Source organism: Paenibacillus sp. YAE3, assembly GCF_057546105.1.
The window spans coordinates 461374-516777 of sequence record NZ_BAAIYF010000002.1; the positions used below are offsets into that span (position 1 = coordinate 461374).

Genomic DNA, 55404 nt, shown 5'->3' on the forward strand with positions numbered 1-55404 from the left:
AAGCACGATCGACGGACGGTATTTCAGCTCGCCGAATTCCCGGAACATCCGATCCAGCGCTGCCAGGACGGAGTCGAGGCCGAAACGGTCGGCCATCTCCAGCGGTCCGTATTGGAACTGGTATCCGATGCGCATCGCGTCGTCGATGTCCTCCGGAGAAGCCACGCCTTCCTGGAGGATATGCAGCGCTTCGTTGATCATGAGGCAAATCATCCGGCTGGAAACGAAACCAGGGGATTCATAGACCATGATGCCTTTTTTATGGACGACTTCCTCAACGAAACGTTTGGTTTCCGTAAACGTCGTATCCGAAGTTTTCAAACCGCGGATGATTTCGACCAGGTCGACTTTGCTTACCGGATGGATGAAGTGCATGCCGATCACCCGCTCCGGATACATGGTCGAGCTGGCCAGCTCCGTCAAGCTGAGCGAAGACGTGTTGCTGGCAAGAATGATATGGCTAGGGCATACTTGGTCCAGCTGCGAGAACACGACGCGTTTGGCGTCCAGGTCTTCGGAGATCGTCTCGATGACCATGTCGCATGTGCCGAGCTCCGCAAGATGCACCACTTTATGAATTCTGCCCAAAATCAATTTTTTTTCTGCTTGGGTAATGGCCCATTTTTCGAGCTGTTTGTCCAAGCTGAGTTCGATCATGGAATACGAATAATCGAGTTTTTCCGGCGTTTTCTCCACGAGCAGCACGTCCAGGCCGCGCGTCGCCAGCATTTCGGCGATGCCTTGACCCATCGTGCCCCCGCCGATGACGCCAATCTTTTTAAAGTACATGTTTCTCTTCCACCTTCCTATGGCCACTTGTTTGCGAATTTTCTATGTCGTACCCGTATCTTTAATGTAGGAGGGTACATGGTGACCCAAACTATAATAATAACTTAGCACAGAAAAAAAGTAAAAAAAAAGAACCAGCATCACAAATTATGCTGGTAATTGGGAATGTTCACGAAATAGTCGACGAAATTGGTCTCCGGACAGCGTTTCTTCCTTCAGCAGGATATCGAGCGACTGTTCGTAAATCGTCCGGCGTTCCTCCAGCATCGTCCGCGTCCGTTTCATGAGCTCTTCCAAAATGGCATTGTTTTCTTTCATCAGCTCTTCTTTCGTCACCATGTCCAAATCGACGATGCCAAGGGACGTCAACCCGGATTTCATCATGGTCTGCACGATGTTCAGCGCCTGCTCGAAGTCGTTGCTCGAGCCGGTGCTGCGTCCGCCGTAGAAAATCTCCTCCGACGCGGCGCCGCCAAGGGCGATCATAATTTGCTCCTCCAGGAACGTTTTGGTGTACAGGTATTGTTCCTGGGTCGGATTATGCCGCACGTAACCAAGCGCTTTGCCGCGCGGGCTGAGCGCAACCTGGCTGACGCTGCCCGGACGGACAAGCTCTGCCATGATCGCGTGGCCAAGCTCGTGAATCGCAACCCGTTTTTTCTCTTCGAGTGTCGATTCGCGGTCGGTGCGTTCGCCCATCATCACCTTGTCTATGGACATGGACAAATGTTTTTGTTCGATTTCTTTTAAGCCTTCGCGCATCGCGTAAATGGCTGCCTCGTTCATGACGCTCTCGAGCTGCGCCCCGGAAAAACCGAAGGATTCCTCGGCGATTTTCCCGAGGTCGACGCCCTCTTTAAGCGGCTTGTTTTTTGCATGCAGCCGGAGAATATGCTCGCGCCCCTTTTTATCGGGCAGGTCGACCTGGATATGCCGGTCGAAACGTCCCGGACGGAGCAGCGCGCTGTCGAGCATTTCCTTGCGGTTCGTTGCCGCGATAAGCAAAATTCTCGGACTGTCGGACGAATATATCCCGTCCATTTCGGTCAGCAGCTGGTTCAGCGTCTGATCGTATTCGCGCTGCTGTCCGCCTTCGCGTTTGCCGCCGATCACGTCGATTTCATCGATGAAGATGATCGCGCTTTGCTTGTTTTCCTTTACAGCGCGGTTCCGCGCTTCGCGGAACAGCTCGCGCACGCGACCGGCGCCGACGCCGACGTACATTTCGACGAATTCGCTGCCGGACGAAGCCACGAATACGGAATCCGTATAATGCGCGGCCGCCTTCGCCATCAGCGTTTTCCCGGTTCCCGGAGGTCCCGTCAGCAGAATCCCTTTCAAAGGACGGATGCCGAGCTTGCGGATTTCTTCATGCTTGATCAAAAAGTCCAGCGCCTCCATCAGCTCCTGCTTCGCATGATCCTGCCCGCCGATTTCTTCGAACGTCAGCTTCTTGGGCCCTCTTTTTTTGCGTTTGCGCTCCGCCCCGGCTCCTACGGCCAGTCCGCCGCGAACGCTCGCCATGAAAAGCAGCCCGCCGATCAGCAGCGCCGCAATGATCAGTGGAATGATATTGACGCCGATATAAGCCAAAAATATGAGCAATACCGGAACGAAACCGACCAGCACCTCTTTGGTCCATCTTGGCATTATTCCCACACCCCTATCTTCGCGGGGTTCCGGGGCAGCACGATAAACTTGCTGGAATCGCCGTCGCTAAGGCTGATATACACGTTGTCCGTATCCATCTCCGTTTGGGTTTTGATGCCGGAATCTTTGGCCAGCTGCTCCAGCTTGGCCGGAATTTCGGTATATTTCTTGTTGTCCATCGCTTCGGCGACGGAGAACATCGCGGAATTCCAGAAACGGTTCAGCTTCTCGGAGGAATGGTCCACGAAATCGAATTTCAGCTTGCGGTTGCCCACCACTGATTTGCCTTTGGTCGTAATTTGGTTTACAAGTCCCGATAAGTTCGTGTCAGGCTTCAAATCCAGTTTCAGATTGATCTGATTGCGGGTAATATCGAATTGGGCGTTGTTGACGCCTTTATAATTTTGAACGATTTTTTGCAGCGGCCCTTGCATCGTCGTCTGGCGATAAACGAACCATCCGCCGAACAGCACCGCCGCCGATATGACAACAGTAAGCGCAATTGGTATTGGACGCAGTTTCAAGACGTTGTCCTCCTCTCTTATTCTAAAAAACTTATCTTATCTATATCATACGAAAAATAGACAACCGCGGCAAAGGAGCTTTAAGCAAAGCTTCTAAGACACGGTCATTCCAAGCTTCTTCGATCTGCATTAAACACGACGGTCACACCATTTTCAGAGAGTATATCTTTGAATCACAATATAGAGTATATCACATCGTATATACTAAATCGAAGGTAATGTGTGAAAGTATTTAAAATATTATCCTGCGCACGCCAAAGAACCCCATTTTCATGAGGTTCTTTTCCATTTATTAGCTAATGATTCGCATCAATGCGTTTAGACGGATTACCGGTTAGGCAGCGTAAACGGTCCCCCGATGCTTTGGCCGTCGCTGAACCGGTAGAATTGATAATAATAATGATCCTTGGACCAGTAAAAAAGCTGCCATGCGTATTCGCCGTTGTACATCCCGGGCACGGCCTTCAGCTTTTTGACGTCCGGAATTTCCTTCGTCGCTTTTTCCTTGATCTGATTTTCCGACATGCCGTTTGAGAGCAGCTCTTCATGCACCGCGCCCTCGCCCGATTTCACTTTGCCGTTTTCGTCCATCGTCACCCACACCATGATCGGACGGTTGTCTTTGTCCAACCCTTCGATCGCCCAGCAGATCGTATCCCATACCGATTTTTGGGCTTCGGTCACCTTCACGAGGCTTGTCTCCTGTTTGGCCTTCAGAATGGCCGCCGTCTCTTGCGCGCGGATATCCTGCGTTACGTATATGTAATAACGGTAAAGCCCGAACACGATCAGCAGAAACGCGACGATGCCGAGAAAAATCCATTTCTTTTTGTTCTTTAGCATAAGTTCCCCTATCTTTGGCCGTTCTTACCGGGACAAGAGACCTTCGAACGCGGCTTGGGCTTCCCGGCGGATGCGCTCTTCGTCCATCGTCAGGCACGCGCCATGCTTCACGATCTGCTTGCCGTCCACCCACACATGTTCGACGTCTTTGCCGCTAGCCGAGTAGATCGCGTGGGAAATCAGATCGGTATGCGGAAGAAAATGGGCTTGATCGGTATTTAGTGCGATAAAATCGGCTTTCATGCCCGGCGCAAGGGTACCGACGTCCTGCAGGAAAAGGGATTGCGCTCCGTATACCGTTCCCATTTTCAAGGCTTCGTAAGCCGGAACCGCCGTCGGGTCGCCGGACACCCCTTTGTGGATGAGCGCCGCAAGACGCATTTCCTCGAACATGTCCAAATTGTTGTTGCTGGCCGCGCCGTCGGTGCCGAGCGAGACCGTTACGCCCGCTTTGAGCAGATCCGTCACGCGGGCCACGCCGCTCGCCAGCTTCAGGTTGCTGCCCGGATTGTGGGACACGGCCACGTTGTTGCGCGCCAAAATGCCGATTTCTTCATCGGTCAAGTGAACGGCATGGGCGACCAGGGACGGTCTTGAAAATACGCCGAGCTTCTCCAAATGGGCGACCGGACGCAAGCCGTAATCCCGAACGTTTTGCTCGACCTCGGCAATCGTTTCGGACATATGGGTATGCATCGGCAAATCCAGGTCAAAGGCGGCCTGCACGAATTTCTCGATGAAATCCGGAGGACATGTATACGGCGCGTGCGGCGAAATCATCGTCGTGATCCGGCCGTCCGCTTTGCCGTTCCAATCGCGTGCGAACTGGATCGCCTCGTTCAGCTTGTGACGCTGAATGTCCTCGGAGCATAACCCGATGACGCCCCGCATCAGGGACGCGCGGATTCCCGACTCTTCTGTCACCTTGGCGACCTGGTCCATATGGTCATACATGTCCAGGAAGGTCGTCGTCCCGCCCTTGAGCATTTCCAGCACCGACAGCGCCGTTCCCCAATAGACGTCGGAGGAGGTAAACTTGGCTTCCATCGGCCACATTTTCTCCTGCAGCCAAATTTGCAGGGCCAGGTCGTCCCCGTACCCCCGCAGCAGCGACATCGCCGCATGCCCGTGCGTATTGATCAGACCGGGCATAAAAAACAGATGCGTGCCGTCGAATACGGGAACATCGTTTTCAAGCTCCGGCATTTCTTCCCCTATATAAGCAATGCGGTCGCCTTCGATGACCATGCAGCCCTGGATTACGGGCTTGTCTTTGTCAGGCACGGCAAAGCTGCCGTTTTTAATGATCCATTGGTTTGTCTTGTTCTCCGCCATCAGCTGAATCGTCCTTTCCGTTATTCAAATAATAAGCCAGGCTCAGCAGGTCCGTCGTGAAATCCGCCGCATGGATCCGGATGTTGGCCGGCGCCTTCAGAATGGTCGGCGCGAAGTTCAGGATCGCCTCGATCCCGGCGCCAATAAGCTGGTCGGCCACGTTCTGGGCCTCGACGGCGGGCACCGTAATGATGCCGATTCGGATATTCCGGTTTTTGATCGTATCCGTGATCTCTTCCATCGGCTGCACCGTCAGCGTATTGATTTTTTTGCCGATTTTTTTCGGATTTTCGTCGAAGACCGCCACGATTTTAATGTTTTCGCGCAGGTAAAAGTTGTAGTTGGAAAGCGCCTGTCCCAGGTTGCCGGCGCCCACCAGCACCGCGTTGATCTGCTGATCCAGGTTCAGGATGTGGCGGATTTTTTCGATCAGGTACGAAACGTCGTATCCGATCCCTTTCCGGCCGAAATCCCCGAAATACGCAAGATCCTTGCGGATTTGCGCCGGGTTCAGGTCCAGTCGCTGGCCAAGCTCCTGGGAGGAGACCGTCGCTACCTCCCGCTTGTGCAAATCATTCAAATAACGTAAATATACAGGCAATCTGCGGACGACCGCTTCGGAAATTTTCTCCGATTTCATGCATGTTCCCCCTATTTAACAGCTTAATTTCTATCGTTCGATCCTATGAAAAGGGTCATTTTAACCCTCTTGAAGCCATTCAGATATACGGGGAACCATTTTTTCCGTATTCATATGCTCCATCTTTGGCCCCGGCAAGGAATAGAGAAAATATTTCCCGTAGTAAGACTCGATTACGCGCGTATCGTAAACGATGACGATTCCGCGGTCATTCGCTGTACGAACCAAGCGGCCGAAGCCCTGCTTAAAGCGGATGACCGCCTGCGGCACGGAAAGCTTCATGAACGGATTTTTCTTCTGGCGCTGCAACAGTTCGGCTTTCGCTTCGTTCAGCGGGTGGTTCGGCGGCTGGAACGGAAGCCTTACGATCGCCAGGCAGGTCAACGCTTCGCCGGGGATATCGACTCCCTCCCAGAAGCTGCTCGTACCGAGCAGCACCGAAGCGCTGCTGTCTTGAAACCGGCGAATGAGCTTGGTGCGGCTGCCGCTGTCCACGCCTTGGCCGAGCACGGTGATATCGCTGCCCGCAAGGGCGTTTTTCAGCGGTTCATGCACCTGCCGGAGCATCCGGTACGAGGTGAACAGCACCAGCATTCGGCCATGGGTTGCGATCGCCGCGTCGGCCAGGGACCGCACGAGGGTGTCCACGAACACCGGATCGCCGACGCTTCCTTTTACGCTCGGGAAATCCCGCGGAATGACCAGCAATGCCTGGTCGCGGTATTTGAACGGGGAAGGAAGCTGCACGGATACCAGCCTGCCGCTCTCCTGGTCTTCCTGCAGACCAAGATTATCGATCATGTATTGGAAGGACTTGTCCACCGACAAAGTAGCCGACGTTAATATAACGCTTTTCTTTTTATCGAAAAACAACTCCTTGAGCTGTTTGCTGACGTCCACCGGAACCGCATACAGCTGAAGCGATTTGCTGCGGAAATGGCTGCTCGCCTCCATCCAATAAACGACGGTGGCATCGTCCAGATTCATGAACGTCCTCAGATCGTCCCGTTCGGCAGCCAGGTCCTTGAACAGGCCGCTAAGATCCGTTATCAGGCTGTCCGCGCTGTAATCGTCTTCGTTTTCCTTGTATTCGGCCAGCATTTTTTCGCCGCGGCGGACGATTTCGCTCATTTTCACATGGATCTGGTTCTCCATCGCCTTCAATGTTTCCCATTCCTGCGGCCATTTCGACGGCTGGAGCCTCAGCACATATTGCCCGGATTCTCCCGGCGCGGCGTCATTCCTTTCCGGCATCAGGGCGAACAGGGATTCGCTGAGCTTGTCCCAAGTTTCCTTGACGTCGACCAAATCTTCGCTGATGCGGTCGATCGCCGCGATCCAGTCGCCGGCCCGCTCCTGCCCGGACGACTGCAGTTGTTGGCGGAGGGCGATAAGCTGTCCGCTCCGCGCATCTTTGTACAGACGCGTAAGGGTGTGGACGACGCTGAAATATTTCATGTGCAGCCCCAGATGTTTGCCGGCAACGTCCTCCAAATGGTGGGCTTCGTCAATGACGAGGCGCTCATAGGACGGCAGCAGCTGATGACCCGCTTTAACGTCCGTGAACAGCTTGGAGTGGTTCGTAATGACGACGTCGGCGATGCCCGCCTCATGTTTCGCGCGGTGATAATAACATTTGCGGAACCACGGGCAGGCTCGGCCCAGGCAGGAATCCGAATCGCTGCTCACCGTTTCCCAGAAGTCGCCGCCCCTTCCCCCGAGATTCAGCTCCTCGTCGTCGCCGTTTTCGGTTTGCGCAAGCCATACGATCATCTGCGCAGCGGTAATCGTATCTTCCTTGGGATTAAAAAAGTCTCTTCTGTTTATTTTATGTTCAAATTTTCTCAAACACAAATAATGTTGTCTTCCCTTAAAGACCGCCGCCTTGAAAGGGAACGGCACAACCTGCGTCAACAAAGGCACGTCGCGCTCCCGCAGCTGCTCCTGAAGGTTGATCGTGTGCGTGCTGATCATCACCTTTTGCTGCTGCTTGACGCTTTGGTAAATGGAAGGAATAAGGTATCCCAGCGATTTGCCGGTGCCCGTTCCCGCCTCGATCAACAGATGCTTGTCCTCGTTCAGCGCGTTCATCACCTGATCGAACATGATCGTTTGCGGTTCGCGCTCCTCGTATTGGGGCATAATAGCCTTAAGACGCTTCTGAATTTCGCCCAAATATTCCTTGAACTCCACCCCGGCGAGAGGGTTGTCGTCCGTTTCGTCCCGCGGCGGTTTCATTTCCGTCCAGTCTTCGACGGCTAGCGCAAACTGGCGGTAAAACGTATGGCTGTTCAGGTCCTGAATCGGCTCCTGCTCCTTTTCCTGGCACAGGCCGTCAAAAAACCATCCCAAATCGCTGTCTTCGTCGGCAAACAGTTCGGTGAGCCGCTGCAGCGTGATGAGAGGCAAATCCCTGAGTTCTGACAGGCATTTCAAAAATACATAAGCCGTCGCCAATGCATCGCTGTCCGCCTGATGGGGCCGGTCATGCTGGATGCCGAAATGCGACGTAACCTGGCCCAATTGGTAGGAAGTCAGGGACGGAAAGCATATTTTAAGAAAATCCAACGTGTCGAGAATGCGCCCGGAAAACGGGAGATACCCGGAGCTGTCCAGCGCGTTTTGCAAAAAATTGAAGTCGAACGCGACGTTATGCCCGACCAGGACGACGTCGTCCAGCATCGGCACAAGCTCCATCAGCATCTCTTCCAGCGGCGGCGCATCCGCCACATCCTCTTCGGTTATACCGGTCAGCCCCGTAATAAACGGCGGGATTTCCACCGTCGGTTTGACGTAGGAACCGTACACGCGGGATATCGTCAAATCTTCTTCTATGATGGCAAGTCCAACTTGAATGATCTCATCGGCGGACTGGTTGCCTGTTGTCTCAAAATCCAGTACGGCAAATTTCATGATCAAAATTAATCCTTTCGTTCCAGTCTCAATTACCAGCATAACAGAAGATTTCACATTTGAAAATTAAAGGGCAGCAAAAAGGCGATGCACAAGGCGCTTCCCGGAGCGCATGATGCATCGGCCTTTTTGCTGCTTTCTACATCATCGATATGAGCTGGCTGCCGTATTGAAGCTGGCCGCGGTTCTGCTGGCACACCTTCAAATTGATCAGCGGATCGGGCAGCGTCGGATCGCACTGCAGCGCAATGGTAAAAAATTCCTGGGCTTTACTTGTTGCTCCATGCTTCACGGCAATGCATCCCAAAGCATTGTAAATCATCGCTTTCAGCTTTTGGCTGTTGGCGAGCGGCAAAATCCATTGGAAATGTTCCTGGGCCGCTTCCGTTTCGTCCAGGTGCAAATGGGACATGGCCAGATACATCCGGGCCAAAAGGCTGTCGGGATATTGACGGATGACTTGGGCAAACTGCTGCGCGGCTTGGCGGTACATCAACAACCTGAAATACCCCTGCCCGCGCACGAATGCGTTCATTTCCAATTCGGGCGAGCTCTGATCTGAAAACAAGGTGGCAGGCACCTCGACATGCTGGCGGAATTCCCCCATTTTTTCCTCAAAAGATAACCATTCATCAATAATGCCGTCGCTCATCGTCTTCAGCATATTCCATTTTTGGATCAACTGATGTTTCTGGGTTTCCTCCGCCGTCGGGTAATGTTTCATGATTTCATCTAACATGTGGTTCATTTCCGCGAAAACATGCTGGAACATCGCTGCATCCCACCCTTAAACTAAAAATGAAATCAGTGCGGTCACCTGCATTCATTTTTTGTTGAACGGGCTGTTTTCATTCTCCGCGGAGCCTGCCATTCCTTGTCTTCATAAACATTAGACGATGGTTGCGTGTACTTCCTTGCTCATCGTTGTCAGCGGCCGATTGGACTCGTTGACGAACACCACTCTCGGCTTATGGTTTTTGATCTCCTCATCGGACATCATGGCATAGGACATAATAATGACCGTATCCCCCGGTTGCACCAGCCGTGCCGCCGCCCCGTTGAGGCAGATGACGCCGCTCCCGCGCGGACCCGGGATCACGTACGTTTCGAGCCGGGCGCCGTTGTTGTTGTCGACCACCTGGACTTTTTCGTTCTCCAGCAGGTCGGCGGCTTCCATCAAGTCTTCGTCGATCGTAATGCTGCCTACGTAGTTAAGGTTCGCTTCGGTTACGGTGGCGCGGTGTATTTTGGATTTCATCATCGTTCTGAACATGTCTCATTCCCCTTTCGAATGGAGCAGGCAATTGTCGATCAGGCGCGTTCTGCCGAATTTGACGGCCAGCGCCATCAATACGGATTCGTTGCGTTCGATCACCGACTCGCCGTCCGCAAGCGGCGCAAGGGCCGGAAATGCGGCAACTTCGACGTAATCGATGACGGCCAGCGGGAATTCGCTGATTCGGGTGGTCAAAAATCGTTTGACCTCGCCCGCGGTCCGGATTCGGCCGCTTTCGACCGCTTCTCTCGCCTCGCGAAGGGAACGGGAAAGTACCAGCGCTTGCGTCCGTTCTTCCGGGCTGAGGTACACGTTGCGCGAGCTGAGGGCCAGCCCGTCCTCTTCCCGTACAATCGGGCAAGGCACGATCGTCACGTTAAAGTTCAAATCGTAAACCATCTGCTGGATCACGGCCACCTGCTGCGCGTCCTTCATGCCGAAAAACGCGTAATCCGGCTGCACGATATTAAACAGCTTGCCCACCACGGTCGTCACCCCGTCGAAATGTCCGGGGCGGGACGCGCCGCAAAGTCCGGAGGTCACCTCGGATACGGCGATTTTCGTTTTGGTCGGCTGCGGGTACATCGTGTCCACGGTCGGAAGAAATACAAGATCGGCGCCGGCGTTTTCCGCCGCGGCCAAATCCCGCTGTTCGTCGCGAGGGTATGTTTCAAAATCCTCCCCCGGCCCGAACTGGATCGGGTTGACGAATATGCTGACGACGACGATGCCCGTTTTCTCCTTGGCTGCCCGGATCAAGCTGGCATGCCCTTCATGGAGATATCCCATCGTCGGCACCAACCCGACCGTTTCTACATCCTTTGCCGCTTTCAAACTTCGTATTTCTTCCCTAAGCTCTGCAATTGTTCTGACGGCTTTCATGCGTTGTTCACCTTTTCCCGGCCTCTGCCGTATAGATTGTCGACGACGTGGTCGTCTGCCGTAAATACATGGCTCTCATCCGGGAAAGAACGTTCTTTCACTTCTTTGACGTATTGAGCCAGACCCTCGCGGATCATCGTTCCGGCATCCCCGAAGGTTTTTACAAATTTCTTGGCGCGGTACGGGGAAGCATATTGGAAAATATCATGGAAAACAAGCACCTGGCCGTCCACGCCCCGGCCCGCGCCGATGCCGATTGTCGGGATGGACAGCTGCGACGTGATATAAGCCGCAACCTGTTCGGTGACCAGTTCCAGGACGACCCCGAACGCGCCCGCTTTCTCCAGCGCTTTGGCGTCTTCCAGCAAGCGCTGCGCATCCTTTTCGTCTTTCCCTTGAATCCGGTACCCCCCGATTTGATTCACCGACTGGGGCGTGAGGCCGATATGGCCCAAAACGGGAACGCCTGCGGCAACGATGGTTTCGACCGCTGCGCTGATTTCTTTGCCGCCTTCCATTTTGACGGCATGGGCATGGCCTTCCTGCATCAGCCTGCGCACGTTGCGCAGCGTTTCGTCGATGCTCCCGTGATATGTCATAAACGGCAAATCGGCGACGACGAACGTATTGCCCGCCCCCCGGACGACCGAACGCGTATGGTACACCATGTCGTCGATGGTGACCGGGAGCGTCGAATCATACCCAAGCACGACGTTGCCGAGCGAGTCGCCGACCAAAATCATGTCGACGCCCGCTTCTTCGGCGAGGCGCGCCGTAGGGTAATCATAAGCGGTAACCATGCTGAGCGCCGTGCCTTCCTCTTTCATCTTTTTCATTTTAACGATGTTGAGCGGATGTTTCACTGCCATGTTTGCAGCCCCTTCCTTCGGAATAGTGTTGGAAAAACAAAAAAACCTTTTAGCAGATCACTAAAAAGTTCCGAAAGGGCAAAAAAGAGTCACTTGCGATCGTCCCTTCTGTCTCGGTCCCTTCGGCTCAGAGCAGAATCCAACGTATGCATTATGCTGTTGTGATTGCTTGCACATGCAGAGTGCAGTTCGGTCCTTTGCCGATACCGCCTCTACATGTCAGTATATCAAATCCTTCGCAAAATTTCATCGTCTAAGTTCGACATCTCCGGAAAAAACAGGCAATTCCCGCCCGTCCTCCGTCAGGATGACCAACGCGCCGTGAGGATCCAGCTTCAGTGCCTGGCCCGTTACGGGACCCGATGCGGCCCCCACGGTGACCCGTTTGCCCAAAGTGACGGACAACGCTTCCCACAACGAGGCGATCGGCGCAAATCCTTCCTGCTGGTAAAGCCGGTACAACGTTTCGAATTCTTCCATCGCCGCCGCGATCAATTGCACGCGGTCGACGGGGTGGCCGGCTTCTATTTTTAAAGAGGTTGCGACCGATTTGAGCTCATCCGGATAATCGCCGGGGTCCAGGTTCGCGCTGATCCCGATGCCGGCGATGCAGTAACGGACATATTCGTCCTCCGCCGCCGATTCCAAGAGGATCCCGCAGATTTTGCGGCCGTCGACCAGGAGGTCGTTCGGCCATTTCAGCCCGGCCATGACGCCGGTCGTCCTCCGTACTGCCCTGCACACCGCGACGCCCGTCAACAGCGTCAGCTGAGGCATGTAATGCAGCGGCTGTTTCGGTCTTAGCACCAGGCTCATCCATATGCCTTTGCCTTTAGGAGAAAACCATTTCCGCCCGAGCCTGCCTTTGCCCCCCGTCTGCTCCTCGGCAACGACCAGCGTTCCCTCCGGCGCCCCGGCCTCGGCGAGCGCCTTGGCTTCCTCCTGCGTGGATACCGTCGTTTCAAGCACTTTCAGCTTCTTGCCCGCGGTATTCGTCTTTAACGTTTTCAGCAGCGTCAGCGTGTCGATCCGTTCCGGTTTGTTGACGATCCGATAGCCCTTGTTCGGGACGGCCTCGAATTCGTACCCGGCTTCCCTCAGCTTGTTGATCTGCTTCCAGACGGCCGTGCGGCTGACGGACAACCTGCGGCTGATTTCCTCGCCGGAAACGAACTCCTGCGGGCTGGCGAGCAGCAAATCAAGCAGCGTTTCTTTTTCACTCATGGGTTGATATCACCTGTTTCGCTTCTTCGATTAATCGGTTATGGTCGTTCGGCAGCTCGCGCGAACTAACGCGTACAAGCAGCCCGTTCAATAGTTCGCCCAACCACGGCCCGCCTTTCCGCCCGGACAACGCAAGCACGTCTTTGCCCGTGACGGCCAGCTCGGACATGTGGTATACGGCCATTTCTTCCATCCACGCCCGTCCGTTTTCCAATACGTCCTGCGGATAACACCCAGCGGCTTCCCCCGCTTTCAGCACATCGGCCAGCCTCAGCCAAGATTCGGAGGTTTCCCGCCCGAACCGAAGCACGATCCGGATCCACTCCAGACGGGAAGGGGAGGTACGGTCCATGGCTTCGACGGCTTCTCCGACGTTTAATATGCCGACAATCCGTTCCCGGACCGTATTGGGAAAGGTCCAATCCCGGAGGTACGCATTCGCTTTCTCAGCCGGCACAGCGCAGGCATATAACAGCAGCGCAAATCGGATCACCGATTCTTCGGGAGAGAGATCGTCGATCAGGCGGATGAGCCTTGCCTCGGACGCATAGGGAAAAGGAACCTTGGCATAAGCCGGCAGCTTGCTGCGGTAAAGCAATCCCAGCCCTCTTGACGGCTTGCTGCCGGCCATCAGCTTCTCCAGCTCCACGCGGAAGCGCTCCATCGCTACGTAGCGGATGTTTTCCCGTTCCTCCAGCAGCCCTTTCCAAGTGCGGTAGGCAATGTTAAATCCGAACACCGAGGCAAACCGGATGCAGCGCACCATGCGCAGCGCATCCTCTTGAAAGCGTCCTTTGGCATCGCCTACGCAGCGGACCAAGCGGGCCTCCAGATCGTTTATGCCGTGAAACGGATCCACGACATTGCCTTCGATATCCCTGGCAATCGCGTTGATCGTAAAATCCCGCCGCTTCAAATCTTCCCGCAAATCCCGCACGAACGCGACTTCGGCAGGCCGTCGATGCTTTTCATAAGCTCCTTCAACACGGTATGTGGTCACCTCGAAGGCGCAGTCCCCGCTCAGGACCGTAACGGTTCCATGCTGGATGCCCGTCGGGACGGTCCGTTCAAATACGTCCTGCACTTCTTCCGGCAACGCGGAGGTCGTAATGTCCATGTCGTCGACCGGCCTGCCCATCAGCTCGTCCCTGACGCAGCCGCCGACCCAATAAGCCTCATGACCATGCTCAAGCAGCTTTGAAATCACTTGTTTGCCCTGCTCCGCCATCGCGGGATCGGCTTGTTTCCATCGTACCAATATCGTTCCTCCCTGCCTCTCGTCCGAAGCCGGATCAGCCGCACACCGAATCGAGCTCCGGAACCTCGCGCCCAAGAACGCGGTAATAAATTTTCTCGTACTGCCGGGTAATCAGCCCGTCGCAGAACTTTTCGCATGCCCTCTTGACGCAGGCCTCCTTGAACGTGGCTGCAAGCGTATCGTTGGACAGCAGCTGAACGGCGTAATCCGCCATGCGCTTCGTGTCGCCGATCGGCGCCAAAAATCCGGTTTCGCCATGGACGACAAGCTCCGGAATGCCGCCGGCAATCGAACCGATCGTCGGCACGCCGCAAGCCATCGCCTCCAGCGCGACCAAGCCGAAGCTTTCCTTTTCCGAAGGGAGCAGCAGCACATCCGCCAGGGAAATCACTTGCGCGATGTCGTCCTGTTTACCTAAGAACAACACTTTTTCCTCAAGGCCGAGCTCCCGGATTTTGCATTGAACCTTCGGCAGGTCCGGACCTTCCCCGACGAGCAGCAGCTTGGAAGGCACTTTCTCTCGGACCTTCGCAAAAATGTCCACGACATCCCCCACCCGTTTAACGGGCCGGAAATTGGAAATATGCATCAATATTTTTTCGTGCGGTTCCGCGTAGTCTCCGCGCAGCGAGCTGATGTCCCGCGGATAATATATCCGTTTGTCGACAAAGTTATAGGTCAGGTCGATGTCCCGGCTGATGTCGAGGACCTCGCGCGTCTCCTGGATCAAATCCCGGGAAACGGCCGTTACCGCATCGCTTTCGTTGATGGCCAGGCGGATCAAGTCCTTAAGCGACTCGTCCTGGGCCAAAACGGTAATGTCCGTGCCATGGAGCGTCGTAACGACTTTCAATTGATCCCCTACCATCTGTTTGGCCAGGAATGCGCAAACGGCATGCGGAACGGCATAATGGACGTGCAAAACGTCCAGCTGCTGCATTTTGGCAACCTGCGCCATTTTCGTCGCCAGCGACATTTCGTACGGCGGATAGCGGAATACGTAATAATCGCTGACTTCCACCTCATGATAAAAAATGTTTTTGTGAAACGTGCCTCCCAGCCGAAACGGTATGCTGTTCGCGATAAAATGGACCTGATGCCCTTTTTCGGCCAAAAGCTTCCCGAGTTCGGTGGCGACGACGCCGGAACCGCCAAGGGAAGGGTAACACGTGATTCCTATTTTTAATGGTTGACTCAATTCTGCCTGCCTCCCTTATGAAGAGAAGTATATGATGAACCTGTTTGTTCCTAAAGCGTGAAATAGTCAGAACTGACCCCCGCAACATGGCTGAAGATCAGTCCTGACTTTGATTGAAAGGCATCTCTACATGAATTTGTCCACGAGGAACGGCGACCGCGCCGCGAAACCTTCCGCATACGGAATAAGCCTGCGCTGGCCGGTCAGCTTGTCCCGGGAACGGACGCGTTCGATATAACCTTGATTGAGCGGGGTCGAAACGGCATCCTCTTCGCCAAGCCCGCTTTCGAACTGCGAACGGTAGCATAGAAGCGCTTGTTCTTTTCTCTCCTGCTCGGCGGTAATGTCCACCATGACGTCCGTCCGGCCCATATCATTTATAAAGTAAAAATACAGCTGATCCACCTGCACGGCAGGCATCTCGGGCATATAGCGGCGGAGTTTCGCGTTAAAAACCGCCTCCTCAACCAGCCGGCTGCAAGCGACGTGATCCGGATGCCGGTCTTCCCAATAAGGCGCGAACACGATCCGGGGAGCGTAACGTCGTATTTCCTCGGTAATCCGGCGCACGTGCTCCGGAGTGGCGAACAATCCCCGATCCGGCAATCCCAGGTTGCTCCGCATCGCCAGCCCAAGCACGCCTGCTGCCGCTTCGGCTTCCTGCCTGCGCCGCTCTACGGTGCCGTTGGAAGACATCTCGGCATAAGTCAAGTCGCAGATGCCCACGCGGTAACCGGCGTCCACATGCTTGATGATCGTGCCGCCCATGCCGATTTCAGCGTCGTCCGCATGAGCGCCGAAGACCAGAATGTCCAGCCTGTCGCTCATTCCTCAACACCCGGCTTGTATTTATGTACCAACTCGCGCCAGGCGAAATCACCGCGGTCCAGTGCTTTCACCAAAATTTCCGCCGTCGCGATATTCGTTCCGAGCGGAATGCCCTGCACGTCGCAAAGGCGCAGCAAAGCGTTGATATCCGGTTCATGCGGCTGAGCCATCAGCGGATCGCGAAGGAATATGATCAAATCCATTTCGTTTTGGGCGACAAGCGCCCCGATCTGCTGGTCGCCGCCGAGCGGCCCCGACATAAAACGGTGGATTTTCAGATTGGTGTTCTCCATGATCCGTTTGCCGGTCGTCCCGGTGGAGTACAGTTCATGTCCTTCAAATACATTTTCATAGGCCGTCACAAAATTGACCATTTCGTCCTTTTTGCGGTCGTGTGCGATAAATGCGATTTTCATCCTGTCCCACTCCTTCGGAAGCTACTCTATAAAATGATCAAATCCGTAAACCATGCCGGTATAACCCATAACCTTTTCGATCGCCATTTTGACCCCAGGCATATAACCTGCCCGTTCATAGGAATCATGACGGATTTTCAGGGTTTGGCCGAAGCCCCCGAAAATCACTTCCTGCTGCGCGAACACGCCCGGCAGCCGGACGCTGTGGATGCGGAAGCCGTTATAATAACCGCCGCGGGCTCCGTCAATCGTCTCTTCCTCTTTCGGATTTCCCTGGCGGATTTCTTCGCGGTTCTGGGCGATCAATTCGGCCGTTTTCACTGCGGTCCCGGACGGAGCGTCCAATTTTTGGTCCCCGTGGTACTCGATAATTTCCAGATGCGGGAAGTATTTTGCCGCTTGCGCGGCGAATTTCATCATTAAAATGGCGCCTACCGAAAAGTTCGGCGCGATCAAGCCGCCGATGCCTTTGCTCTGGCACTGCTTGTCCAACTCTTCGATTTGCTCCGGGGTGAACCCGGTTGTCCCGATGACCGGACGAACGCCGTGAGCAACCGCAAGTGCCGTATTGGCATAAGCGAATTGCGGCGTCGTGAAATCAACGAGGACATCCGGCTTCGTTTCTACCAACGCTAACTCCAGATCGTTTGTCACTTGGACCCCGCAGGCCGGCAGACCGACCAGGGTTCCGGCATCGGTGCCTTGCTGGGAGCGGTTGACCGCTGCCGCCAGCTCCAAATCCGGATCCTCAAGAACCAGTTTGACGACCTCTTTCCCCATTCTTCCGGCAGCCCCGGCGACTGCAACTTTGATTCGATTTGACATGCGCTTTTCCCCCCGCTTTTTTCTTTGCTACGTAGTGGAATCGTGCAAATAGGTGCTCAATCGGCTTTTGAACTGGTCAAGCATGCTTTGCAGTCCGTCATCCTGCGGCTGCAGAGCCATGGCTTCTTTTAATGAAGCGATCGCAAGCGCATGCTCGTTAAGCTGGCTGTAAGCGACGGCAAGCCAAATGTACGCCTCCGCGTAGAGCGGGTCAAGACGTACGGCTTCCTTCAGCACGGACACCGTTTGATACAGTTCGCTGGCTTGTGCCATATCGCCTGAGTCGAGCACCTTTTTGGCATCCTGCACGATTCGCATCGATTGCAGATGCTGAAGATTGAGGGCGTATTCCGCTTTATCCGGTTCCAGCTCGCAGGCCTTTTGTGCATGTTCGAGCGCTTTGTCGATTTTTCCGCTTCGCGCATAGGTCACAGAGCACCGGTAACGAATTTCAGCGGACGCCGGATTCTCCGCAGCAGCTGCCTCAAACCACTGAAGAGCCCCTTCGAAATCATTTTGCAAAATGCACTGGTAAGCATTTCGAACGAATTGTTCGGATTTCATCCTGCCGTACTCCCCCCTGTTATTACAGGCTATTGTACAGCATATGTATGACGGGCTTATTCGGTGTCCTTTTTCGTCCAACGGTTTGCGTCCCGCGTATTAAATTTATGCATGACCTTGTCATGCGCCTCCGTCAGGTCAATGCCTAGAGAGTTGGCGAAACAGATCGTGATGAACAAAATGTCGCCAAGCTCAAGCTCGATGGAGTTTTCCTCCTCCGTGGCTTTTTTCGGTTTTTCCCCGAAGCGGTGGTTCACCTCGCGAGCCAGTTCGCCCACCTCTTCCGACATCCGCGCCAGCATGGACAAAGGACTGAAATATCCTTCTTTGAACTGGGAGATATACCGGTCGACTTCCTTTTGCATTTCAGCCAGTGTCTTTTCCATTTCGGATGGACCATCCCCCTTAAATCTGCATTTTTTACCCCGATTAGACAAGGTATCAGTTTACTCCATATGTTATCGCAAAGCCGAAATGAACACAAATCTTTTTTAAATCGCCTGGAAAAAGGTATACTATGGTTGGAGCGAAGAGCTTGTTCTTCCTACTTTTGGTTAATGCGAGGGGTTTCATGACATTATCGAAATGGTTGTCTCCCATGAAAATGGTCCTGCCGATCATCCTCGGGACCGCCGTGTATGCTTTTGGGCTGCTGTATTTCATCATTCCGAACCAGCTGATGGAAGGCGGGGTCACGGGCGTCACCGTCCTGCTCAATTACGCCTTCGCCGTACCGCCCGCGCTTTCGACGCTGGTGCTGAACATTCCGCTGTTCCTGATCGGACTCAAAGTGTTGGGCGGCAGGCAAATGATCTATACCGGCGTCGGCATCGCCGCGCTCACGTTTTTTTTATGGGTGTTCGAAAAAATGATAGGATGGGGTTGGATCACCCCGTTCCAAACCGAACGGGACTACATTCTCGCTTCCCTGTACGCCGGCGTCACGTTAGGCGCGGGACTCGGCATCGTATTCCGGTTCGGCGGGACGACGGGCGGCTCGGATATCGTGGCCCGGATCTGCAACCGCAAGTTCGGCTGGAGCATGGGCCAGGTTATTTTAGGAATCGATATCATCATTATCGGCGCTTCCCTTTTCTTTATCCCCAGAGAACGAATATTATACACGCTTGTCGCCGTGTTCATATCGTCCAAGGTGATCGATTTCATTCAAGAAGGGGCATATGCCGCCAAAGCTTTTACCATCATCAGCGACCATGCGCCGGAGATCGCCGACAAAATCACGGCCGAAATGGAGCGCGGGGTAACGCTTATTCCGGCCATCGGGGCTTATTCGAAACAGGCGAAGCATATGGCCTATTGCGTCGTCGCAAGACACGAAATCCGGAGGCTGAACGGAATCGTCAAATCGATCGACCCCCGCGCGTTTGTCATTATCAATGACGTCCATGACGTGCTTGGCGAAGGCTTCAAAGAGACCTGACGAATTGGCGCCGGCAAGCCTCGACGACTCATCGGCGGTAAGCGTAAATAGCACCAAAAGCCTGCTGCTTCCGCTTGCGTTTGATTGCATGCCCTGCAAAACAAAAAAAGCTCCTGTCGAACTCGCTGTTCAGGGAGCTTTTTGAAGCATTACGTCCTTGGCGTCACCTTTTTAAAGCTGTTTTTTTCGCCTTTGTATTTTCGGTATGCGGTATAAGCGAGAATGGCGGCAATAAAAGCGCCTCCCCAAAACATCCACGGCCACGAACCATCCACTTGATCAAGCGGCGCCAACGCCGGATGATCTTTTTTCTTGCCGAACAGCCCGTTGAACATTTCCTCGCCCTGCCCGATCATGCTTTCGATTTCGGCGGGTTTGGGCTGGACGGCATTCACCAACCCTCCCATGTACGAAATCCAGGAATCCACCATCGCCACGTCCGAGGGCGTACGCTGGATGGTGACCGCCGGACGGATAAGCTCGTAATGCTCCTGAAGACGGTCGTATGCCTGTTTGGCGGCCAATACGTCGCCTTTGCCCAATCCTGCCCTCATCTGGCTCAGTTCCTCGCGGATCACCTTGTAATATTGCATCCATATCGGCTGTTTGGGGTTGTTCAGACTGTCGGCCGCCATTCTAAGCTTGGCCGATGCCGTAAGCCACTGCTTCTTGTCGAGGTGGACCCGCGCCACCGCTTCTTTCATTTCGATGATGCTTTCGGACAGGGCATGAATCCCCTCGACGCTGGTCAGCTTTTGAAAAGAGGAAGACTCGAAGATCGCGTTCACCTCCTGCAATTCCCTGCTGACCTGGTTAATGTCGCCTTGAAGGACATTGTTGTACATTTGCTCCGCCACCTGGCTTAATCGAGCCGCCTGCCGGGCAGCGTCCTCCGGCCCTGCGGGAGCCTGGTCGTCAGCCGAGCGGCCATGCGCGATAACCGGCTGCAATGACAGCACAACGGCCAGGAGCCATAGGATGAACCATCGGGTTTTGGGCTTTAACGGTATGCTCCGCAGCATAGGACATCCCTCCTACCGTAAATGTATGGCAGAAGGGATGCGGGTAGAACAAGCTATGTAGAATTGCGTTTGCCAAGACGGAGCACGAGCCAGGCGAGCAAAACGCTGAACAGCGTAAGCCCTAGCGTAAAGCTCTGAACTCCTTGCAGATCGTCCTCCAAGACTCGGGGAAGCCACGGGTAGACGCCAAACGTATAATCCACGATATCGTTAAGAAACGTCCAGGCGGCGGCCGGAATAAGCATGATCGCGCCAAAACGAAAAAACCGCACGAACAGGAGCGCTTCGATGGCCATGATCAAATGGGATGCAACCAGCATCCAATCCTGCCACACCAGCTGATCCCCTTGGGCAGCCCCGGCAAAAATGATGCTCACCGCCCATACCCCGTATTTAACGGAGGTCACAACGGCCAGCGATTCCATCAAAAGCCTGAAACCTGCGAAAAAGGACGACTTCGGCGGATACAAAAGAAACAACACGCCGATCGTAAAAAAGAGGCTTGCCGTCGGGCTGTCAGGGACAAAAATGACCTGCCATACCGCGTTGTGTGCCAACGTATATTCGATCTGGTCGCCATACCATATGTACCCGTAAACGGTTCCGATCAAATTGCACCAAAACAGAAGCCATAAAATCACCCGGTTGGTTAAAAAAGCGCGGCTCCAAAAAAACGAAACAGACAACTGGCGGTCCCTCCCTTCGCCGTTTTTTTTCCAAAAAAACCTGATCGCTTTCACGATCAGGTTTTTGGATCACATATTTCGGCTTATTTTGCTTCAGCCTTTTGTTTCGAGAGCCAATCGGCCAAATTATCAATGTCTTTGTCCGTCAGGCCTGCCGCGATTGCACTGTCGTACTGTGCAGGCATTTTGCCTTCGTAACCTTCTTTGATGATTTTGAGGATGGCTGCTTTATCATGTTTATCGCCGACGCCACGCAGCGATGGTCCGCTGGCACCCTTCATATCGGCAGCGTGGCAAGCAATGCAGCCCGCTTTTTTGAAGGATTCCATCGCCGGGTTTTCTTTATCGACGATCGCAATTTCTTGTTGTTGATTGCCGCTTGTCGTCGGAAGGCCTTTGGCTCTGTTTTCTGCCGCTTTTTCTTCACGCTGGATGTTTTCAGGGACTTGACCCGTTTCAGCCAGCTCGGCTTTGTAATGAGTCCAGGCGCTGTTCGTCAGGTATACGCACGCAATCAAAGAAAGAATCATAAGCGACGAAGCGATCGGTCTGCGATAGAAGCGGCGCTCTTTGCCCGTATCAAGGAACGGAGCAAGCAGCAGCGAACCGAAGGCAACGCCCGTCACGCCAATCGTTCCGAGCACGATGTAATCGCCGGATGCGTATGGCATCTTCAAGTACTGATACAGGAACAAGAAGTACCAGTCCGGCATCGGAATGATCGAAGCGCTTGGATTCGCCGGGAACCACAGCGGAGCAGGCTCTGCGATGGTAAGTACCAAGAATCCGACAAGCACGACAACGCCGACCATCCATTCTTTCAGCAGAAAGTTAGGGATGAACGCTTCCGATTTGCCCGGATACGCGGTGTAGTCCGGAGGAGTGACGAACCCTGCGCCCTTTTTAACGCGGGAGTCTCCTACGTACACAACTTTTTCTTTCGAATTTTTTCCGTGTGCCATCGATATTCCTCCCTTCTTATTATAGTGGACCGGAAATGCCCTGTCTGCGGATCATGATGAAGTGTCCCACCATCAGTACGAGCAATACGGCCGGGAGGAAGAATACATGCAGCGCGAAGAACCGTGTCAACGTTTCCGCGCCTACGATGGTGCCGCCCTGCAGGAATTCCTTGATGATTGGCCCGAGCCAAGGAACGGAATTCGCGATTTCCAGCGTAACCTTCGTAGCGAAGTAAGCTTTGTTATCCCAAGGCAGAAGATAACCGGTAAGGCCCAGACCCAGCATAACAAAGAACAGAAGCATACCAACGACCCAGTTCATTTCACGCGGCGCTTTGTAAGAACCCGTGAAGAACACGCGCATAGTATGTAAGAACATCATGACGATAACAAGGCTCGCGCCCCAGTGGTGCATACCGCGCACGATTTGGCCGAATGCCACCTGCGTTTGCAGGTACTCGACGCTGTTGTACGCGTTAATGATGTCCGGTACATAATACATAGTCAGGAACATCCCTGACAGGATTTGAATGACCGTGATAAAAAACGTCAATCCGCCAAAGCAGTATACGAATGCGGAGAAATGATGCGCCGGGTTAACATGCTCAGGCACTTCGTGGTCAGCAACGTCTCTCCAAATCGGCGTGACATCAAGACGTTCATCAATCCAGTTGTAAACATTCTTAAACATCCGAATCTACGCCTCCTATTTCACTTCAGTATTTGGCTCTAGTTGCCCCAAATACACCCAACCGTCCTGCAATTTCAGTTTATACGTATCGAGTGGTTTAGGCGCTACAGCCAAGTTCTTGCCGAGTTTGTTGTAACGTGCGCCATGGCATGGGCAGTGATACTCGTCAGGGAAATTTTTGTCGTTGTTCCAGCCGACCGTGCACCCCAGGTGCTTACAGATCGGGGACAGCGCATAGATTTTCCCTTGCTCATCCTTACGGATCCAGGCCGTCAATGTAGCCTTGCTCGCGTACCATCCATCCTGCTGTTGGAGTTCAAAAGAGAATTCCTGAGGCTCGTCCGTAATTTTGCTTTCTTCCACGACCTTAATGAATTCGCCTTCACCTTTTTTATGCAGAATCGGATCAACTGCAAACCGCACCATCGGGAGCACTGGGCCCATAGCCATAAATGCGGTTGCACCACCTAAAGTATAAGCAAGAAATTGTCGACGGGACATTTCTTTACGCCCGGGTGGTTTCTCAGATGGTTCATGGTGGTCATTTTGGTTGCTCATAATGTCTTCAACCCCCTTTGTCAACCAATTCTTTAAGTGCTTTCAATGATTATCATCACACGACTTACTAGGACATAATAATAATATATTAGCCTTATAAGACCGTCAAGAATAACCAGATCTTTTTATTCTACAGTTGAAGAATTAACCAATTAAATTGTTGAATTTCTGTCACAATTACATTTCGGTTCCGGAATTCCATAATTTATGAATTTCTCCTTGCACGATACCGGCCAATTCTTTCCCGCTCTCGGCTTCTATGGCTGGCCGCGCCAAGATCAAATCGGCTTCCGGCAGATCGCTTGCCGGGAGGCTGCAGTCCGCCGACATGATGACGACATGTTTGAAGCCCGCCTGTTTCACGTTGCGGCACACTTCGTTCAAAAGCGACATTTCCCGCTGCAATCCGTATTGGAATGCAGGATATGTAATCATTCTTCCCTTAAACGGAATTTCGACCAGGTCCATGAAATCCCTTAGACGTTCTAGGGCTGCCGTGGCTTCGACCGGGCTTTCGGTTCCGGTCAATCCCGTATAGGGAATGAGACAAGTGTCAAAATAGGGCTGCAATTCCCCCCATGACGACTCGTCCACTTCGCTGAATTTCATTCGTTTCACCCTTCCATCATTTTTCTCCATTATATTTCATATTATGCCTCGGCTGAAGAAAAAAAGAAACGCCGGTCTCTCCGCTCGGGTAAACGTCCTGCGTTCCCGAACGGAAAGCTGCCTGCATTTCTTTTTGTGACGGGCTTTTAGGGTGGAACCAACTTGCCTTCCACGCCGAGCGCATAATCGCATATCATGCGCTCGGTTTAATTCAACAACCTCAGTTCATCCGTTAGATTACGGAAAGCCGATTCGTCTCCGGTAGCCAGCGCCCGATCGATTTCGCGATAGAGCTCCTCGCTCCGATGTTTGCGCAACGCTTCGTCCCATACCATTTCAGCAGCAAGCCCCAACATGACTTCATACGTAGCTTTCATTTTATCCATAGGATGCACCTCCAAACATTGTTTAGAACATCCTATACTCTTTCCCCTTCTCCACATAGTTTTGAGTCGTGCGGTACATTCGCTGCAAATCCGCTTCCGTCAATTCGCGGACCACTCTTGCTGGAGAACCGAGGGATAGCGTATAGGGTGGGATTTTTTTGTTTTCAGTAACGATACTGCCTGCACCTATTAAAGCATATTCTCCAATTTCGGCACCGTTCAGTACAATGGCCCCCATGCCGATTAATGTACCTTTACCTATCGTACATCCGTGAATGATGGCGGAATGTCCAACGGATACGTCGTCAGCGACGATGAGCGGCTCACCCGTATTCACATGTCCGACGGTTCCGTCTTGAATGTTGCATCGCTCACCGATCACGATCGGCGCCATGTCGCCTCTGAGAACGGCATTGAACCATACGCTCGAGTCCGCTCCGATTCTAACGTCCCCGATGATTTTGGCACCTTCGGCCACGTAAACGGAAGGCTGCAGCTTCGGCATATGCTGACCGTAACGCAATAACATTTCACATCACTCCTAACTTTGGGAGTGATTTTAACAACTTTTACAAGCTTTTGTCAATGGACGAAAGAAGCATTCCCTCCGCCTAAAACGGAGCTTTTCCCCGCAAGTTTCAGTCCCCAAGCGGTCATCTGGACCACGGCTCCTTGCTCCTCGCTTTCTCCGATCCGCAGCAGTCCCAAATGGAGCATCATCTTCAAAATCCGCTCATTGAGAATCGATTCCGCGGTGTCGTAGTAATAAGGTTTGATCAACCAGCCGATCGCCTGATGCAGCGATGAGACGGTCACCCATTCCTTGGCGCACTCGCTTGTCCAGTAAACCAGGGAAGTCAGGTTGGGAATCGCTTGTTTATATAGCCTTAACCAGAAACGGAAAATTTGCACCATGCTTTCTTTCATTCCGCCGTCTATCATTTCCGTTCCCTTCGGGGTTAAGCGCAAGCGCCCTCCCTCTTCGGCAATGTACTCCTGATAGGATGCAAAGTCGTACAGCAAAGCAAACCGGCTCGGGTAAGAGGTGAATGATCTTCCGTATCCGAAACGCCACCCGCCTTTCGTGACCAAAGGTTCGCTTACGTGAAGCATGTCCATAACCTGTTGCTGCTGACGGCGATACATGGCCGCTTCCTGGTTAAGCTCGATTTCCTGATCGCGGACATACCGCAAAAATAACAGCAGATCCTCCGCATACAAGTTTTGTTCCTCACGGTAGGCCCCGGGTTCTCCGGACCGCCTGACCCGGTTGCGAAGCATGGCGCCGAGTTCCTGCCTGAACCGTTCCTTTAGATCGTTCGGCATTTGAAACAGAAATCTCGTGCTTTGGGTCGTGCCGTTGAACAGCCACCCGCTTCGCTTATACCTGGCGATGGCTTCGCGCGGACTTTCCGCCTTCTGCTGCTTGTCCGTAGGATCGGCATCAAAAGCGGTTTGCCCGATGATGGCCAGCAGTTCTTCCAGGCTGTAGGAGCCGCGGCCGTCAAACAAAAGGGTGTTGAGAAAACGCAAATCTTTTGCCGAACTGCTGCTGACCTGCTGCTCGATAAATTCCCTACGGTTTAGCATAACCAAAATGCTCTGGATCAGTTCATGTTTGGAATTCCGCTTGCACTCGCATTCGTAATGCTCCGCAATGGTCGTCAGCTGGCCGATGTCGGCATATGTCAGCATATCCGCTAAATTCATCTCTGATCGCCTCGCCGTTTTACTACCATTATGGGAATTATTACAATTTTTATTCGGCAAAAACAAAAAAAATAACCCGAACGAAAGTCCAAGTTATTCTTTGGGATGAAGATAAATGTTATGAACGGAAAAGCGGGAAATGCCGTTCGGCGCTCGCGCCGTCCGCCAAATGCCCCGCCGCCGCTTCACGCTCCCGAAAAGGCATATTCCGGATTTCGCGCGGCCTTCTCGCGCATCCAAACGCTTTATTTGCGCATTTGGCTCAGCCGCCGCAGCGACAGCAGGGCCATCGCAACGCCCAGCACCGATAGAATCATCCAATATTGCGGATGCGTCGGCCCCATGCTGACGACAAACGGTTCGATGATCCCGCTGTTCGTTGCCGGAATATTGTAGCTGAAACGGCTTAATTCCGCGCTGCCGGCAATCCCCGTCGGCAATATGCCCGTTGCGGCGTCGGCGGCTTCCTTCGGATGCGGCTTATCCATAAGCAAGAAATAAAGCGCGCTGCACAGGAACACCATCACGAAGCCGGTGATCCATAACGACAACCGTTTCCTCGTCGCCGCAGGCACGTCAAACGGCTTGCCCTTGTCCGGTATGAGCCACGGGGATTCCCGGTAAATCCGGTCCATGACATTCCGGTTGATCTCCTCCGCTTTTTCTTCGGAGGCTTCCTCTTGCAATTCCAAAATGTAGCTGTGGCTTTCCATCCACAAATCGAACTCCGCCGCGCAATCGCTGCAGGTCGTCATGTGCATTTCCAGCTGCCGCCATCTGGGATCATTTTCATTCAAATCCGATATCAGCCCGAATAATTCTTGAGCCTCATCGCAAGTCATCTGCTTTTCATCCCTTCGTATTGTTCATAGTTTTGCTCATAAAAATACGGTTCCAGCTGTACCTTTACGCTGGATCGGGCTCTGAACAGCAAGGATTTGACCGAACTGACGCTTTGTCCTAATATATCGGCGATCTCCTGATAGTCGAGCTGGTCATATTCCCGAAGGATCAAGGCAGACCGCTGTTTCTCCGGCAAATTGTTGATGGCCTCGCGCACAAGCTCCACCTTCTCATTCCGCAAAACGGCTTGTTCCGGAGCAATCTCCGCCGGCGCAACGGGCGTCACACCGCTTTCCTCGATCGGAACATGGGCGCCCTTTTGTTTTCTCAGCTCGCTGAGCACGGTGTTCCGTGCGATCGTATACAACCAGGTCGAAAAGGATGCATCCACTTCCCGGAAGGAATGCAGGCTGCGAAATGCCTTATAGAATGTCTCGGAGCATAAGTCCTCGGCCATGAGCTCCATATGGGAGCTTCGAAGCATATGGTAAACAAAAGCCAAAATTTTCCGTTGATAACGGCGCATTAATTCAGAGAAGAGCTCGACGTTGCCCTTCTTGATTTCCCTAATCATTTGGGAATCCGTCATTTTTATGTAACCTCCTCGCCCGTACAAAACCTCCCCGTTCGATTCAGTCGTATATAAGTACCGAACAGGATCCGAAAAGTTGCGGTCGATATTTGTTGTCGGCGGTCCATGACACGCAAACACTATGTATTGGCAAATTCCTCAACGATTCTACAAAACTATCACTATCATTGTAGCACATTCAAGTATAACCGTCAGGAAAGCCGCGCGCAAATTGTCCGTTTCCCCCGCCGAAACCGGAATTCTGCCGAATAAAAAAAGATTCCAATATATCAATAGACGGAACAACCTCGCAAAATGTTACTAGAACATACATATTTTTTTCGGAAACAGCTTTCGGCCAAAAAAGCAAACCACGTTTAACCGCGCCGCGACCGGACCAATCAAAACTCCCACACCCGCTTTACGATATGTAAAACGCTTTGGACAATCATGGGGTTAGCAGAAAAACAAAAAAAAGACCGCGAATTATTCGCGGTCCGTTGTTCACTTCGGAACAACCATTTATTTGGATAGGAGTGGAGAGAAACCATACTGTACTTTTATTATATGTATACGTTTTCATTTTGTCAACCCTATATTCGAACTTCATTTCAAAAGCTTGTAAACAAAGAAAAAACCGTACCGTACATCACGTTTTGAGACCGTTTTTTTCCGTCTGTAGAAAAAGAACAACACGGATTACAGCGAAATGCTGTAATCCGTGTTGTTCAGCAGTTCTTTGGCCCGCTCCATATCGCTTTCCTGGCGGAAAGACAACCGCATGATGCCCGGCACATCCTCCCTGCTTTCGATAATTTGGATATTGCTGAGGTTGATATGGTTTTCCCCGAGGATGGTCGTGATTTTGCCGATAATGCCCGGATGGTCGGGAACATCGATATACAGGTCGAAGGTCGAAGCGATCATGCCTTTGCGGCGCTCCGGGAGCTCGCTCCGGAAGTCGTTCGCTTTGGCGAAGGCTTGTACGATCCCTTCCCCGTCCTCCTGCTTCAGCAGGTTGACGAATGCCGAAATACCGTCGTTCCAATCCGAAAGCATCTGCAGCATGACGTCCCGGTTATTCAATAAAATGTCGCGCCAAATGATCGGATCGCTCGAGGCGATCCGCGTAATATCCCGGAATCCGCCGGCCGCAAGCTGCCGGTACAACGGATTGTCCTTGTTGTAGTCGCACACCTGGTTGACGAGCGCAACGGCAATGACATGCGGAAGATGGCTGATCGCCCCCACGATGCGGTCATGCTCCACGGGATCGACTTTTACGATCTGAGCCCGCGTGTAGCTGAGAAGGTGGACCAGCGAATCATACACTTCTTCAGGCAAACCCGGCGGCGGCGTCAACACATAGTAGGCGTTTTCGAACAAAAGCGGCGTCGCCGCTTCGACCCCCGAGCGTTCCGAGCCGGCCATCGGATGGCCGCCGATGAAATAAACGTCCTCCAGGGCCAGCTTCTCAGCAGCAAGCGCGATGCTGGCCTTCGTGCTGCCGACGTCGGTGATGATGCAGCCTTTTTTTAATGGCAAAGCGCTGAGTTTCGTCAAGTATTCGTCGAGATTGCCGACAGGCACGCACAAAAAAATGAAGTCGGCATCAAGTGCCGCTTCCTCGATCGACAGCGTGGCCTGGTCGACAACGCCGCGGCTTATATATTTATCCGCGGATGCGGGACGGTGGGCATGGCCCACGACGGTAATCCCCGGCTTGCCTTTAAAGCAAAGGGCCAGGGAGCCGCCGATCAGTCCCACTCCGAAAATAGCGATTTTCGTCGTCATGGTACCTCACTTCATTGTTCGCATCCTATTGCACATGAGCTGTTTCCGCGTTTAAGACCTGCTCAAGGGCATGAATAAATGCTTTATTTTGTTCTGGAGTGCCTACGCTCACCCGGATATGGGTCGGATATTTGCTGTGGCCTGCCCGGATGATCACGCCCTTGCGGAGCATGGCGTCGAAAACTTCACCGGCCGGCTTACGCACGTCCACCATGATGAAATTGCCGTGAGCCGGGAAATAATCGAGTCCAAGGCGGTCGAATTCGGCCTGGATCTGTTCGATGCCGGCCCGGTTCGCCGCACGGCATTTGGCAATGTAATCCTGATCCTTCAAAGCCGCTTTCGCCGCGGCCTGAGCCACGCGCGTCGTGTTAAACGGTTCGCGTACCTGATTGATCAAACGAATGACCTCCGGCTGGGCGACGCCGTATCCGATGCGCAGCGATGCCAAACCGTAAATTTTGGAGAACGTACGCAAAACGACGACGTTCGGATACTTTTCGATATATCGGATGCCGTTCGGGTAAGAAGGATCCGTCACGTACTCGAAATAAGCTTCGTCAAGGACGACCATGACGTTCGAAGGCACTTTCTCGAGGAAAGCCGTGACCTCCTGCTCCGAAAGAAGCGTGCCGGTAGGATTGTTCGGGTTGCACACCCAAATGATTTTCGTGCGATCGTTGACCTTGGCCAGCATCGCATCCAAATCATGTTTCCCATCCACGAGCGGCACTTCAACGGTGACCGCCCCTTCGATATCCGCGTTGCTCTTGTACACGGAGAACGTTTGGTCGGCCATGATCGTTTCGTCGCCCGGCACGTAAAATGCCCTGGAGATCAATGCGATGATCTCGTCGGAGCCGCAGCCGAAAATAATTTGGTCGGTATTCACGCCGAGGTGCTTCGCAAGGTCGGAAGTCAGCTCGACGGCGCCTCCGTCCGGATAAAGGCTGATATGTTCAAGCTCGGCCACGATGGCTTCTTTTGCTTTGGGTGATGCGCCGTACGGGTTTTCGTTGGACGCCAGCTTGACGACCTCGTCCAAGCCGAGTTCCCGTTTGACGTCTTCGATCGGTTTTCCGGGCTGATACACGGGAAGATTTCCAATTTGGGATTTAGGTCTCACAATAACCACTCACTTTCAGCAAATTTATGCTTTTAATTGTGACACAAACTTGCGTATTTGCAAGAGGCCATCTTGGCGAGTGTCCGCATTTTGCAGAAGGGGGATGGTTTCTTCGATGGTTCGCACGATGGCGCTGCCTACGACAACGCCGTCGCAGATGCGCGAGAAACGCTCGGCCTGTTCCCTGTTCGAAATTCCGAAACCGATGGCGACCGGCGTGTCCGTAAATTCTTTGACCTGGCCGATGAACTCCTCGACGCCTTCAAAGAAACTGGACCGTTCCCCCGTCACGCCCAGCGAAGAAACGCAATAGATGAACCCTTTGGCCCCCGCCACGATGCTCTTGATTCTTTCCTTCGAGGTCGGCGCCACCAACGGGATGACATGGATCTCCGCGGCTTCCGCCCGGCGAAGCAGCTCCGCCGATTCCTCCACCGGCAGATCCGGTATGATCAGACCGCTGATGTCATGTTTCTTCACCTCATCGAAAAACCGGTCCAAGCCGAACTGCAGCACGGGATTGTAATACGTAAAAAGGATGAAAGGAAGCTTTACCCCGGCGCTGCGCGCTTTGACGGCGGCTTCCATGCAGGATCTGATGTTGACCTGATGCTTCAAAGCCCGCTGGGAAGCGCGCTGAATGACGGGTCCGTCGGCCAGAGGGTCGGAATAAGGGACGCCCAGCTCGACGATATCCGCTCCGGCCGCTTCCAATTGCGCGATGATCTCCACCGACGTCTCCACATCGGGATCGCCGATGGTCAGGAAAGGGATCAAGGCGGTCTCCCGCGCTTCCTTTAATCTGGAAAAGGTTTGGTCGATCAAGTTCATGCCTGTTTCCCTCCCGTGTACGCCATAATGGATTCAACGTCTTTATCCCCGCGCCCGGATAAGCAAATGACGACGAGGTCTTCGCTGCCGAGGCTTGGCGCCATTTTGACCACCTGCGCGATCGCGTGCGCGGATTCCAGCGCCGGGATGATTCCTTCGGTACGGCACAGCAGCTGCAGCGCGTCAAGCGCCTCCTGGTCCGTAACCGGCACGTATTTGGCCCGTTCGATATCCTTCAAATACGAATGCTCGGGTCCGACGCCCGGATAGTCCAGGCCCGCGGAGATCGAAAATGCCTCCTGAACCTGTCCGAACGAATCCTGGAGCAAGTAACTCATCGAACCTTGGAACACCCCTTTGGTCCCTTTGCTCATGGTTGCCGCATGAAAAGCCGTTTCGACGCCTTTGCCCGCAGCTTCAACTCCGATCAGCGCCACGCCCTTGTCCTCAATGAACGGATAAAACATGCCGATGGCATTGCTGCCGCCGCCGATGGCCGCGACGACATGATCCGGAAGGCGCCCTTCGGCTTCTAAAATCTGGCGGCGCGTCTCGTCCCCGATGATCCGCTGGAAGTTGCGCACCATCATCGGATACGGGTGCGGCCCGACGGCGGAACCCAAAATGTAAAAGGTGTCGTCGACGTTGCTCACCCAATACCGGAGCGCCTCGTTGCCGGCATCCTTCAACGTCCGCGATCCCGAGGTCACCGGTACGACTTCGGCCCCGAGAAGCTGCATCCGGAATACGTTTAATGCTTGGCGCTTTGTGTCTTCCTCGCCCATGAACACTTTGCATTCCATGCCGAGCAGCGCGGCGACGGTGGCCGTGGCCACCCCGTGCTGGCCGGCTCCCGTTTCGGCGATCACCTTGTTTTTGCCCATGCGTTTCGCCAATACGCCCTGCGCCAGCGCGTTGTTGATCTTATGCGCCCCGGTATGGTTCAGGTCCTCGCGTTTCAGATAAATTTTGGCCTTGCCCAGATGTTTGCTCAGCCGCTCCGCATAATATAGCGGGGTTTCCCTTCCCGAGTACTGCTTCAACAGATAGGAAAGCTCCTCCTGGAAGGAAGGATCCTCCGCATAGCGATGATAAGCTTCCTCGAGCTCTATGAGTGCATTCATCAGCGTTTCCGGAACGAACCGTCCTCCGAATTCGCCAAAACGTCCATTTTGATCCGGCAATTGAGTCATGCCTGCTTCACCCTTTCCACAAAAGCTGCAATTTTTTCGAGATCTTTCGTTCCGTTCGTTTCCACGCCGCTGGATACGTCGACGCCGTCCGGCGCATAATCCCGTACCAAACCCGCGACGTTGGAAGCGTTCAGCCCCCCTGCCACCAGCAGCGGAATTCCCTGCTTCCGGGTCCATTTTTGATATGCGGGGATTTTATCCCAAGCAAATGTGGTCCCCGATCCGCCTCCGTATTGGGGTTCGAACGTGTCCAGCAGCAGCGCGTCGATCGCCCCTGCATAGTCCTGAATAAGGATCGGATTCCCGTCCGATCGGTGCTGGGGCTCGACGGAGACGACTTTGAACAACTCCGCTTGAAAACGGTTTTTGACCTCCCGGCAAAAATCTGGGCTTTCCTGTCCGTGAAGCTGGATCACGTCCAGCGCGACCCGGGACATGACGTCCTCAAGCCGCTCCATGTCCGGATTGACGAATACGCCTACGGTGCGCGGGGCGGGAACGCCCTCCCAAGCCTTGGCGGTTTCGGCCATCTCGGCTGCCGCGCCGGGCGATACTTGCCGCCGGCTTTTGGCAAATACGAAGCCGATATAATCGATCGGCAGGTTATTCATAGATTTTAGCACTTCAACGCTTTGAAGTCCACAAATTTTTACCTTCGTTTTGTTCATGTTCGGTACACGCCGCCTTCCTCCGTAACGGGGCCCATCAAATCCCGAACCGCAGCCCCTACGTCCTGCTGGCGCATGAAATACTCCCCGATAAGAACGCCTGTCGCCCCTGTTTTCTTGAGGAACTCCATGTCGGGCACCCCGGAAATGCCGCTTTCGCTGATGACGGGCACGCCGTCCGGTACCAGCTTGCTCAGCGTCTCGGTGGTTGTCAACGAGGTTTCGAACGTGTGCAAATTGCGGTTATTGATGCCGATCAACGCGCCGTCCGCAAGGTCAAGCCGAAGCACCTGCTTCATCTCTTCCTCGCTGTGCACCTCGATCAGCGAATCGAGGCCTATGGAGGCCGCCGTTCTCATATACGATGAAATCTGTTCCGGCGTTAGAATGGCGGCGATCAGCAGGATCGCGTCGGCGCCAAGCAGCCGGGCTTCATAAATTTGAAGCTCGTCGATGATAAAATCCTTCCGGAGCAGCGGCAGGCTCACGGCCTTGCGCACCGCCTGCAAATACTCCCCTTTGCCCTGAAAATACGGCTCATCGGTCAGGACCGACAGGCAGTCCGCTCCCGCTTCTTCATAACCAAGCGCGATCCGGACCGGGTCGAAATCGGGGCGGATCAGCCCTTTGGAAGGGGATGCCTTCTTCACTTCCGCGATGAGCCCCATGTCCCGCTTTCTCCCGGCCGTCAGCGCCCGCGCAAAACCTTTGGTCGCGGGCATGTTCTCAATGGCTTGCAGCGCATGGTCTACCGATAAACGTTCCGCCAGCTTGGCTGCTTCCTCCCGTTTCGTCACGACAATTCGATCAAGATACATAACTCAGCTCTCCCGTCATTTGAATCAATTGCTGCAATTTAGCATAAGCACTTCCGTTATCGATCGCTTTCGCGGCGGCATGAACGCCTTCGGCGATGCTGTCCGCAAGGCCGGCCACATAAATGCATGCTCCGGCGTTGGCGAGCACAACGTCCCTGTACGGGCTTCGTTCGCCTTGAAGCACGGACTCGACGATCCTGGCGTTTTGCAACGCGTCCCCGCCCAGAACGGCCTCCAGCGGATGCACATCGAGACCGAGGTCGTGAGGGTGGATTTGGTAGGTCCGCACTACGCCGTCCCGCAGCTCCGAGACCTGGGTCGGCGCCGAAATGCTGATTTCGTCCAGCCCGTCGTGGCTGGTTACGACAAGCGCCCGTTTGGAGCCGAGCTCGCGAAGCACCTCCGCGATCGTTTCCGTCCGGTTGCGGTCGTAGATCCCAAGCAGCTGCCGATCCGCTCCGGCCGGGTTCGTCAGCGGCCCCAGCATGTTGAACACCGTCCGGACCCCAAGCTCCTTCCGCGGCGCCGCCGCATGTTTCATGGACGGATGGTACAGCTGCGCGAACAAGAAGCAAATGCCGATTTCATCAAGACAGCGTTTCGCCTGCTCGCTGCTCAGATGAATATTCACCCCGAGCGCTTCGAGCACGTCCGCGCTGCCGGCGCGTCCGGAGGCCGAACGGTTTCCGTGTTTGGCCACGCGCACGGAAGCCGCGGAAGAGATGATGGCCGACGCCGTGGAAATATTGAATTTGTGGATGCCCGACCCGCCCGTTCCGCAGGTGTCCAGCAGCTTTTCGTTGTCCGCCTTGACCGTGCTGGCCACGCTACGCATCGCTTCCGCGAAGCCCGTAATCTCATCGACCGTTTCGCCTTTGATCCTCAGCGCCATCAGCACCGCGCCGATCTGCGATTGCGTCACGCTGCCTTCCATGATGGACGACATCAGCTGCCGCGCTTCCTCGCGCGTCAAATCGCGCCCTTCGATCAACCGGTTTAAGCATGCAGGGATAAATCCGCCCGTACTCATACCTCATCTCCTCCTTCGGGTTTATGGCGTATATTCATAAAAATAATCCTGATTCAGCTGCTCCGTCATCGCCTGATCGGCCTGCGGGAACATCGCTTCGGCCACGCGTATCGACTTCAGCAGGGCTTTCGCCTTGTTGAGCGTTTCTTCGTACTCCTTCTCGGGCACCGAATCCCAGACGATGCCCGCCCCGGCCTGAACGAACGCTTTTCCTTTTCGGAAAATGATCGTCCGGATCGTGATGCAAGAATCCATATTGGCGTTAAATCCGAGATACCCGATCGCTCCCGCATAAGCTCCCCTGGCTTCCCGCTCCAGTTCGGCGATGATCTCCATGGCCCGCAGCTTCGGGGCGCCGGAGACGGTTCCGGCCGGCAGGCAGGAAAGGAAAGCGTCAAAAAAGTCCTTATCGTCGCGAAGCGTGCCGGAAACGTTCGAGACCATATGCATGACGTGGGAGTACCGTTCGATTTCCATGAACATGTCGCATTTGACCGTTCCGAACTTCGAGACGCGCCCCAGATCGTTGCGTCCCAAATCGACGAGCATCAAATGTTCGGCGCGTTCCTTCTCGTCCGCCAGGAGCTCCTGCGCCAGCCGTTCGTCTTCGTGCTCGTCGCTCCCCCGCGGGCGCGTCCCCGCTATCGGCCTCGTCTCCACGCGGTCGCCTTCGACCTTGACCAGCGCTTCCGGCGACGTGCCGACGATGATCTCCTCATGCATTTTCAAGTAGTACATGTAAGGCGACGGATTCAATGTGCGCAGCACCCGGTATACATGCAGCGGGGAAACTTCGGTTTCGATGTGGAAACGCTGGGACAGCACCACCTGAAAAATGTCCCCTGCCCGTATATATTCCTGGGCCCGCTCCACGTTTGCCATATACTGCTCTTTGGTCATGTTGGATTTGATGTCGCCGAGCGGGATGTCTGCCGGAATCGGACGACCGTTCACGTTCTCCCGCGGCCCATGGCTTTGCAGCTGCTCCGCGATTCGGTCCAGCTTCCCGTCGAGCTCCGCGTATTTGCGGCGGATGTCCTCATCCGTGTCGCCCGGATTGACATGCACGTTGCCTACCAGCAAAATCTGCTGCTTCACGTGATCGAATACGATGACCGAATCGCAGAACATAAACCGGATGTCGTCCATGCCCAGGTCATCCACCGCATGCGCCGGCAATTTCTCGTAATATTGCAGCAGATCGTAACCAAAAAATCCGATCGCCCCGCCCGTAAACGGCGGCAGCTCTTCGTGCTTCGGGCTGCGGTACCGGCGAAGCAGCTGCTTCAGCTCTTCCACCGGCCTGCCTTTCATCGATTCCTTGCTCCCTTGGCGCTCCAGCACGATTTCGCCCTTTTTGCCGTAAATCATCATAAACGGATCGGTGCCGATAAACGAATATCGCGCCCATCTGCTGCCGCCCTCCACGCTTTCGAGCAAAAACGCGCAGTCGCGCCCGGCGTACCGCTGGAAAATTCGGATCGGGGTTTCCATGTCGGCAAGCAGCCTTTTTACGACGGGGATCAAATTGTATTCGCGGGACAGCTTCAAAACCTGTTCAACGCCCGGATTCATCATTGGCCATATTCCCTCCTTCAGGTTGTAAGGACTTCATGTCGGCAGCGAATCGAGTTTTTTGATGTTGGACAGCAAAAAACCCTCTACCGAAGTAGAGGGTTTGACGTTCATTAAGTATATGGAAAGAGGGGTCCGTCAGCAGATCGGCTTCAACGGCGCCTTGCGGATCTATTGCCTGCAATCGGGCAAAAAACCTTCAAGGGGCGTTAAAACGAATGCCCGACACGTTCCAAGTTGCGATTCATATGGACTCGGCTCTTCTATACTCAACTAAGCTCAACTAAACTCTACTCGTCTCATGATTAACCGGAATCTCCATCCCGGTTCAATCCTGTTTCGGTTCCTGCAAAGGACTCCCTGTTGCTCGAACCATTAACCTACACTATACAGGATGAAACCTGTCCTGGCAAGCATACTTCCAAAAAAAGTTAGGATTTGGGAGCTGCCAAATCCGGGCGCAATTTTTGGGCCTCGTTCAAATACACGTGTTTCATTTCGCGTTGGCTTTTTTCGGTGTTCACCTGTACCATCAGCCGGATGCAGCGCGGAAGGCTGCCCTTCACCGGCACCTCCACGGAACACATCAAAGGCACCATCTCCCAGCCTTCGAGCTCCCGGATCGCTTTGGCCGGGAAGGCCGCGTCCAGGTCCTGGGTAAGCGTGATCCACACGCTGCAGATATCTTCGGGATCGATTTGGTTCCGCTCGACGATTTCGCGCATCAGAACGACGGTCTCGTCGAGAATTTCCCGCTCGTCGTTATGCCGGACGGTCGTGGCGCCCCTTATCCCTCTGTTATACATTGGCTTTTCCTCCTTTTCTAAGCTGCTTCAGGATATCTCTGACCAGCTGCTGCGGAATATCCTTCACGATGCTGACGGAGCCGATGGCATCCGGTACGATGAATACCATCGTGTTTTCCTTGAACTTTTTGTCATGCATCATCGCTGCCATCAGCTCTTCTTCGCCCAAATGGTCGGGCAAAATGACCGGCAAATTCAACGCTTTCAACATGGCCGTAGTGTCTTCGTACAGCCCTGTGCCGCGGCCGAGCGCCTCGGCCAACAGGGCCGAGCCGGCCATCCCGATCGAAATGGCTTCGCCGTGAAGGAATTCGCCGTACCCGGCGACCGCCTCGATGGCATGGCCGATGGTATGGCCAAGGTTCAATATGGCCCGCAGACCGCCTTCGCGCTCGTCCTGGGACACCACCTCCGCCTTGATGGCCACCCCGCGTTCGAGACCGTACCCCAGCGCTTCCCGGTCGAGCGAAAGCAGTTCCTGCGCATGGTCTCTGCACCAGTAGGCAAATGCGGCATCCCGGATAAGCCCGTGTTTGACCATCTCCGCCAAACCCGCGGACACTTCGCGCGGAGGCAGCGTCATCAACGTGTCGAGGTCGTACAGCACGAACTCGGGCTGATGGAAGGCGCCGATCATGTTTTTCGCCAGCGGATGGTTCACGGCCACCTTGCCCCCGACGCTGCTGTCATGGGCCAGCACCGTGGTCGGCATTTGAATGAATGCGATGCCGCGCATATAGGTAGCGGCCACGAAACCCGCCAAGTCCCCGACGACGCCGCCGCCGAGGGCAATGACCGAAGATTTGCGGTCCAAGCCGCCTTGGATGGCCGAAGTCATGACTTCCTCGAACACCTGCAGCGATTTGGAGCTTTCGCCCGATTTCACCACCGAGACGACCAGGCGAAAGCCGGCTTTCTCGAGCGTTGACTTCAGCGTATCCAGATGATGCGGGGCGACCTTGTCGTCGGTGACGATCAGATGCGGGCTTTTGACGGACAAACCGTGTTTGACCAGAAACGATCCCGCCTGCGGCAGCAGGCCGGCGCCGATATAAATCGGGTACGAGCGTTCTCCCAAATCCACATGTACCGTTCTCATATTCGCAACACTCCGCTTGCGATGAAGTTAGAAATACTCATGTTGCTTTCCCCCTTTAAACTGTTAAACGGTAAACGGCTAAAATCCGATGATATCTTTGCCCATTATAATATTTAACGGTAGGCCCTGTCACGCGTTGATTCAAAATTTGCCCGCCAGAGCACGATGGACGCAAGCTGTTGCCTGCAAATCCGCATACAAAAAAAGCCGGCCCTTTGAAATCAAGGGTCGGCGTCTTATTCTGCGCTGCTGCCGTTTGCGGTGAGTCTGCCGGCGGGCTTGGGGACGTTCTCCAGGTTTTCCACGGAATCCTGCACCATCCGGCTTAGCCGGATATCTTCGATGCCCAGAATTTGCCCGCATTCCTGAATCGTAATAAACCCGCGGCGGTACGCGGTAATGACCTGGCGTTTGTCCATGAATGATACGAACCTCCACTTTTGTGAGTTCCCATGTCAATCATAGTATCGGTTTGAACCGGCCTTCATTATACCTGCAATGGAACGTCAGCCTTTTTTCCGGTAAAAAAACGTTTCGGTCGGCTCGAGCCCGTATTGTCCCGGCGAAAAAATTTGCTCCGTGCTGCCGACGAACAAATACCCGCCCGGGCGGAGCGCTTCCGCGAATTTGTGGTACAGCTTGGATTTGGCTTCCTCCGTAAAATAAATCATGACATTCCGGCAGACGATCAAGTCATGTCCCTTTTCGAACGGGTCAAGCAGCAGGTTTTGCTTCCGGAACTCGACCTTCTTTTTCAGCAGCTCGCTGAATTTGAACAGGGCTCCATCCTGCGTAAAATAGCGGGCGGCGACGTCCTGCGGCACATCCTTGAGGGAACGCTCCATGTAGAGCCCCTGCTTGGCTTTGGCCAAAGCGCCTTCGTCGATGTCGGTCGCAACCAGCTTGGACGTATCCAGCAGGCCTTTGCCGTCGAGGATCATCGCAAGTGTATACGGTTCTTCCCCCGTGGAACAGGCCGCGCTCCAAACCTTAAGCCCCCGCGGACTTCCGCTGGCCAGCTCGGGAAGGATGATATCCCGCAAAACCTCCCAGCGGTTCGGGTTGCGCCAAAATTCGGATACATTGATCGTCATCCGGTCCAAAAATTCATAAAACAAGGATTTGTCCTTGGAAAAAGCCTCGAAAAAAGCGGCGAAACTCGTGTAACCGTTTTTAACGCGGAGCGTAGTCAAACGGCGTTTCATTTGCGCTTCCTTATATTCCGACAGATCGATGCCGGTGCTTTGCTTTACGTTTTCGATGAACATCATATAATCGCGGTCCGGCAGGGAAGTTCCGGCAGATTCCCCCCCGGTCGGCGGATACGGCTGCTTTACGTCCACGGCGAGATGGTCTTGTCGTATTCCACCAGTTCATGCGCTTCAAAAAAATTCGCGATCTCGCGCGCGCTGCTTTCCGGGGAATCGGAACCGTGGATCAGATTATGCGGGGTGTGCGAAGCGTAGTCGCCGCGGATGGTACCCGGCTGCGCTTCCTTTACGTTCGTTTTCCCCATCAGCATCCGCGACAGGGCGATGATATCGTCGCCTTCCCATACCATGGCGAAGACGGGGCCGGAAGTAATAAAGTTGACCAGGTTATCGTAAAAATCCTTGCCTTCATGTTCGGCGTAATGGCGTTTCGCCTGTTCCTGCGACACTTGCACCAGCTTGCCTGCCACCATTTTGAACCCTTTGTCTTCCAGTCTTGCGATGATTTTGCCGATTAAACCACGTTGTACTCCGTCTGGCTTGACCATTAAAAAAGTTCGTTCCATAAACTCACTCTCCTATTTTGACTCAAGTCGTAAGGTTAAGTATGGCAATCTTACAATATATAAAATCAGACTGATATTAACTTCGTCATACCTGCACTGGAAGGCGGCAAGGTGCTTTAATAAGAGCGTTTGGTCACGAAATGGGCGATGTCCCTCAAATTTTTCTTCGTCCGGTTATCCGGGAGACGCTCCAGCGCGCCAAGCGCTTTTTTTATGTAACGATCCGCCAAGGCTTCGGCTCGCGAAATGCCGCTGCTGGACTTGATCATCTGAATGGCCCCGGTCACGTCGCATTCCCCGTTGCGTTCGCGGATATAGCCGATTTCCCGCAACAGGGGAGCCTTCAGCTCTTCGTCCTGGAGGGCAAAAATGACCGGCAGCGTAATGTTCCCCTGCCGGATGTCGCTTCCCGGAGGTTTGCCGATCTGCTTTTCCGTCCCGCACAGGTCCAGCAGGTCATCCTGGATTTGAAAGGCCATGCCGACGTTGTATCCGTAACGGTACAGCAAATTGGACACTTTCTCATCCGCGTCGGAGGCCACGGCTCCGAGCTGGCAGCTGACCGCGATCAGAAGGGCGGTTTTGCGGCGAATCCGCAGCAGGTAGCGGCGCACGCTTTGCTCGGTATTGAAAAAGTCGCGGATCTGCTCCATTTCGCCGATGGACATTTCGACCATCGCTTTGGACAGGATTTGATGGATTTGCGGTTTTTCCAGCTGCGCTGCGATCATGAGAGCCCGGGCATAGATATAGTCGCCGGTGTACATCGCGATCCGGTTGTCCCATTTGGACTTGACCGTCAACTCCCCGCGGCGGGTATCCGCGTCATCGATCACGTCGTCATGAACGAGAGAGGCCATATGGATCAGCTCCAGCGGAACCGCCACATGCTTAAGCTTTTCCAAGTCGTAGTTTCCGAACTTCCCCCCCATCAGCACGAACACGGGGCGCAGCCGTTTGCCTCCCGCCTTCAGCAGATGCATCGACGTTTCGTTCAGCAGCTGATGCTCTCCTTCGATGCTGCGAAAGAGCTCGTTTTCAATGTAGTTCATATCTTTTTTCAGTAAGCCGAATATGTCTAATCTTTTCATTCCTTCACCCGTGTCAGCGTATTCTCAATCCGCATTTCCCTTTTGCAGCAGCAGAATTCGAGTTGTTTTCATGCAATAACCAGTTTTAGTTCATCATAGCACAGTTCATACGCAGATGACACTGTACCGGATTCAGGGTTTTTCCCGCTTGTGCGCGGCCTGCCCGCCGTCCCAGCGGGTAAACAGCCGATGTTCGATCCGCAGGCTGTCCAATATTTTGCCTACCTGAAAATCGACCAGATCGTCGATCGTTTCGGGATGAAAATAAAAAGCCGGCATGGCCGGAATCATTTTCACTCCGAGCCGGGCAAGCTTCAGCATATTTTCCAGATGGATGGCATGCAAAGGCGTTTCCCGCGGCACCAGGACGAGCGGTCGCCCTTCCTTCAGCATGACGTCCGCCGCCCGCGTCATCAGATTGTCGGAGGCGCCGCTGGCCACCGCGGACAACGTGCCCATCGAACACGGAACGATCACCATGCCTTCGACCTGATAGGAGCCGCTTGCAATGGTCGCGCCGATGTCCGCAATCGCGTGGTACGTCAGCTTGCCCGGAAGCCCGCCGAATTTGTCCTGCAGCGCCTGCTCCCGCCTGGCGGCATTCCATCCAAGTTCCTCGCCGAGGACCCGCCAGCCCGCATTGGAGACGACCAGATGAACCGGGTAACCTTCGCTTAAAAGAACCTCGATCAGGCGCACGCCGTAAACCGAGCCGCTAGCTCCCGTGATTCCGACGACCCAGCCCCGTTTTTTCGCATCGATCAATGGAACTGCACCACCAAGTCAATCAGCGTAAAGACAAAAACAACGATACTAAGCACGCTGTTCATGGTGAAAAACGAGGTCTGCAGCTTGCTCATATCATTTGGCGACAAAATGAAATGTTCATAGAATAGGATAAAATACGAAATGACCATCCCGGCGAAATACCACCAGCTCAAATCCGTCGCAAAAAAGAGGATGATAAAACCTGCCGCCGTGACCATATGAAAATATCTTGCGATTTTCAACGACCCGTGCAAGCCGAAGCGGGCAGGAATGGAGAACAGCCCTTCCTTTTTATCGAATTCCATGTCCTGAATCGCGTAAATCACGTCGAAACCCGCCGTCCAGAACGCGACGGAAACGTAGAGCAAAAGCGCCGTCCAGTCGATGTTGTTCGTCACGGCCACCCAGCCGCCCAGCGGAGCCAGCGCGATCGTAAGCCCGAGAATCAAATGGCAAAGCCATGTAAAGCGCTTCGTGTAAGAATAGAATACAAGGAAAAAGACCGCGATCGGAAGCAGCTTTACGGCAAGCGGGGACAATTCGAACGCCGCCCAGAACAACAATACGAAACAAACGATCGTAAACACGATGACTTCGGCCGTTTTGAGAAGCCCTGCGGGAATCGCCCGCCCGGCCGTGCGGGGATTCTTTTTATCGATGACTTGGTCGATCATCCGGTTCAAACCGAATGCGGCGCTCCGCGCCCCGAACATGGCCATCAATATCCAGCCGATTTGCGCCCATGAAGGCAGGTGGCCGTTTACGGTCACCGATCCCAGAATGGCCCCCATAAACGCAAACGGAAGTGCGAACAACGTATGTTCGATTTTGATCATTTCCAAAAAAACGCCGATTTTCTTAAACATGCCGATTCTCCTTAATCCCAATATGTAGTGCCGCGATGCCGCCAGTCAGGGGATAGGCCTTGACATGCTGTAACCCGACGTCCCGGAATATCGACGCCAGCTCCTCCCTTCCGGGAAAAAGCGCAAGCGAATCCGGCAGCCACTTGTACTGCTCGTATCTTTTGGCGAACAGTTTGCCCAGATTGGGCAGTACCTTTTGAAAATAAAAATAATAAATGCCTTTGAACGGCTGCCATGTCGGCTTGGACAATTCCAAGCAAACGACCATGCCGCCGGGTTTGACCACGCGTTTCATTTCCTGGAGCACCTGCACCAGATCCGGCACGTTCCGAAGGCCGAAACCGATCGTCGCATAATCGAACCGGTTATCCTCGAACGGCAGCTCCATCGCATTCCCCTGCACCAGCGTGATCTGGTTTTCGAGATGTTTGGCCCGGACCTTGCTTTCCCCTACCTTCAGCATGTTGGGGCTGAAATCAAGTCCCACCACTTGGCCGGTCCGGCTGGCCTCAGCCATGCTGAGCGTCCAGTCGCATGTTCCGCAGCACAGGTCGATGGCCGTATCCCCGGGTTTCATCGCCATCTTCTTCATCGTGAATTTGCGCCAGGCCTTATGCCTGCGGAAACTTAAAATGTCGTTCATGATGTCGTACTTGTGAGCGATGCTTTCGAATACGGATTGGACATGGTCGTATTTGTGGTCCTCCGTATGCGTTTTGGGCTCCGAAGCATTGATATTCATTAAGCAACCCTACCCTTCTCCGACGGCTGAACCGGAAGCGTGCAGCTGACGCTGGAACGGCTCCAGAACCTGTCCGATCTCGCGGAGGCAGCCGTCGCTTTTGGCGTTTTTCAAAACGGATTGGACGCCGTTTACCGCTTGACGCAGCCGTTCGGCCATATGCTCGGCCGCTTTGTATTTCAGCATCAGCTTTTTCCAGTCCTTGTTGTCGATTTTTCGTTCTCTCAGCGCCTCTTTATCCTCTTCATTGGCAACATCCAGAATGTGCCAGTAAGAGTAACTGTAAAGAAACGGTTCGCCGCCGCTCCGCTGCATTTCCCTCGCCACGGTTTCGCATTCGCTGACTTTGCGCAACAGAGTGCCCCACAACTCGTGAAGGGATTCTTCCAGCAGGGGCGTAAAAGAAAGAAACAGCTGCATATTCAGCTGCACCGTATGCCGCAAATATTCTTCTGCCGACAATAACAGGCTTTTCATTTTGCCGTACAAGTTCATCTTCAGCACATTTACGTCGCAAATGGCTTGGCTTAGGCGCGAAACGGCTTCGATTTGTCCCTTCTGGGACAAGAGCTGATAAAACCGGCTGCTGAAATAGTCTCCTGCGAGAACCTTCAGCTGGCGGGAACGCATAAAGCCTTCGCCCGGTTTGTCCTTTTGCGTATCAATCGTTTCATGCGTATCTATACCTAATTGAACGAGGGAAGTCACCAGCGAAAACAGCTCGCTGTGCATGCCGTGACTGCTGGTTCCCTGGTTCAGGAAAATGTATAAAAGCTGAACACGAGCGTCTGGAAAAGGCGGCAGCTCCGTATGTTTTTGGATCATGTCGTATTCGACATATTTCTTTGCTAGTTGGGGTACGCGGTACGGTTTCATCGTCAGCCTCCGAGCCTTATTTCTCTTGAATCACTTGCTAATCCGACGAACAAGATCATTTGTTCACAATCTTTTCTATTATATCACATGTTTTTTCCCCACGCACGGGTGGGGAAGCCTTATTTTTATATATCTACCCGCTAAAATATCCGCCGTAACGCTCTTTCCACAACAGGGTTTCGATCACGTGCAAACGGCTCTTTATGTATTCGGGCAGCGCCGCTTCTCCCGTCAGCCGGAGTTCGCGGTACATGGCCGAATCCCATGCGCTTCGTCCCGTGTCGGCCGCCAGGAGGAGATGGCGCGTATCCAGCCACGGATCCTCGGCCATCAGCCTCAGCTTGACCTGCTGGACGTTGCTTGTGCCCGAGAAGCAAAACGACAGGATTTCGGCGATGTTTTTGTACATTTCCGTTCGCGTCGTTTCGGGAGCGGGTACCGTCAGGTCGATGGATATCACGGGGGCATGCCATTCCACGCGGCGGATCGCCAGCGTCAAAGGCAGCGAATGCAGCACGTCGACGATGTTGTCGTCGCTCAATTCCCAGCCCTGCCGATGCAAAGCGACCGGCATCACCTGTTTGGGACGGGCCGGGGCGGCATCGGCATGCGGGGTTGCCCAAAATAAAGGCGGCGCCGTTCCCAAGGCAAGGATGAGCGCGGCGCATGGCAGGATATAACGGGTCATCTGGTAGTCCTCCTCGCTTGTTCGGTACTTATAGTTTAAGCTTCATTCCAGGAGTCCATACCTCGATTGCCCAACGAAAAAAAGCAGGCTATGCCTGCATTTAGCTGTCGCTTTCGATCACCCCGTGCTTGGTTTGAACCTCCGCCTTGCCGCGGATTTTCATGGCGGACGTATGATCCGTGAACTGGGCGATCAAAACCTCGCCTTTATCGAGCTTTTCGGTATGATGGAATTTCGTATCATGACCGCGGGTCAGCCCGATCACCTGCACGCCGTTTTCTTTCGCCTTCACGACGATGTAATCGTTGTTGTTCGGATTTTCCATATGAATTCCCTCCTTCCGCCATCATCTGCGCGACCGATTCTTTTCGTAAAATTCGATGCCGTCCTGGGAAAGATAATCAAGCAATATACTAAAAAGGAGTGAGCCCCATGATGAATAATTACGAACCTGCGCCGCTGGACGAAGAAACGATATCGAAGCTCCGGGAGTATGAACGCCAGCTCAGCCGGGAAGCAGGTTATCCCGTCGTCTTGATCGCATACGCGGACCAAGACCAAACCGCATCCCAATGAAGTACGCTTGAAAACTCCCCCGGCCGTTCCCTCTAGATCCGTCTCGTACCGTCCAGACAGAAAAGAAAAGGCCGTGAACGCCTGCGCGTCAAATCGGGTTGAACCGAAAAGCTTTGCAGGTACCCGAAACGTTGCTGCGGATCAAGATCTGCAGCGGCAGCCGGGTTCATCACGGTCTTTTTCTCACCAGCTTATTGGAAATATGTAGAAATCTTATTTGATTCCGTCTTTGAGCGCTTTGCCTGGTTTGAAAGCAGGGATTTTGCTCGAAGGGATTTCGATTTCTTCACCGGTTTGCGGGTTGCGTCCTTTACGGGCGGAACGCTCGCGAACTTCAAAGTTGCCAAATCCAACGAGTTGGACTTTGTCTCCGTTTTGCAGAGCTTGAGCGATAGCTTCGAATACCGCGTCAACGGCTTTCGTCGCATCCTTTTTGGACAATTCTGCAGTTTCAGCTACTTGGGAAATCAGTTCGGATTTATTCATGGTCATTTCACCTCCCCAAAGGTTCAATCAGTTGTTACTCACTCTTTCCGTTTTGCAGCAAAATATACGTTCATCTGCTGTTATTTACAGATAGAATCGCCGTAAAGCCAGTACAGCCGCAGGCGCGGACAAACTTATAGTAATACAGCGCCATTATAATTTCAAGAGTTTTAAGCTTTGGAACGGTTCAAAACATAAAAAGTAACGGCAAGCGCCAGCACAAGCACCGTTCCTTTGATAATGTCATGCGTAAAATACTGCATGTTCATCATGGTCAGGCCGTTGACAAGCACGCCGATCAGCACGGAGCCGATGAAGGTGCCGATGACGTTCGGCTTTCCCGCGCCAAAAACCGAGAAGCCGACGAAGACGGCGGCGACGGATTCCATCAGCAAGGGCGAACCTGCGTCGATTTGCCCCGAGCCGACGCGCGACGCATACAAAATGCCGCCGATGGCTGCAAAAATGCCCGAAGCGACGTAGGCGAGCGTGCGGACTTTTTTCACCTTGATCCCGGAAAGTCGCGCCGCCTCCTCGTTGCCCCCGGTGACGTACATTTGCCTGCCGTATTTCGTGCGCGTCAGGAAAATATGGACCGCCGCCACGGCAATGATCAACAAAACGGCGGAGATCGGGATGCCGAACCACTTCCCCTGCCCCAGCTGAAGGAAAGCGGCGCTCATTTCGCCTGGAGCTTTGGTGCCGTCGGGAAATTCCATATGATTATAGATGTTGTAGCCCTGCGCATAGGTTTTGTGGATGCCGCCGACGATGTACATCACCGCTAGGGTCGCCAGCAAATCCGGTATCCGCAGTTTAACGATCAGCAAAGCGTTCAGCAGGCCGATAAACGCCCCTGCAAGCAAAGAGACGATGATCACGACATAAACGGGCTGCTGGTACCAGATCATCAGCGAAGCGGCTCCTACGGTCGTCAGAGAGACGGTGGAGCCTACCGACAAATCGAAGCCGTCCACGACAAGGGAAAGCGTCACGCCGATGGCGACGAACGTCACGATCGTGATGGAGCCCAAAATATCGCTTAAGTTGCCGTAGGTAAAAAAGTAGGGGAGCCGGAACGAAAAAAAGGCGATCACCCCGATAATGACGACAACCGCCCCGTAACGGAACGCGTAATGCAGCAATTTATCCTTCATAATCTTCCTCCATGCCTCCGCTGGCGTAATATAAAAGCCGGGCCTGCGTGGCTTCGCCGCGCTTGAACACCTTGCTGACCGCGCCGTCCGCCATGACCGCGATCCGGTCGCCGATCCCGAGCCCTTCCGCCAATTCGCAAGTAAAATAGATGATGCCTTTTCCCGCTGCCGCGAGGTCGCCGATGATGCGGAAAATATCGCTTTTCGCCCCGATATCCACGCCTTTGGTCGGCTCGTCGAAAATGAATACTTCGGCGCCGCTCTCAAGCCATTTGCCGATGGCCAGCTTTTGCTGGTTGCCGCCGCTTAAATAGAGGGCAAGCTGATCGCCCGAAGCCGCTTTGACGCCAAGCGAACGCGCGATGTCCGAGCTGAGGCGCTTTTCTTTTTTGCGGGAAACGAAGCCGAAACGGCTCACCCGGTCGAGAATGGGCAGCGTCAGATTCAAATCGACGGACTGATGAATGAAAATGCCCTGCTTGCGCCGCTCTTCGGGCACGAGCACGATCCCGGCCTTGACCGCGTCCGCGGGCTGCCGGAACGACAGCTTTTTCCCGCGCATCTCGATCCGGCCCTCTTCATGCTTGTCCGCGCCGCCCAGTATCCGGGCAAACTCCGTTTTGCCCGCGCCGACGAGACCGACGACGGCGAGCACCTCGCCGCTTCGCACCTCGAGATCCGCCCCGCGGACTTTGTAGCCCCTACGGATTCCTTCGGCTTTAAGCAGCGGTTCGCCGATCTTCGTCTCCCGTTTCGGAAATTCCTCCTCGAACGTTTTGCCGAGCATATGGCCGATGATGCCTTCGGCGCTGATTTCGGACGCGGGCCCGGAGTGCACCTTCTGCCCGTCCCTCATGACCGTCACCCAGTCCGCATGTTCCAGCACCTCAGGGAGCCGATGCGTAATGAAGATGCAAGCCACGCCGCTATCTTTTAATTCATGCATGATTCTGAACAACGCCTTGCATTCGCCGTCGCTGAGCGGAGCGGTCGGCTCGTCGAAAATGATCGCCTTGGCGTCCTGCGCCACGATGCGGGCCAGCAGCACGATTTGCTTTTGCGCAAGGCTGAGTTCCGCGACCTTCCGATTCACGTCGATGTCCGCCCCAAGACGGGATAAAACGCTTTTCGCCCGCTTCGCCCGGTCCCCGGTCCGAATCCAAAGGCTCGATTCCTTGGAGGCAAGCGCGTCCAGCATCACGTTTTCCGCGACCGTCAGCTGCGGCACCAGAGCCGAATCCACCTCCTGGTAGACGCAGTGGATCCCGCTTTTTTTCGCGTCGGCGGGAGAGGCGATCCGGAGCGTCCTGCCATCCGCGGCTATGTCCCCGCCGTCCGCCCGGTAGGCCCCGGAAAGGATTTTCATCAGCGTGCTTTTCCCCGCCCCGTTGGCGCCGAGGAGCGCATGGATTTGCCCTCCCTTTGCCGTAAAATCCACCGCGTTCAGGGCCGGAACGCCGCCGAATTGCTTGGTGATCTTTTTCATTTCCAATTGGTATGAAGCTGTCAAAGCGGCCCCTCCTTTTTTCGCTCAAGGACTGTGGATCATCCTCATATGATTGAAAAGACCGTGCCTAAGCACGGCCTTTCAGCATGAAGCCCTGGCTTGACGTTCAGCCATTACTTGCCGTATTCCGCCATCCAATCCGCAAGGCCTTGCTTGCTTTCGCCCCAGCCTTTCACGTATTTGGACAGCTCCGTCGTCGAAATTTGCTCTTGAGGCAAAGCGTCGCGGGATACGTAAACCGGCTCCAGCACAACTTCGTCCTCGGTTTTGTCGCCATGCAGCTTTTGGTATCCGTATCTGACCTGGATGCGCCCGATGTCCTTCGGATCCACCGCGGCGGAGGCGACCCAAGGATTTTTCGGATCCTGGATCATCTGCAAATCTTCGTCGCTCATATCGATGCCGTATACTTTGATTTCGTCGCGTCCCGCTTGCTGGATCGCGCGGGCAGCCCCTTTGGCGAACTCGTCCCAGGCGGTCCAGACGGCCGAAATTTGGCCTTTCGGATACTGCTTCAGAATGGCTTCCATTTGCGTTTGCGTATCAAGGGCCGGATTTTGGGCCGTGCCGAACGTCGCGATCTCTTTGATGTCCGGATTTTCTTGCATGAATTTGCTGTATGCCGTCTGACGGCGTTCCATCGGAGCGAAGCCGGCGACCCACACCTTGACGATATTGCCTTTGCCGCCGATATCCTTTTTCATTTGTTCCAGCGTCAGCTCGGCCATTTTCCGGTCGTCCTGGGACAATGTCGTAGCGCCCGCCACGTGGACGTCTGCATCGAATACGACGACGGGGATCTTCTGGGACACCGCCTTCTGAACGCCCGGTTGCAAGAGCTGATCGCCATGGTCCGTCAGGATCAGGTCAAAACGCTGGGTAATGGCGGAATCGAGCAAGGATGCCATCTTGGCCTTGTCGTTGCCCGCAACGAATTTCGTCAGCTTGCCCCCGAATTTTTCGACTTCCTCGGTGACGCCCTGCACGTATTGCTGCGAGAACGTGCCTGTGTTGAATTCCATGATGAGCGCGACGCGTTTGCCTGCCAGCGGCTTGTCCGCATTGCCGGCAGCGTCCGCTTCGCCGCCGACGGTCGATGCGTTTTTTTGCCCGCAGGCGCTTGCCAGTAAAGCCAAAATCAGGAATAATGAGAGCAATGCCGCATTTCTTTTTCTACCGAATCGCATCGGTTCTTTCCCCCTTCAACTCTGTACAATGTAAAAATGTTATACATAATATAAGGCCTAAAACCAAGTATGTAAATAGGTTTTTAATTATTTACGCCATATTTTTGCAAAATTCGACTAAAAATGCCGTTCTCATCGGTATGATCAAGTAAAAAAGCAGGCGCGGCTGGGAATAACAACCGTTTTGACCCTGGAAACGAACGCAAAAAACCCCGCCGGCGGATGGCTCCGCCTGCGGGGTTTCGCATGCAGCGTTACAGGATGATGGCGATCAGGCCGCCCGATCCCTCGTTGATGATTCTGCCCAGCGTCTCCTGCAGCTTGTATCGCGCATTGTCCGGCATCATGGCGATCTTGCCTTGAATGCCTTCGCGTACGATCGAGTGCAGGGAACGTCCGAAGATGTCCGAATCCCAAATTTTGATCGGGTCGTTTTCGAAATCCTGGATGAGGTAGCGCACAAGCTCCTCGCTTTGCTTTTCCGTGCCGATGATCGGGGAGAACTCGGATTCGACGTCGACCCGAATCATGTGGATCGAAGGCGCCGTCGCTTTCAGCCTCACGCCGAAACGGGTTCCCTGACGAATAAGCTCAGGCTCATCCAACGACATTTCCGCAAGGGACGGCGCGGCGATGCCGTAACCGGTTGTTTTCACCATTTCAAGCGCTTCCGCGAACCGGTCATATTCGCGTTTGGCATGGGAGAATTCCTGCATCAGCTGGAGCAGATGATCCTTGCCGCGGATTTCGACGCCGACCACTTCCATCAGGATCTGGTCATACAATTCATCCGGCGCGAACAAGTCGATTTCCGCCACGCCCTGCCCCATGTTCATGCCGCTGAGCGCGGCGCGCTGGATAAATTCGTAATCCATGAATTGGGACACGACGCGGTCCACGTCGCGCAAACGGCGGATGTCCTTGACCGTATCGCGGACCGAATTTTCATAGTTGCTCCGGAGCCAGTGCTTTTCGTTCAGCACCATCACCCAGCTCGGCAGATTGACGTTGACTTCATGCACGGGGAATTCGTAAAGCACTTCGCGCAGCACGCCTGTCACGTCGTCCTCCGTCATCGTCGCCGCGCTGAGGGCCATGACCGGGATGTCGTATTTGTCGGCCAGTTCGTTGCGCAGCTGCAGCGTTTCTTCGCTGCGCGGACGGGTCGAGTTGATGACGAGCACGAACGGCTTGCCTACTTCCTTCAGCTCGGCGATGACGCGTTCTTCGGCTTCCACGTAGGAGCTGCGCGGGATTTCCGCGATGGTTCCGTCGGTGGTGACCACCACGCCAAGCGTCGAGTGCTCCTGAATGACTTTGCGCGTTCCGATTTCAGCCGCTTCCTGGAACGGAATCGGCTCCTCGAACCAAGGGGTGGAGATCATGCGCGGACCGTTTTCATCCTCGTACCCTTTTGCCCCTTCAACCGCGTAGCCTACGCAGTCCACCAGGCGGACGTTGACCTCCAGTCCCTCGGTTACCTTGATTTGCACTGCATTGTTCGGCACGAATTTCGGTTCCGTCGTCATGATGGTTTTGCCGGCCGCGCTTTGCGGCAGTTCATCCACGGCTCGTGCCCGGTCGGCTTCGCTTGCGATGTTCGGAAGCACGATGGTTTCCATGAACCGCTTGATGAACGTCGATTTGCCTGTTCGGACCGCGCCGACCACACCCAGGTAAATGTCCCCGCCGGTGCGTTCGGCAATGTCTTTAAAAATGTCCACTTTTTCCAAAAGAGATCCCCTCCTCATTTACTCCGAAGGAAAAATGCTTAAGAGCATCCCGCTTCGTGTTCCATCTGAAGCCTCGAGCCATTGCAACGGAATGGAGCCATACAATGTCGTCAGTAGTCCGCCGCCGGGGTCAGAATCGGATTGGAACGGCAAAGCGGCGATACTCGCTTTAGGCATTTGGACTAGTATCATATTATGTACCTATGAAAAACAATATGACGGGTATTTTGCAAAATCTCTTAACCTATAGAGAGTGTTCTAAAGCCCGTTCACGCCCGATTTCCGCCGCTCTTTAGCCCATTCCATAGATCCCGAGCTTTGCCCGGCCTCGTCATCCTTTCCAGTTATATGCGCCTTGCCGTCCATCTATGTAACTTATTTTGCGAAAACAAAGCGCGGAGCGCCGCTAAAAGAAGATTTTCTGAAGCCCTCCCCGAAAAATGCAAAAAGCCGCTCTTCGCAAGCGGATCGCTTGGAACAACGGCTATAGGAATCTATGGGGTTATTGGGACGAGGATCCGGGCGCGACGGCTACCGGCGCATCCCCGGACCATCGGTACGGCAGCGATTTGACGGGAACGTATTCCGATGCTTTCACCAGCTCTTCCCGCAAATCCTCCTCTTGGGTCGGCTTGAGGCCTTGCTTATCGATCAGCTGCATCATATCGAATGCGTAGTCGACGTAAACCGTGCCTGCCCGGTCCATGATAAAACGGACCTCCTGGCCGGAATAGACGCTTTTCAAACCGATATCCTTCAAACCTGCAAGCGAAGGGTCCACCGCATGAATATCCGGATAAACTTCGTCGCCGGCAGGGAGTTTCCCGTCATGCGCGATCTTGTATTGATTGACGAGACGCTGTACGTCGTTGACTTTTTGGACCGTGATCAGATCCATCACTTTGACCGTAGGTTTCGTTTCTTCGTCCTGAATGAGGAAGTAGGCGCTTCCGCCCTTCTCGAAGGCCGTCGACGGGATTTCATCGATGAATCCCTCTTTTTGCAGCTTATCCAGGTCGATCCGGAATTTCTCATATTTCGGCGTGTCCTGGTCCGCGTTCAATATCGGCAGCAGACCTTTTTCTTTTTGATAATCGTCGATCGCGGACTGGATGCGTTTGACGCTTTCGCGATACGACACCCTGTTTTCGTTTTTTTTCTCATCCGGGTACAAACATCCGGACAAGCTGACCGCAAGCAAAACCGCCATGACGGCGGCCGCGGCTTTCCGGAGGGTACCGGAACGTTTGGCGAAATGAGCCTGAATCACAATCATCATCCTTTATGTCGTGAAAATGTCAAATCGGGCAGGCATCACCAAAGGTCTTCCTGATCCCGCTGCCGCGCCGCCTCCAGCTGTTTGCGGATCGCGGCCTTCAGCTTGTCTTCAGGTATGGTGACTGTCACCGCTCCTTCGATTTTCGACTGGCAGGCCAGCCTTATCCCTGTATGGATCAACGAACCAAGCTTCCGGCTTTCCGCCTCCGACGGGGGAGACAGCTGCTCTTTGGCTTGATCGTCCACTTCGATTTTGCACATGAGGCAGCCCATTTTGCCGCCGCAGCGCGTCGGAATAGGGGCGCCCGCCCGGCGGGAAGCCTCCAGCACCGTCGTGCCGGGGCTTACGGCCGTCTTTTTGCCCGAAGGCTTAAACGTAATTTCATGCTTCATCATGCAACGGCTCCTCGGGCGCGACGCGAAAATGGCTGCCGTCTCCGCTTAAGCCGAGCAGTTTTTCGATTTGCACCGCATGCTTGCGCGACAGCCGGCAGGTTTCGAAGATGCGGCGGAGCAGCGGCATATGGCTCCCCAAATCGGTCGTCATCGTTGCGGCGATCGCTTGATACCGGTCGGGACGCTCCCTAAGCACGTTAAACACCAATTCATGTCCAAGCGGCATCAGGGGAATGGAAAAGCCTCCGATCTCAGCCGTTTTGGCTTCCGGGAGCAAAAGTTTTTCCACCAGAACCTCATAGCGGCTCCCCGACGCATGAACCTTAAAGCTGCCGACCAGTTCCATCAAATAATCGCCCAGCTTATAATGGCTGAGGGTGGAGTGATATGTATCCGTCCGGCTCACTTCGGGTTCGTCGACGGCCAAGTCGTTCAGCAGGCCGTGAAGCCGGCTTACGCGGACATCATCCGCATAGACGTCGATATCCCGGGGCATGGCGTCAAGACGCACGTTCTGGAGCAGAAGTCCGCAGCTTCCGCCGACCAGCCAGCAATTCCCGGCTTGCCCGAACCGTTCAGATAACTGCTGCAGCGCATGATGTAGTTCGGATGAAACCTGCATGTCCCACTCTCCTATCCAACCATCCGTTTAAAAATAAGTTTTGTTCCGCGCTACGATTTTTCCCGGGGATCGTACGACCGCCTGGCATCCTAGGCGGAAACCTTCGTCGAATTCTTCCGGGTCGAGGCGCCGAAGTTCGGCTTCCGTCGGCTCTTCGAGCAGCTCCGCTCCCTCCACGACCTGACATCTGCAGCGGGCGCACGTGCCGCGGCGGCACATATGCTGCCAGTCGATTTCATGGTCCTTTGCATGCTGAAGGATCGTTTTTCCCGGTTCGGGCACGACCGTTTTTTCGATCGTCCGTCCTTTCAGCTGCATGGTGGCTTCCCCGGAAGTCGCGGTTGCGCGTTGTTCCGGTTCAACCGTCTCTTCGTTTGCCGGCTTTTTTTTGTCAAAAAAAATGCGGAACGGGTTCATATCAACGCCGCCACTCCTCCGAGAAATCCCACTACCATAAAAATAAACGCCACAAAAGATAAAGCGCCGCGAAGAATGCCGGTTGTTTTCGTGCGGGCAAACGTAATTAAAAACACGGATAATCCCATGATCAGGATGGCAATCAGGGAGACCCACATTTTTGTCATCGGATCCATAGGCTGACTCTCCATTTCTTGATATATAGACGTATTATAGCATGAAACTTGTCCGCATTTTTAGCGAAAAGGGTTACGTAAAATCGACATCTGAAAAAAAGAGCATAAAGTCCTTGAAGCTTAAGGCTTCAAAGGCTTATTGCCCTTTGATTTTGGGTAACCCGATTTATTTCTTCATCATTAATTTCATCAACGATTCCATGTTTTGCGGGTTCATGCCGCTTTTTTTGACCGCGCTCACGATGTCCTGGATCGTCTCTTCGCTGACCGGAACGTTGGCCATCGCGGACACTTGCTTGATCAGTTGGCGGAGCTGGGTCTCGTTTTGCATCGTGGACGGTTTTACGGTACTGGCTAATTTCTTAACCTGGCTTTCCGAGATGCGCTTACCGGATTTCTTGTTGACGACGTTCAGCACATCTTTCGGGAAATTTTTGCTCATCTTCTCCCCTCCTCCGACAGTCCTCAACTTATATATATGAGGATTGGCCCTGAAAGGTGAAAAGATCAGCTATGCCACTGCTCCCAGGTTTCGAGCTTCATGGCTTCCATTTCCGTCTTCGGGTCGCGGCCCATCAGGGCTTCGACGGCGATGCGGGGATCTTTGT

Annotated in this window: 64 protein-coding genes (2 of these 64 cut by a window edge); 2 read left to right on the plus strand and 62 right to left on the minus strand. The window is 54.0% G+C overall.

Annotated elements, in window-relative coordinates; all coding sequences use genetic code 11:
- The 19 genes from AC27KL_RS04940 to AC27KL_RS05030 all read right to left on the minus strand — a co-directional run.
- Positions 1 to 789 carry the 5' portion of a 3-hydroxyacyl-CoA dehydrogenase family protein gene (locus AC27KL_RS04940; protein WP_339324347.1) on the minus strand. The gene continues 84 nt to the left of window position 1, outside the view, so only the first 789 of its 873 coding nucleotides appear in the window; it begins with the start codon at positions 787 to 789; the stop codon falls past the left edge of the window.
- Between the two features lie 147 nt (positions 790 to 936).
- Positions 937 to 2439, minus strand: a complete 1503-nt coding sequence (locus tag AC27KL_RS04945; RefSeq protein ID WP_339324346.1) for an AAA family ATPase — start codon at positions 2437 to 2439, stop codon at positions 937 to 939.
- On the minus strand, positions 2439 to 2963 hold the full coding sequence (locus tag AC27KL_RS04950) for a hypothetical protein (protein WP_339324345.1): 525 nt from the start codon (positions 2961 to 2963) through the stop codon (positions 2439 to 2441). Before AC27KL_RS04950 ends, AC27KL_RS04945 begins: the two co-directional genes overlap by 1 nt.
- A 327-nt stretch (positions 2964 to 3290) precedes the next feature.
- On the minus strand, positions 3291 to 3806 hold the full coding sequence (locus AC27KL_RS04955; RefSeq protein ID WP_339324344.1) for a cell wall elongation regulator TseB-like domain-containing protein: 516 nt from the start codon (positions 3804 to 3806) through the stop codon (positions 3291 to 3293).
- Between the two features lie 24 nt (positions 3807 to 3830).
- A complete protein-coding gene (locus tag AC27KL_RS04960; RefSeq protein WP_487169044.1) occupies positions 3831 to 5141 on the minus strand; it encodes an amidohydrolase in 1311 nt (436 codons plus the stop codon).
- On the minus strand, positions 5107 to 5781 hold the full coding sequence (locus AC27KL_RS04965) for a redox-sensing transcriptional repressor Rex (RefSeq protein WP_036710109.1): 675 nt from the start codon (positions 5779 to 5781) through the stop codon (positions 5107 to 5109). Before AC27KL_RS04965 ends, AC27KL_RS04960 begins: the two co-directional genes overlap by 35 nt.
- A gap of 60 nt (positions 5782 to 5841) precedes the next feature.
- Positions 5842 to 8694 (minus strand): ATP-dependent DNA helicase DinG, encoded by a 2853-nt coding sequence (gene dinG, locus AC27KL_RS04970; RefSeq protein ID WP_339324341.1) that lies wholly within the window; start codon positions 8692 to 8694, stop codon positions 5842 to 5844.
- A gap of 139 nt (positions 8695 to 8833) precedes the next feature.
- Entirely contained in the window at positions 8834 to 9466 is a 633-nt protein-coding gene (locus AC27KL_RS04975; protein ID WP_339324340.1) for a tetratricopeptide repeat protein, read from the minus strand.
- Positions 9467 to 9583: 117 nt separating this feature from the next.
- Positions 9584 to 9967, minus strand: a complete 384-nt coding sequence (gene panD / locus AC27KL_RS04980) for an aspartate 1-decarboxylase (protein WP_487169045.1) — start codon at positions 9965 to 9967, stop codon at positions 9584 to 9586.
- Between the two features lie 3 nt (positions 9968 to 9970).
- Positions 9971 to 10852 (minus strand): pantoate--beta-alanine ligase, encoded by an 882-nt coding sequence (gene panC / locus AC27KL_RS04985; RefSeq protein WP_487169046.1) that lies wholly within the window; start codon positions 10850 to 10852, stop codon positions 9971 to 9973.
- Positions 10849 to 11721 (minus strand): 3-methyl-2-oxobutanoate hydroxymethyltransferase, encoded by an 873-nt coding sequence (gene panB, locus AC27KL_RS04990; RefSeq protein WP_339324338.1) that lies wholly within the window; start codon positions 11719 to 11721, stop codon positions 10849 to 10851. Before panB ends, panC begins: the two co-directional genes overlap by 4 nt.
- A 246-nt stretch (positions 11722 to 11967) precedes the next feature.
- Positions 11968 to 12945, minus strand: a complete 978-nt coding sequence (locus AC27KL_RS04995) for a biotin--[acetyl-CoA-carboxylase] ligase (protein ID WP_487169047.1) — start codon at positions 12943 to 12945, stop codon at positions 11968 to 11970.
- Entirely contained in the window at positions 12938 to 14203 is a 1266-nt protein-coding gene (locus AC27KL_RS05000; RefSeq protein WP_487169048.1) for a CCA tRNA nucleotidyltransferase, read from the minus strand. The genes AC27KL_RS04995 and AC27KL_RS05000 overlap by 8 nt, the downstream gene beginning before the upstream one ends.
- 34 nt (positions 14204 to 14237) lie before the next feature.
- On the minus strand, positions 14238 to 15401 hold the full coding sequence (gene bshA / locus AC27KL_RS05005; protein ID WP_487169049.1) for an N-acetyl-alpha-D-glucosaminyl L-malate synthase BshA: 1164 nt from the start codon (positions 15399 to 15401) through the stop codon (positions 14238 to 14240).
- Positions 15402 to 15527: 126 nt separating this feature from the next.
- A complete protein-coding gene (gene bshB1, locus AC27KL_RS05010; RefSeq protein WP_487169050.1) occupies positions 15528 to 16229 on the minus strand; it encodes a bacillithiol biosynthesis deacetylase BshB1 in 702 nt (233 codons plus the stop codon).
- Entirely contained in the window at positions 16226 to 16645 is a 420-nt protein-coding gene (gene mgsA / locus AC27KL_RS05015; protein ID WP_036710090.1) for a methylglyoxal synthase, read from the minus strand. Before mgsA ends, bshB1 begins: the two co-directional genes overlap by 4 nt.
- 21 nt (positions 16646 to 16666) lie before the next feature.
- Entirely contained in the window at positions 16667 to 17470 is an 804-nt protein-coding gene (gene dapB, locus AC27KL_RS05020; RefSeq protein ID WP_036710086.1) for a 4-hydroxy-tetrahydrodipicolinate reductase, read from the minus strand.
- 27 nt (positions 17471 to 17497) lie between these two features.
- Positions 17498 to 18034: a tetratricopeptide repeat protein gene (locus tag AC27KL_RS05025; RefSeq protein ID WP_487169051.1), complete on the minus strand. Its 537-nt coding sequence runs from the start codon at positions 18032 to 18034 to the stop codon at positions 17498 to 17500.
- 56 nt (positions 18035 to 18090) lie between these two features.
- Positions 18091 to 18420, minus strand: a complete 330-nt coding sequence (locus tag AC27KL_RS05030; protein WP_212946789.1) for a nucleotide pyrophosphohydrolase — start codon at positions 18418 to 18420, stop codon at positions 18091 to 18093.
- A gap of 185 nt (positions 18421 to 18605) precedes the next feature.
- On the opposite strand from AC27KL_RS05030, the gene AC27KL_RS05035 reads away from it, so the two are divergent.
- Positions 18606 to 19475 carry a YitT family protein gene (locus tag AC27KL_RS05035; RefSeq protein ID WP_036710076.1) on the plus strand — a complete coding sequence of 290 codons (870 nt, stop codon included), beginning with the start codon at positions 18606 to 18608 and terminating at the stop codon, positions 19473 to 19475.
- A 149-nt stretch (positions 19476 to 19624) separates the two neighbouring features.
- Here AC27KL_RS05035 and AC27KL_RS05040 read toward each other — a convergent pair whose 3' ends face one another.
- From AC27KL_RS05040 to mtrB, 31 genes are all read right to left on the minus strand, one after another.
- Positions 19625 to 20497 (minus strand): sporulation protein YpjB, encoded by an 873-nt coding sequence (locus tag AC27KL_RS05040; RefSeq protein WP_487169052.1) that lies wholly within the window; start codon positions 20495 to 20497, stop codon positions 19625 to 19627.
- A gap of 53 nt (positions 20498 to 20550) precedes the next feature.
- Positions 20551 to 21183: a DUF1405 domain-containing protein gene (locus AC27KL_RS05045; protein ID WP_487169053.1), complete on the minus strand. Its 633-nt coding sequence runs from the start codon at positions 21181 to 21183 to the stop codon at positions 20551 to 20553.
- An 83-nt stretch (positions 21184 to 21266) separates the two neighbouring features.
- Positions 21267 to 22145 carry a c-type cytochrome gene (locus AC27KL_RS05050; RefSeq protein ID WP_487169054.1) on the minus strand — a complete coding sequence of 293 codons (879 nt, stop codon included), beginning with the start codon at positions 22143 to 22145 and terminating at the stop codon, positions 21267 to 21269.
- A gap of 19 nt (positions 22146 to 22164) precedes the next feature.
- Positions 22165 to 22836, minus strand: a complete 672-nt coding sequence (gene qcrB / locus AC27KL_RS05055; protein WP_160498324.1) for a menaquinol-cytochrome c reductase cytochrome b subunit — start codon at positions 22834 to 22836, stop codon at positions 22165 to 22167.
- 15 nt (positions 22837 to 22851) lie between these two features.
- The gene (locus tag AC27KL_RS05060; protein ID WP_487169055.1) at positions 22852 to 23394 is read right to left on the minus strand and encodes a Rieske (2Fe-2S) protein; all 543 of its coding nucleotides are present in this window, start codon (positions 23392 to 23394) and stop codon (positions 22852 to 22854) included.
- A gap of 177 nt (positions 23395 to 23571) precedes the next feature.
- Positions 23572 to 24003, minus strand: coding sequence for a DUF2487 family protein (locus AC27KL_RS05065; protein ID WP_487169056.1), 432 nt, complete (start codon positions 24001 to 24003; stop codon positions 23572 to 23574).
- A 206-nt stretch (positions 24004 to 24209) separates the two neighbouring features.
- Positions 24210 to 24389 carry an IDEAL domain-containing protein gene (locus tag AC27KL_RS05070; RefSeq protein ID WP_036710053.1) on the minus strand — a complete coding sequence of 60 codons (180 nt, stop codon included), beginning with the start codon at positions 24387 to 24389 and terminating at the stop codon, positions 24210 to 24212.
- 22 nt (positions 24390 to 24411) lie between these two features.
- Positions 24412 to 24918, minus strand: coding sequence for a gamma carbonic anhydrase family protein (locus tag AC27KL_RS05075; RefSeq protein WP_487169057.1), 507 nt, complete (start codon positions 24916 to 24918; stop codon positions 24412 to 24414).
- 53 nt (positions 24919 to 24971) lie between these two features.
- A complete protein-coding gene (locus AC27KL_RS05080; protein ID WP_487169058.1) occupies positions 24972 to 26099 on the minus strand; it encodes a hypothetical protein in 1128 nt (375 codons plus the stop codon).
- 245 nt (positions 26100 to 26344) lie between these two features.
- The gene (locus AC27KL_RS05085) at positions 26345 to 26941 is read right to left on the minus strand and encodes an anti-sigma factor family protein (protein ID WP_487169059.1); all 597 of its coding nucleotides are present in this window, start codon (positions 26939 to 26941) and stop codon (positions 26345 to 26347) included.
- Positions 26938 to 27531 (minus strand): RNA polymerase sigma factor, encoded by a 594-nt coding sequence (locus tag AC27KL_RS05090; RefSeq protein WP_036710045.1) that lies wholly within the window; start codon positions 27529 to 27531, stop codon positions 26938 to 26940. The genes AC27KL_RS05085 and AC27KL_RS05090 overlap by 4 nt, the downstream gene beginning before the upstream one ends.
- Before the next feature lie 681 nt (positions 27532 to 28212).
- Positions 28213 to 29307: a prephenate dehydrogenase gene (locus tag AC27KL_RS05095; RefSeq protein ID WP_487169060.1), complete on the minus strand. Its 1095-nt coding sequence runs from the start codon at positions 29305 to 29307 to the stop codon at positions 28213 to 28215.
- Between the two features lie 25 nt (positions 29308 to 29332).
- Complete coding sequence (gene hisC, locus AC27KL_RS05100; RefSeq protein ID WP_487169061.1) at positions 29333 to 30433, minus strand: histidinol-phosphate transaminase; 1101 nt, start codon at positions 30431 to 30433, stop codon at positions 29333 to 29335.
- Between the two features lie 24 nt (positions 30434 to 30457).
- Positions 30458 to 31264: a tryptophan synthase subunit alpha gene (gene trpA, locus AC27KL_RS05105; protein ID WP_339324327.1), complete on the minus strand. Its 807-nt coding sequence runs from the start codon at positions 31262 to 31264 to the stop codon at positions 30458 to 30460.
- The gene (gene trpB, locus AC27KL_RS05110) at positions 31261 to 32457 is read right to left on the minus strand and encodes a tryptophan synthase subunit beta (RefSeq protein WP_339324326.1); all 1197 of its coding nucleotides are present in this window, start codon (positions 32455 to 32457) and stop codon (positions 31261 to 31263) included. Before trpB ends, trpA begins: the two co-directional genes overlap by 4 nt.
- Entirely contained in the window at positions 32454 to 33125 is a 672-nt protein-coding gene (locus AC27KL_RS05115; protein WP_339324325.1) for a phosphoribosylanthranilate isomerase, read from the minus strand. Before AC27KL_RS05115 ends, trpB begins: the two co-directional genes overlap by 4 nt.
- Positions 33122 to 33943, minus strand: a complete 822-nt coding sequence (gene trpC, locus AC27KL_RS05120; protein WP_487169062.1) for an indole-3-glycerol phosphate synthase TrpC — start codon at positions 33941 to 33943, stop codon at positions 33122 to 33124. Before trpC ends, AC27KL_RS05115 begins: the two co-directional genes overlap by 4 nt.
- Positions 33933 to 34973 (minus strand): anthranilate phosphoribosyltransferase, encoded by a 1041-nt coding sequence (gene trpD / locus AC27KL_RS05125; RefSeq protein ID WP_487169063.1) that lies wholly within the window; start codon positions 34971 to 34973, stop codon positions 33933 to 33935. Before trpD ends, trpC begins: the two co-directional genes overlap by 11 nt.
- A gap of 21 nt (positions 34974 to 34994) precedes the next feature.
- On the minus strand, positions 34995 to 36551 hold the full coding sequence (gene trpE, locus AC27KL_RS05130) for an anthranilate synthase component I (RefSeq protein ID WP_487169064.1): 1557 nt from the start codon (positions 36549 to 36551) through the stop codon (positions 34995 to 34997).
- Between the two features lie 428 nt (positions 36552 to 36979).
- Positions 36980 to 37354 carry a chorismate mutase gene (gene aroH / locus AC27KL_RS05135; RefSeq protein WP_487169065.1) on the minus strand — a complete coding sequence of 125 codons (375 nt, stop codon included), beginning with the start codon at positions 37352 to 37354 and terminating at the stop codon, positions 36980 to 36982.
- Positions 37347 to 38453 (minus strand): 3-dehydroquinate synthase, encoded by a 1107-nt coding sequence (gene aroB, locus AC27KL_RS05140; protein ID WP_487169066.1) that lies wholly within the window; start codon positions 38451 to 38453, stop codon positions 37347 to 37349. Before aroB ends, aroH begins: the two co-directional genes overlap by 8 nt.
- A 236-nt stretch (positions 38454 to 38689) precedes the next feature.
- Positions 38690 to 38872 carry a hypothetical protein gene (locus AC27KL_RS05145; RefSeq protein ID WP_339324319.1) on the minus strand — a complete coding sequence of 61 codons (183 nt, stop codon included), beginning with the start codon at positions 38870 to 38872 and terminating at the stop codon, positions 38690 to 38692.
- Between the two features lie 87 nt (positions 38873 to 38959).
- Complete coding sequence (locus AC27KL_RS05150) at positions 38960 to 39724, minus strand: CheR family methyltransferase (RefSeq protein ID WP_487169149.1); 765 nt, start codon at positions 39722 to 39724, stop codon at positions 38960 to 38962.
- 62 nt (positions 39725 to 39786) lie between these two features.
- Entirely contained in the window at positions 39787 to 40230 is a 444-nt protein-coding gene (gene ndk / locus AC27KL_RS05155; protein WP_036710027.1) for a nucleoside-diphosphate kinase, read from the minus strand.
- Positions 40231 to 40346: 116 nt separating this feature from the next.
- Positions 40347 to 41321 carry a polyprenyl synthetase family protein gene (locus tag AC27KL_RS05160; protein WP_036710023.1) on the minus strand — a complete coding sequence of 325 codons (975 nt, stop codon included), beginning with the start codon at positions 41319 to 41321 and terminating at the stop codon, positions 40347 to 40349.
- A gap of 132 nt (positions 41322 to 41453) precedes the next feature.
- A complete protein-coding gene (locus tag AC27KL_RS05165) occupies positions 41454 to 42086 on the minus strand; it encodes a UbiX family flavin prenyltransferase (protein WP_036710019.1) in 633 nt (210 codons plus the stop codon).
- Complete coding sequence (locus tag AC27KL_RS05170) at positions 42083 to 42955, minus strand: UbiA-like polyprenyltransferase (protein WP_339324317.1); 873 nt, start codon at positions 42953 to 42955, stop codon at positions 42083 to 42085. Before AC27KL_RS05170 ends, AC27KL_RS05165 begins: the two co-directional genes overlap by 4 nt.
- Positions 42948 to 43697 carry a demethylmenaquinone methyltransferase gene (locus AC27KL_RS05175; RefSeq protein WP_339324316.1) on the minus strand — a complete coding sequence of 250 codons (750 nt, stop codon included), beginning with the start codon at positions 43695 to 43697 and terminating at the stop codon, positions 42948 to 42950. The genes AC27KL_RS05170 and AC27KL_RS05175 overlap by 8 nt, the downstream gene beginning before the upstream one ends.
- Positions 43698 to 43706: 9 nt before the next feature.
- Entirely contained in the window at positions 43707 to 44573 is an 867-nt protein-coding gene (locus tag AC27KL_RS05180) for a heptaprenyl diphosphate synthase component 1 (RefSeq protein WP_339324315.1), read from the minus strand.
- Positions 44574 to 44706: 133 nt separating this feature from the next.
- The gene (locus tag AC27KL_RS05185) at positions 44707 to 45261 is read right to left on the minus strand and encodes a hypothetical protein (RefSeq protein WP_339324314.1); all 555 of its coding nucleotides are present in this window, start codon (positions 45259 to 45261) and stop codon (positions 44707 to 44709) included.
- A 100-nt stretch (positions 45262 to 45361) separates the two neighbouring features.
- Positions 45362 to 45586 carry a trp RNA-binding attenuation protein MtrB gene (mtrB, locus tag AC27KL_RS05190; RefSeq protein WP_487169067.1) on the minus strand — a complete coding sequence of 75 codons (225 nt, stop codon included), beginning with the start codon at positions 45584 to 45586 and terminating at the stop codon, positions 45362 to 45364.
- Between the two features lie 107 nt (positions 45587 to 45693).
- Here mtrB and AC27KL_RS05195 point away from each other — a divergent pair, with 107 nt between their 5' ends.
- A complete protein-coding gene (locus AC27KL_RS05195) occupies positions 45694 to 45837 on the plus strand; it encodes a hypothetical protein (protein WP_487169068.1) in 144 nt (47 codons plus the stop codon).
- A 213-nt stretch (positions 45838 to 46050) separates the two neighbouring features.
- Here AC27KL_RS05195 and AC27KL_RS05200 read toward each other — a convergent pair whose 3' ends face one another.
- The 12 genes from AC27KL_RS05200 to AC27KL_RS05255 form a co-directional block, all read right to left on the minus strand.
- On the minus strand, positions 46051 to 46323 hold the full coding sequence (locus AC27KL_RS05200) for an HU family DNA-binding protein (RefSeq protein ID WP_036710010.1): 273 nt from the start codon (positions 46321 to 46323) through the stop codon (positions 46051 to 46053).
- A gap of 170 nt (positions 46324 to 46493) precedes the next feature.
- On the minus strand, positions 46494 to 47480 hold the full coding sequence (locus AC27KL_RS05205; protein ID WP_487169069.1) for an ABC transporter permease: 987 nt from the start codon (positions 47478 to 47480) through the stop codon (positions 46494 to 46496).
- Complete coding sequence (locus AC27KL_RS05210; protein ID WP_487169150.1) at positions 47470 to 48966, minus strand: sugar ABC transporter ATP-binding protein; 1497 nt, start codon at positions 48964 to 48966, stop codon at positions 47470 to 47472. The genes AC27KL_RS05205 and AC27KL_RS05210 overlap by 11 nt, the downstream gene beginning before the upstream one ends.
- A 134-nt stretch (positions 48967 to 49100) precedes the next feature.
- Positions 49101 to 50174, minus strand: a complete 1074-nt coding sequence (locus AC27KL_RS05215) for a sugar ABC transporter substrate-binding protein (RefSeq protein WP_487169070.1) — start codon at positions 50172 to 50174, stop codon at positions 49101 to 49103.
- Positions 50175 to 50428: 254 nt separating this feature from the next.
- The gene (gene spoIVA, locus AC27KL_RS05220; RefSeq protein ID WP_036710007.1) at positions 50429 to 51907 is read right to left on the minus strand and encodes a stage IV sporulation protein A; all 1479 of its coding nucleotides are present in this window, start codon (positions 51905 to 51907) and stop codon (positions 50429 to 50431) included.
- A 502-nt stretch (positions 51908 to 52409) separates the two neighbouring features.
- Positions 52410 to 53183: a hypothetical protein gene (locus tag AC27KL_RS05225; protein ID WP_487169071.1), complete on the minus strand. Its 774-nt coding sequence runs from the start codon at positions 53181 to 53183 to the stop codon at positions 52410 to 52412.
- Positions 53184 to 53221: 38 nt separating this feature from the next.
- Positions 53222 to 53578: a 2Fe-2S iron-sulfur cluster-binding protein gene (locus AC27KL_RS05230; RefSeq protein ID WP_339325098.1), complete on the minus strand. Its 357-nt coding sequence runs from the start codon at positions 53576 to 53578 to the stop codon at positions 53222 to 53224.
- Entirely contained in the window at positions 53568 to 54203 is a 636-nt protein-coding gene (locus AC27KL_RS05235; protein WP_487169072.1) for a nucleotidyltransferase family protein, read from the minus strand. Before AC27KL_RS05235 ends, AC27KL_RS05230 begins: the two co-directional genes overlap by 11 nt.
- A 27-nt stretch (positions 54204 to 54230) precedes the next feature.
- A complete protein-coding gene (locus AC27KL_RS05240) occupies positions 54231 to 54620 on the minus strand; it encodes a 2Fe-2S iron-sulfur cluster-binding protein (RefSeq protein ID WP_487169073.1) in 390 nt (129 codons plus the stop codon).
- Complete coding sequence (locus AC27KL_RS05245; protein ID WP_339324308.1) at positions 54617 to 54796, minus strand: DUF2768 family protein; 180 nt, start codon at positions 54794 to 54796, stop codon at positions 54617 to 54619. Before AC27KL_RS05245 ends, AC27KL_RS05240 begins: the two co-directional genes overlap by 4 nt.
- Before the next feature lie 166 nt (positions 54797 to 54962).
- A complete protein-coding gene (locus tag AC27KL_RS05250; RefSeq protein WP_036709992.1) occupies positions 54963 to 55238 on the minus strand; it encodes a stage VI sporulation protein F in 276 nt (91 codons plus the stop codon).
- Between the two features lie 65 nt (positions 55239 to 55303).
- Positions 55304 to 55404, minus strand: partial view of an NAD(P)H-dependent glycerol-3-phosphate dehydrogenase gene (locus AC27KL_RS05255; RefSeq protein WP_487169074.1) — the final stretch only. It continues 940 nt past the right edge of the window; the window shows 101 of its 1041 coding nt (coding positions 941-1041); the start codon falls outside the window, past its right edge; its stop codon occupies positions 55304 to 55306.

What these genes read in the sequence shown, in the direction of transcription:
- AC27KL_RS05145 (WP_339324319.1), bottom strand. Translation starts at nt 38,872, where the DNA reads ATGGACAAACGCCAGGTCATTACCGCGTACCGCCGCGGGTTTATTACG.
- qcrB (WP_160498324.1), bottom strand. Translation starts at nt 22,836, where the DNA reads ATGTTTAAGAATGTTTACAACTGGATTGATGAACGTCTTGATGTCACG.
- aroH (WP_487169065.1), bottom strand. Translation starts at nt 37,354, where the DNA reads ATGTATAACAGAGGGATAAGGGGCGCCACGACCGTCCGGCATAACGAC.
- AC27KL_RS05160 (WP_036710023.1), bottom strand. Translation starts at nt 41,321, where the DNA reads ATGAAAAGATTAGACATATTCGGCTTACTGAAAAAAGATATGAACTAC.
- AC27KL_RS05075 (WP_487169057.1), bottom strand. Translation starts at nt 24,918, where the DNA reads ATGTTATTGCGTTACGGTCAGCATATGCCGAAGCTGCAGCCTTCCGTT.
- AC27KL_RS04955 (WP_339324344.1), bottom strand. Translation starts at nt 3,806, where the DNA reads ATGCTAAAGAACAAAAAGAAATGGATTTTTCTCGGCATCGTCGCGTTT.
- mgsA (WP_036710090.1), bottom strand. Translation starts at nt 16,645, where the DNA reads ATGAAAATCGCATTTATCGCACACGACCGCAAAAAGGACGAAATGGTC.
- trpB (WP_339324326.1), bottom strand. Translation starts at nt 32,457, where the DNA reads ATGACTCAATTGCCGGATCAAAATGGACGTTTTGGCGAATTCGGAGGA.
- AC27KL_RS05240 (WP_487169073.1), bottom strand. Translation starts at nt 54,620, where the DNA reads ATGAACCCGTTCCGCATTTTTTTTGACAAAAAAAAGCCGGCAAACGAA.
- mtrB (WP_487169067.1), bottom strand. Translation starts at nt 45,586, where the DNA reads ATGGAAAATCCGAACAACAACGATTACATCGTCGTGAAGGCGAAAGAA.
- AC27KL_RS05195 (WP_487169068.1), top strand. Translation starts at nt 45,694, where the DNA reads ATGATGAATAATTACGAACCTGCGCCGCTGGACGAAGAAACGATATCG.
- AC27KL_RS05170 (WP_339324317.1), bottom strand. Translation starts at nt 42,955, where the DNA reads ATGTTTAAGAAAATCGGCGTTTTTTTGGAAATGATCAAAATCGAACAT.
- AC27KL_RS05200 (WP_036710010.1), bottom strand. Translation starts at nt 46,323, where the DNA reads ATGAATAAATCCGAACTGATTTCCCAAGTAGCTGAAACTGCAGAATTG.
- AC27KL_RS05180 (WP_339324315.1), bottom strand. Translation starts at nt 44,573, where the DNA reads ATGAAACCGTACCGCGTACCCCAACTAGCAAAGAAATATGTCGAATAC.
- AC27KL_RS05035 (WP_036710076.1), top strand. Translation starts at nt 18,606, where the DNA reads ATGACATTATCGAAATGGTTGTCTCCCATGAAAATGGTCCTGCCGATC.
- AC27KL_RS04995 (WP_487169047.1), bottom strand. Translation starts at nt 12,945, where the DNA reads ATGAGTGAAAAAGAAACGCTGCTTGATTTGCTGCTCGCCAGCCCGCAG.
- AC27KL_RS05025 (WP_487169051.1), bottom strand. Translation starts at nt 18,034, where the DNA reads ATGAAATCCGAACAATTCGTTCGAAATGCTTACCAGTGCATTTTGCAA.
- bshB1 (WP_487169050.1), bottom strand. Translation starts at nt 16,229, where the DNA reads ATGAGCGACAGGCTGGACATTCTGGTCTTCGGCGCTCATGCGGACGAC.
- AC27KL_RS05150 (WP_487169149.1), bottom strand. Translation starts at nt 39,724, where the DNA reads ATGATGTTCATCGAAAACGTAAAGCAAAGCACCGGCATCGATCTGTCG.
- AC27KL_RS05090 (WP_036710045.1), bottom strand. Translation starts at nt 27,531, where the DNA reads ATGACGGATTCCCAAATGATTAGGGAAATCAAGAAGGGCAACGTCGAG.
- AC27KL_RS05085 (WP_487169059.1), bottom strand. Translation starts at nt 26,941, where the DNA reads ATGACTTGCGATGAGGCTCAAGAATTATTCGGGCTGATATCGGATTTG.
- aroB (WP_487169066.1), bottom strand. Translation starts at nt 38,453, where the DNA reads ATGAGAACGGTACATGTGGATTTGGGAGAACGCTCGTACCCGATTTAT.
- AC27KL_RS05070 (WP_036710053.1), bottom strand. Translation starts at nt 24,389, where the DNA reads ATGGATAAAATGAAAGCTACGTATGAAGTCATGTTGGGGCTTGCTGCT.
- trpD (WP_487169063.1), bottom strand. Translation starts at nt 34,973, where the DNA reads ATGAGTACGGGCGGATTTATCCCTGCATGCTTAAACCGGTTGATCGAA.
- trpE (WP_487169064.1), bottom strand. Translation starts at nt 36,551, where the DNA reads ATGATGAATCCGGGCGTTGAACAGGTTTTGAAGCTGTCCCGCGAATAC.
- AC27KL_RS05210 (WP_487169150.1), bottom strand. Translation starts at nt 48,966, where the DNA reads ATGAAAAAGATCACCAAGCAATTCGGCGGCGTTCCGGCCCTGAACGCG.
- AC27KL_RS04945 (WP_339324346.1), bottom strand. Translation starts at nt 2,439, where the DNA reads ATGCCAAGATGGACCAAAGAGGTGCTGGTCGGTTTCGTTCCGGTATTG.
- AC27KL_RS05050 (WP_487169054.1), bottom strand. Translation starts at nt 22,145, where the DNA reads ATGGCACACGGAAAAAATTCGAAAGAAAAAGTTGTGTACGTAGGAGAC.
- AC27KL_RS05095 (WP_487169060.1), bottom strand. Translation starts at nt 29,307, where the DNA reads ATGACGACGAAAATCGCTATTTTCGGAGTGGGACTGATCGGCGGCTCC.
- dinG (WP_339324341.1), bottom strand. Translation starts at nt 8,694, where the DNA reads ATGAAATTTGCCGTACTGGATTTTGAGACAACAGGCAACCAGTCCGCC.
- AC27KL_RS05060 (WP_487169055.1), bottom strand. Translation starts at nt 23,394, where the DNA reads ATGAGCAACCAAAATGACCACCATGAACCATCTGAGAAACCACCCGGG.
- trpC (WP_487169062.1), bottom strand. Translation starts at nt 33,943, where the DNA reads ATGTATCTTGATCGAATTGTCGTGACGAAACGGGAGGAAGCAGCCAAG.
- AC27KL_RS05250 (WP_036709992.1), bottom strand. Translation starts at nt 55,238, where the DNA reads ATGAGCAAAAATTTCCCGAAAGATGTGCTGAACGTCGTCAACAAGAAA.
- AC27KL_RS05080 (WP_487169058.1), bottom strand. Translation starts at nt 26,099, where the DNA reads ATGAATTTAGCGGATATGCTGACATATGCCGACATCGGCCAGCTGACG.
- trpA (WP_339324327.1), bottom strand. Translation starts at nt 31,264, where the DNA reads ATGAACTTGATCGACCAAACCTTTTCCAGATTAAAGGAAGCGCGGGAG.
- AC27KL_RS05225 (WP_487169071.1), bottom strand. Translation starts at nt 53,183, where the DNA reads ATGATTGTGATTCAGGCTCATTTCGCCAAACGTTCCGGTACCCTCCGG.
- dapB (WP_036710086.1), bottom strand. Translation starts at nt 17,470, where the DNA reads ATGTCAAATCGAATCAAAGTTGCAGTCGCCGGGGCTGCCGGAAGAATG.
- panB (WP_339324338.1), bottom strand. Translation starts at nt 11,721, where the DNA reads ATGGCAGTGAAACATCCGCTCAACATCGTTAAAATGAAAAAGATGAAA.
- AC27KL_RS05235 (WP_487169072.1), bottom strand. Translation starts at nt 54,203, where the DNA reads ATGCAGGTTTCATCCGAACTACATCATGCGCTGCAGCAGTTATCTGAA.
- AC27KL_RS05175 (WP_339324316.1), bottom strand. Translation starts at nt 43,697, where the DNA reads ATGAATATCAATGCTTCGGAGCCCAAAACGCATACGGAGGACCACAAA.
- panD (WP_487169045.1), bottom strand. Translation starts at nt 9,967, where the DNA reads ATGTTCAGAACGATGATGAAATCCAAAATACACCGCGCCACCGTAACC.
- AC27KL_RS05115 (WP_339324325.1), bottom strand. Translation starts at nt 33,125, where the DNA reads ATGAACAAAACGAAGGTAAAAATTTGTGGACTTCAAAGCGTTGAAGTG.
- AC27KL_RS05040 (WP_487169052.1), bottom strand. Translation starts at nt 20,497, where the DNA reads ATGCTGCGGAGCATACCGTTAAAGCCCAAAACCCGATGGTTCATCCTA.
- AC27KL_RS05245 (WP_339324308.1), bottom strand. Translation starts at nt 54,796, where the DNA reads ATGGATCCGATGACAAAAATGTGGGTCTCCCTGATTGCCATCCTGATC.
- AC27KL_RS05185 (WP_339324314.1), bottom strand. Translation starts at nt 45,261, where the DNA reads ATGACCCGTTATATCCTGCCATGCGCCGCGCTCATCCTTGCCTTGGGA.
- AC27KL_RS05230 (WP_339325098.1), bottom strand. Translation starts at nt 53,578, where the DNA reads ATGAAGCATGAAATTACGTTTAAGCCTTCGGGCAAAAAGACGGCCGTA.
- AC27KL_RS04975 (WP_339324340.1), bottom strand. Translation starts at nt 9,466, where the DNA reads ATGTTCCAGCATGTTTTCGCGGAAATGAACCACATGTTAGATGAAATC.
- AC27KL_RS05030 (WP_212946789.1), bottom strand. Translation starts at nt 18,420, where the DNA reads ATGGAAAAGACACTGGCTGAAATGCAAAAGGAAGTCGACCGGTATATC.
- panC (WP_487169046.1), bottom strand. Translation starts at nt 10,852, where the DNA reads ATGAAAGCCGTCAGAACAATTGCAGAGCTTAGGGAAGAAATACGAAGT.
- AC27KL_RS04965 (WP_036710109.1), bottom strand. Translation starts at nt 5,781, where the DNA reads ATGAAATCGGAGAAAATTTCCGAAGCGGTCGTCCGCAGATTGCCTGTA.
- AC27KL_RS04960 (WP_487169044.1), bottom strand. Translation starts at nt 5,141, where the DNA reads ATGGCGGAGAACAAGACAAACCAATGGATCATTAAAAACGGCAGCTTT.
- ndk (WP_036710027.1), bottom strand. Translation starts at nt 40,230, where the DNA reads ATGGAACGAACTTTTTTAATGGTCAAGCCAGACGGAGTACAACGTGGT.
- AC27KL_RS05205 (WP_487169069.1), bottom strand. Translation starts at nt 47,480, where the DNA reads ATGAAGGATAAATTGCTGCATTACGCGTTCCGTTACGGGGCGGTTGTC.
- AC27KL_RS05065 (WP_487169056.1), bottom strand. Translation starts at nt 24,003, where the DNA reads ATGAAATTCAGCGAAGTGGACGAGTCGTCATGGGGGGAATTGCAGCCC.
- AC27KL_RS05215 (WP_487169070.1), bottom strand. Translation starts at nt 50,174, where the DNA reads ATGCGATTCGGTAGAAAAAGAAATGCGGCATTGCTCTCATTATTCCTG.